We start from the raw sequence: 56,831 nt of genomic DNA on the forward strand, positions 1-56,831 counted from the left end.
GCGACTTCAGGTTCGGCCCGAACCATCACCCGATCCAGGACATTCATGTGCGTGAGGTGATCAAGGAAGGGGATGTCTACACCAACAAGATCATCGGCACCGCACTGACCAGCCATGCGGATGCCTATTGGTCCGAATGCGACATGTAAAACACGCAGACTGCGGCCCGGAAGCGGGTCGCAGTCTGCAGCGGTGAGAAAGCGATGCCCTGTCCGGTCATTCGCGCCCGGATGCATAAGAGGCGTCTGGTGACGTTGGTCATCAGACGGTCGGGGGCCGCCTCTCCTCCGCAAGGGGAGCGAGGGGAGCGGCGCGAGGGAACTGGACGGCAGGAGACTTTGCAGGACAGAGCACCTTGAGCTGCCTGTGATGTCTGTGCGAATTTAAACGGGGCGGTCGTGAAAGCGAAAAGCCGATCGATTTCAAGTTACTCCAGGGGCGGGGGTTCATGTCACTGATATTGCTCATAGAGCAGGTTCTCAACGGTCTGCAGTTCGGCATCATGCTGTTCCTGATGGCCGCCGGTCTGACGCTGATCTTCGGTGTCATGGGGCTGATCAATCTCGCCCATGGCTCGCTCTACATGATCGGCGCCTTCTGTGCGGCGGCGGTTGCCGGCGCCACGGGCTCGTTTCTGCTCGGCCTGATCGCCGCGCTGGCGGGTGCCGCCATTGCCGGCGCGCTCGTGGAGATCGTCGTCATACGGCGGCTTTACCGGAAGGACCACCTGGACCAGGTGCTGGCGACCTTCGCTCTGATCCTGATCTTCTCGGAAGGCACCCGCTGGATCTTCGGGTCGTTTCCGCTGTTCCTGAATGTGCCGGACTATCTGTCCGGCCCCGTCACCCTGCCGGGAGGAATCCAGTATCCGCTTTACCGGCTGGCGCTCATCGTCGTCGGGCTCGTGGTCGGCCTCGGGCTGTATCTGCTGATTTCGAAAACCCGGCTGGGCGTGCAGATCCGCGCCGGAGAAAACGACCGGGAGATGATCGCGGCGCTGGGGATCGACATTGCGCGTCTCTACACCATCGTCTTTGCGCTCGGCGCCGCGCTGGCGGGCTTTGCCGGGGCGCTGGTGGGGGCGATTCAGTCGGTGCAGGTGGGCATGGGCGAACCGGTGCTGATCCTGGCCTTCGTCGTCATCGTGATCGGCGGGATCGGTTCCATCAAGGGAGCGCTGATCGGCGCGCTGCTTGTCGGGCTGACCGATACGCTCGGCGGCATCTACCTGCCGGAGGCGATGAAACTGTTCCTCGATCCGGCGACGGCGACGGCGATCGGCTCGTCGCTCGCCTCCATGGCGATCTATGTCCTGATGGCCGCGGTGCTGATCCTGCGGCCCGCCGGGCTGTTCGGAGCGCGGGCATGATCAGGGAAACCCATGTCAACGCGCTGACCCTCGCCCTGCTCGTGGCGATCCCGCTGTGGGCGGTCATCGCGGACGAGCCCTTCACCATCACCCTGATGACGCGGGCGGCGGTCTTTGCCATCGCGGCCGTCGGGCTGAACATCGCGCTCGGTCTTGGCGGTCTGGTCAGTCTCGGGCACGCGGTGTTCTTCGGTCTGGGCGGATATGCGATGGGCATTCTGGCCCATCACGCCCAGACCTACACGGCCCTGAGCGAATGGCCTGTCCTGATCGAGGGGACGAAGTCCATGCCGGTCATCTGGCTGACCGCCATTGCGGTCTCGTCGCTGGCGGCGCTGGTGATCGGCATCCTGTCGCTGCGCACGGCCGGGGTCTATTTCATCATGATCACGCTGGCTTTCGGGCAGATGTTCTTCTTCTTCGCCATCTCCTGGTCGGAATATGGCGGCGAGGATGGACTGTCGATCTATGTGCGCAACGGGTTTCCGGGACTGAACACCCTGGATCCGATCCAGTTCTACGGACTGTGTCTGGCGCTTCTGTGTCTGGTGCTGGTCTTCGCCTGGCGGCTGGCGAAATCTCCCTTCGGGCTGGCCCTGAACGCGGCGCGGCAGGCTCCGGTACGGGTGGAGACCGTCGGCCTCGACCCGACCCGCCTGCGTCTGGTCGCCTTTGTGCTGTCCGGCGCCATTGCGGGTCTGGCCGGCGCCCTGTTCGCCGATCTCAACCGGTTTGTCAGTCCGGTGATGTTCAGCTGGCAGACAAGCGGCGAGATCATGGTTTTCGTGATCCTGGGCGGTGTCGGGCGGCTGTTCGGGCCGGTGGTGGGGGCGCTGGTCTTCGTCGCCCTGGAACACTGGCTCGGCGGTCTCAGCGACTTCTGGCACATCTATCTCGGGCTGTTGCTGCTGCTGATCGTTCTGTTCGGACGGGGCGGGCTGATCGGAATGGTCTGCGGACGGGAGGCGGTCCATGACTGAGAAATCCGAGACGGCGGCCCGCACGGCTGAAACGCCCGTTCTGGAAACCCGGGGCCTGTGCAAGAGTTTCGAGGCCCTGCGCGCCAGCCGGGACATCTCCCTGGACCTGAGGCCGGGAGAGATCCATGCGATCATCGGTCCGAACGGGGCGGGCAAGTCGACGCTGATCGGACAGATCTGCGGCACGCTGAAACCGGATGCCGGGTCGGTTCATCTCCTGGGGCAGGACGTCACCCACCAGGCCGCGCGCCTGCGCGCCCGGGCGGGACTGGGCCGCACGTTCCAGATCTCGTCACTGGCGATGGAGGACACCGTGTTGCAGAACGCGGTGCTCGGCGCTCTGGGGGCCAGTGGCAGGTCCTGGCGTTTCTGGGGAGATGCGCTGCGCGACCGGCGGCTTGTGGAAACGGCCGAGGAGGCGCTGGTGCGGGTCGGCCTGCAGGACAGCGCCCGCCACCGGACGGCGGAACTCAGCCACGGCCAGCGCCGCCAGCTCGAAGTCGCCGTGGCGCTGACCTTGCGCCCCAAGGCACTGGTGATGGACGAGCCGATGGCCGGCATGGGTGCGGAAGGATCCAGGCTGCTGACCGGTTTTCTGGATCAATTGCGCCAGGAGGCGCCGATCCTGCTCGTGGAGCATGACATGGACGCGGTCTTCTCGCTGGCCGACAGGATCAGCGTGCTGGTCTATGGCGAGGTCATCGCCACCGGATCCGTCGACGAGATCCGTGCCAATGCGGCGGTGCGCGAAGCCTATCTGGGGGACGAGGCATGAGCCTGCTGACACTTGAAAATGTCACTGCGTCCTATGGCGCCAGCCAGGCTCTCTTCGGGGTGGATCTGGAGATTGGCGAGGGCGAGGTGCTGGCCCTGCTTGGCCGCAACGGCATGGGCAAGAGCACGACGGTGAAATGCATCTGCCGGATGCTGCCTGCCGCGGGCCGTCTGACATTCGACGGCCGGGACCTGTCGCTTCTGGCCAGCCACCGGGCGGCGCGGCTGGGGCTGGGACTGGTGCCCGAGGGGCGCCGCTGTTTCGGCGACCTGACGGTTCAGGAAAATCTCACAGCCGCCGCCCGGTGGGGCGCCTGGACCTTCGAGCGCGTCATCGGGCTGTTTCCGCGTCTGGGTGAACGGCGCGGCCAGCGCGCGGCGTCCCTGTCGGGCGGCGAACAGCAGATGCTGGCCATCGGCCGGGCGCTGATGACCAACCCGAAGCTGCTGATCCTCGACGAAGCCACGGAGGGGCTTGCTCCGATCATCCGCCAGGAGATCTGGTCGGTCATTCGTCACCTCAAGAAGGAAACCGGGCTTTCCATCCTGGTGATCGACAAGTCGATCCGGGAGTTGCGGGAAATCGCGGACCGGGCGGTGATTCTGGCCCGGGGCACATCCGTCTGGACGGGCGCCGTCGCCGACCTCACCGACGACATTACCCATCGCCATATCGGCGTCTGACGCAGCCGGCCGGGTCAAGGCCGGATAATCAAGGGAGAAAACAGAAACATGACAAACACCCTTCCGACTTTCGCGCAGGCTGCGTCCTTTGCCGGCGTTGCCGGGCGACGCGAAACGCATGTCCGCCGTGGCCGGCCGGCTGGTCCGTATCCCGCGCAGGGAGACGACTGATGCCGTCCGAAATCGTTCATCCGCAGGGCTGGATACCTGCCAGGGGCTATGCGAACGGGGTCTTGACCGAAGGGCGGACGCTGCATATCGGCGGCCAGATCGGCTGGACCGGAAACCAGGTCTTCGAGACCCGGGACTTCGTCGGCCAGATGGAACAGACGCTCGCCAATATCGCCGCCATTGTCGAAGAGGCGGGGGGCGCCGTGACCGACATCGTGCGCCTGACCTGGTTCATCATCGACAAGCGCGAATATCTGGCGCGTCAGAAGGAGGTCGGCGAAGCCTACCGCCGAGTCTTCGGCCGGCATTTCCCGGCCATGTCGGTTGTCGTGGTCGCCGGACTGATCGAGGACGAGGCCCTGATCGAAATCGAGGCCACCGCCCAGATTGGCTGATGGGCCGGATTTCAAGTCAGGTGCTTGGCGACGGTCTTTATACCTATTCCAATTCGTTCCTGTTTTTGAAATAGGTGTTCAAAAATTTATCAAGATAAAATAATTAATGACAAAGAAAATGTGGCGGAGAAATTCTCCGCCACTCAATACTTCCTAAAAAACATCTATTTGAAAAACATGATACGCTTCCTTATATCTCAAGCGTAGGTCAATATTACTTAAAAAAATCCAGGTTGTCAAGTGTTGTTGTTTTTATAGTTTCGTAAGTCTCTGATTTCGCAGCGTTGTTTCGCGCGAGAGTGGACAGCGCTGAAACAGCGCCGTTCTCTTCACACGCGATTCACACCCTAGTCGTGGTCCTGTTTTTCAAGATCCGAGAGACTGACCCGATCAGCCATTTTCACCAGCCACGACAGTGTTTTCTTCTGCGCCTCATTTAACTGACCAGTTTCACAAATTTGAATCACGGTTTGCCGATGGTAATTCCATGCAAGGAAGAAATCGACGATATCCGCGACATCATCAATGTTGGTGCTCTCGGCTGACAATTCACCTGCTCACTCTTACAGTTCATGATGGGGAGAGTTTAGGGGCATGTTGCCCATTGTGAGCGTGAAAAAAGTGTGAACCTATTGGTTCCGCCGCGGAACTGCTGTTTTATGAAGCTCCGCATTTTTGTCGAGGCAATGCGCATGTGTGCCAAGATATTGGAAATAAACCTGTTCGGGTCCTGTTTCGTTCGCTCCATGGAACCGGGTGCGTTTGAAATAACCGGAAAGAAGCATCGCGCGATCTTCGCCTTGCTGGCGACGGCGCCGCACGGGTGCAGAAGCCGGACTTTCCTGCAGGAAACGCTTTGGGGGATTGCGTGTTACGACACGGGCCGCCAGAGCCTGCGTCGGGCTCTCTCCGATATCAAGGCGGCCATGGGCCCTTACTACGGCCAACTCATCACCACCAACAATTCCGAGGTTACGCTCGATCTGGGGAAAGTCGCTTTTGCAGGCAGACCCGGGCAGGGAACATTCCTGGAGGGGCTGGACGTTCCGTCGCCGGATTTCGTCGACTGGTGCAACGGCATCAGGGCCAAGCCGGACCAGATCTATTCCCTGTTCCGTCCGGCATCGTCTTCCCTACCGCATCCGCCTGTGCCCACCGTCACGGTGCTTCCGCTGCTCAGCATAGAGAACAATCCGGAACTGACCGTTCTCGGAGACTGGTTCGCCGAAGAGATCTGCCGGTCCCTTTCCCGCACCAATCTTCTGTCGGTGATTTCCCACCTTTCAAGCCGGTCCTTCGCGGGAAAGCGCATCGATATTGAAGTCATTCGCGATAAGCTCGGTGTCGACTATTGCGTGAGCGGAAACATTCACAGGCTGGACGACCAGGTGATCACGGACGTCGATTTCCTGGATGCCAGATCGGGCCGTATCCTGTGGACCCGCCGCTTCAGCGGAAAGTTCCGGGATTTCATCAGTGACGCGGGGCAGGGGCTCGCGAACATTGTTCAGGCCGTCGGCAGCGCCATTGCGTCCGATACCCTGAACTACGTTCGCGGACGTCCCATCAACGAGATTTCCGACCACAGACTGCTTTTGGCCGGTGTCAGTCTGATGCACAGGACAACCCTGCGGGATTTCGCGAAGTCCCGCGAGCTGCTTGACGAGGCAGTCAGACGATCTCCCAGATCGGCGGAAGTGCTTGCCTGGCGTGGCAAATGGCACGTCCTGAGTGTCGTCAACGGCTGGAGTTCCGATCCGGCCCAGGACACCAAAAACGCAGTCGGCAGCACGGCGAAAGCACTCGACATCGATCCTGAGAATGCCTTCTGCCTGACAATTGACGGATTTGCACACAACAACCTGCTCAGAAGACTGGATGTTGCATCCGACCGTTACGGAATGGCGCTTGAGGAGAATCCGAATGAAGCGCTGTCCTGGCTGTTGCGCGGCACCTTGTTCGCGTTTCAGGATTCGGGACAGCAGGCAGTTCATGCCGCGGAAAAAGCACGTCAACTATCTCCCATCGACCCGTTCAAATATTTTTTCGATTCCCTTTGCGCCACAGCCTATCTGTCAGCAGGAGACTACGGGCAGGCCCTGAAGTTCGCGGATATGTCGCTTGAGCGAAATCAGCGTCATTTGTCCACGCTGCGGGCCAAGATTACCGCGCTTCATTTTCTGGACAGGACGGAAGAAGCAAAAGAGGTTGCTGCTGAGCTTCGTCGTCGGCAGCCGGGTTTCTCAGTGAAGGATTATATGCGCGCGCATCCGGCTGCGGATTATAATCTCGGGCAAAATGTTGCGCGCGCTTTGAGTGCTGTTGGATTTTAACATTAGTTTGTTTTTAGTGGAGGGCGGTATGGCCTATTTCGGTGGAGTTGGTGGTGTCGGCGGGGTTGGCGGCGTCGGAGGAGTTGGCGGTGTCGGAGGTGTCGGCGGCGTTGGTGGAGTAGGCGGCGTCGGAAATTTGAATCTGACTGGTATCGGGAGCTTTCTTGGTGCAGGAGCAGGTCCGGCTCTCGATCCGCTCACGGTTCAGGGGCTGCAGACAAGTGCACAGGCGATTGCTCATGCCGCCGGAAATGCGGCGGCGCATACGCCGAGCGAGCTCCAGTTCTCGTCTGCCGATAATCTCAACCATTGGGCGGACTGGGTCAGAGCATCGCTTTATCTCAGCGATTTTCTGAGTGAGCTGCATTGGGATATCAAGGCGGATCCGGGAGGGGCAGTTGTCTTGTCTCACCGTGCGCGTGGCGGACATGCTCAGCCCTTCTTCGAACTGGTCAGGCCGGAGATTTCCGTGTTTGAAGAACAGGCGAAGATCGTCCGCTCCTACATGGACCAGCGCCCCGAACGAACTCCCGAAATCCTCAGTCAGCTTGGTTTTCCGACGCCCTATTTCGCCATGATCCTGGGGCTTTATCCGGCACGGAACCACAACACGATGGAGCTGATCTCGATCACGCAGGTTCTGGCCTCCCATGTTGCAATGATCGTGAAGCATCATCTGGCGATCCGCCGGCCGGACCGGATAGACGCGATGGTTCTGCCAATGCTCACCACCCCGGGGCACGGCAGTTTCCCCAGCGCCCACGCAACGGAAGCCTTTTCTGTTGCCCGTGTGCTGGAAGGTCTGATCGATGCGACAGCAGCGCACTATCCGGATGCGGACAAGCGCAAGAAACTTGTTCGCAAGCAGGCGGAACGCGTTGCTGTCAGCAGGACGGTCGCCGGTGTTCACTATCCGGTCGACAGCTGGGCGGGGGCGTTGCTCGGGAAAATGGTTGGTGAGATCGTCCTGAACAAATGCGGCGTTTCGCAGCTCATGACCGGTCTGAAGTATGAAGCCAGGGCAGACTCCGATTTCATGCTCTCCCAGTACAGGGACCCTGCCTGGAAAGACCATGGGGTGAGTGAACTGCAGAACTGCAAGGTCGACAAGAGTTCCCTGTTTGAATGGCTCTGGGAAAGAGCCGTTGGCGAGTTCGACCTTTAAGCGGGAGCCGGGACATGAGCGATAGAGGCATTGCAGGCAGTGACGGAAACGCCGTTGCTGCACTTGCGGGCTATCTGGGCCCTTATGAGGCCTGGAATTTCGGGATCGGCAGGCCTTATGCCTTTCCCGTCTTCCGCAAGAACGACAGCCAGTTCCTGACGGCACTTGCCGAGCATCCGTCACCGAGGAGGCCCGAGCTTCCCGCAGAGGCCGCGCCGGGGACCGGCCGACGCGTATGGTTGCCGACGGTCTGGGGCAGAAGCGAAAACATTCCCTTGCGGTTCTGGCCTCTCGTTGTTGAAAACAAGGGGGAGGGCGAGATTGGCCTGAAGAATTTGAAGGGGGATCTTCAGCAGGCGGTGCAGTCCCCGGGGATTGCAGAGCCCCGCTACAGGATGGCGTTCCCGGTCGCTCCCGTCAGCATGCATGAGGACGCGGGCGGCGATCTTGCGGATCCGGACTGGTCACCGGATCCCGAGGTCCGGAAAAACAGTCAGGGCAAGATCATCAATGTGCTGGCGGTCATCGACGACGGGATTCCCTTTGCCCATCGCAATTTCAGGGCGGCCGACGGTCTGAGGACCCGGCTGGAGTTCTGCTGGGTTCAGTCTGCCGGCAAGGACCCTGATGCGGGGACACCGGCCGTTCTCTTCGGCAGGGAATACACTCGTGATGTGATCGAAGGTTTCATTCGTGACCATGACGACGAGGATGCACTTTACGCGGCTGCGGGCGCGTCTTCCGAACAGTTCGGATCTCCGGCGGCAATCAACCGGCTTGCCACGCACGGGGCGCACGTCATGGACGTGGCGGCTGGCCACGACCCGAGCAGGTTCGCGGATCCTCCAGAGGAAACCCGCCTCATCGCGGTGCAGCTTCCCAATACCCTTGCGTGGGATACGTCGAGCTTCGGCAAGGACATGTACATGTTGTCGGCGGTTCACTACATCCTGGAGCGCGCCGAAAGGATTGCCGCCGGATATGGTGTTGAGGATATTCGCGTTGCCATCAATTTCAGCTACGGGTTTTCCGCGGGCCGGCATGACGGGGCGAGCGAGCTGGAAGCGGCAATCAACGAAGTCGTGGCAAAGCGCCGTGCGCTCGGCAGACCAACGGCAGTCGTCATCCCTTCGGGCAACACCCATCTGCAGCGTCTGCATGGTGAAATCACCGCGGAAGATCTCAAGTCGGGTGCATTTGAATTCACCTGGGCTGTCCAGCCGACGGACCGGACGTCCAACTATCTGGAGATCTGGTTCCCGGCCGGTTTCAACCCGGAAGCATTCACGGTCGAGCTTGAGGGGCCATTCCGCAAAGCGCGTGCCGTGCTGAAACTCAGGCCGAACGCTGATTTCGAAGATGGGGATCCGCGGAATTTCGAGGTCATACGCCTGGGAAGCCGGCATCCGGCTCCGCATGTCGGTCAGATGAGTCTCGACAACCATCGTTCATCGGGGCGCTGGCGTGTCATGATCGCTCTGGCTCCGAGTGAACCGGACGATCCGGATCTTCCGGCAGCTCCGGCCGGTGACTGGCAGGTCACATTGAGGCGTGGAAGGGGCGCGCCTGTTGACCACCCGCCGATCAATCTCTGGGTCCAGCGTGATCTCGACCTGGAAGCTTTTCAGAAAGGCAGCCGGCAGAGCTATCTGAAGGACCCCGGCTACCGTTCCTATAATGATCGCGGCGAGCAATCCCAAACCGACGAGACCGGAAGCCATGTTCGGCGATTTGGCAGCCTCAATGGCATGGCGACCGGTGAGACGACGCTGATCGTGTCTGGATGTATGCCTTCCGCCGAAAATGCTTGGGATCCGACGCAGCCCATCCCGTCGCATTACAGCTCCGCTGGCAATCTCTCCGCGGACAATCAGGTGGGAACCGTCGACTGTACCGCGCAAGCGGACCGGTCGAGCGTTCTGCCGGGGAGGATCGGAGCGGGAACCCGCAGCGGCTCCTATGCCGTTGTGCAGGGGACGAGTGTCGCGGCGCCTCTGGTGGCGAGGCGGCTTTCAGAAGCTTTCGCGACCTGTTCAAAGGAAGAGGCCGATAAGGCGCAGAAGGAAAACTATCTTCCGTTACTGACGAAAATTCGCTTACCGCAAGATGACAAGGAATCTCGGGCCAGGCTCGGCGATTTTCTTATAATATAAAATAATTTATGAATTGGTTTTTGTCCGGTATTCGCCGGGTCATTTGTTTTTCGAACGTTTCGTTCACGTTTTTCTCACGAGCATTCATATCTGAAATGCTTATTATTACTGATGTCGGAAGGCGCAGGTATGTGGCTCCGGTATTAGAGAGTTGTCTCGAGATCAGATGATTTCGCTTTGAACGACCTCTCCTTAGCATGACGACAAATCGTTTCCAGGTGCCGCTTGGGTTCAGGCGGCTCAAGGGACCGTCATGCCTTAGGGAGCAGGCCACTTTGTTGGCAGGAATGGAAAGATGTCAGTTCAATCGCAGGGCTCCCGAAATGTTTCGGTTTCGCGCCGCATCCGCTCGTCCGCGGAAGAGCCGCCTGAAACCATGTTCAAGGGTGACGTGCCCCATCGGCTGCAGGACCGCGCAATACTGATCGCGGATCCCGCAGTCCCTGCGCGGGCTGGCTACTGCAATCTGCCCGGCTTAGGAGGTAGACATGTACGCTGAAGTTCTGGAAGCAACGGTACTGAACAACACGAGATTTGAAAAAGATCCGAACAAATGCCTCGTTTATCACATTCTGGATGACAACAGGACTCCGCTGACGCCGGAACAAGTGGCGGTGGAATGGTCCGCAATCGGCAAGGGCGACGACGCGCTTCCGTACGGGTCATGCCGGTCGCCGGTCAGTATTTGCGCCGGCGGTGACGCGTGGGTCAATGTCCTGATCGAAGTGTCCCGGTTCCTCGGATACAACAAGACCTTCTTCGATGTACTGGAGGGCTACTACGAAACCGCAAGCACGGCCTGGCCTAGCATCACGTTCGACGAGGTGGTCAAGCGGAAGCCCTTCAGGCTGCATGTCGATAGCGGACGTTTCGACTATTTCGTCTTTTCCGGCGGTGGCAACGAAATTCTCGGCTGTGGCGTCCTGCAGAAACTTCTGAAGGACCGGGGCGCCGGCAACGGTTCCCGCAAGCCTGAAGACTATCTGATGCCCGACCGACTCGATGCCATCCTGAGCAAGCTCAAGGACGGATATCTGGACATTGCGCAATATGTGCAAAACACATCGCCGGGAACGCAGATGCTCGTCCACGGCTATGACTATCCCGTGGCCCGTGCCGACGGCCCCTGGCTTGGCAGGCCCTTCGTGCGGCGGAGTTTCGACATGGGGGCGGACAGGGAGCTGATCGCGGACATCCTGGCCCATATCATCGACCGGTTCTATGAGGTGCTGGAAGAGATTTCCGAAAAGCATGCCAATGTGACGGTTGTCGACATCCGCAACACCGTTCGCGGCCGCTGGACCGACGAGATGCATCCCGAGCTGGAGGCTTCGAAAGACATTGCGGCCTTCTACCGGAATGTCATCGACGGTTACCCGGCGGTGTGAGCTCTCCGAATGCCGCCCGGTCTGACCGAGGCCAATTCCTCCCGACTGAAGGCATCCACCCTGAAATAAGCGGTGTTTTCAGAGACCTTTCACGCCGGGCGGCACCCCTCCCGCATCTCCAGTCCTGCCAGGGGAATGCTTCTCCGGGATCATCCGGTCCAGGGGGTTTCAACCTTCCCGGGCGATCTGCCAGCCGCCCCAGGACTGGCTGACGGGCATGATTTCCAGGGAGTTGATGTTGAGGTGCGGCGGCTGGGTGGCGATCCAGTAGACGGTGCTGGCGATGTCCTCCGGCTGGATGGCGTTGGCGCCGCCGTAGAGGGCGTCATAGCTTTCCCTGTCGCCGCCGGTGCGCACCAGCGTGAACTCGCTTTCGCACAGACCCGGTTCGATCGAGGTCACCCGGACGCCCTTGCCGTGAAGGTCCGAGCGCAGCCCGAGGGAGAACTGGCGCAGGAAGGCCTTCGTGCCCCCATAGACATTGCCGCCCGGATAGGGCCAGCTGGCGGCGATGGAGGAAATGTTGACGATCATGCCCTTGCGTTCGATGAGTTTCGGCAGGAGCAGGTCGGTAATGGTGACCAGACCGGTGATGTTGGTATCGATCATGGTCTTCCAGTCGGACAGTTTCGTGTCCGGCGCCGACGCGGTGCCGAGGGCAAGGCCGGCGTTGTTCACCAGGATGTCGATGTCCTGAAAGTCTTCGGGCAGGCAGGCAAGGGCGTCCCTGGTGGCGGCCTCGTCCATGATGTCGAAGGCCACCGGGCAGAAGGCGGCCCCCAGCTCTTCGTGCAACTGCGCCAGCCGGTCCGCCCGCCGGCCCGTGCCCACGACCTTCCAGCCGTTTTCCGTGAACAGCCGGGCCATGGCCCGGCCGAATCCCGATGTGGTTCCGGTGATGAGGAGTGTGCCGGTCATGGGGCTGCCCTTCCTGTGATCCTGTTCTGCATCCGATTTGACGGGACCATACGAACAGGACCCGTCAACACAATGGCAAAACCGGCGGCAAGCGCCTCTGGCCCGTACGAATGAAAGCGCTGGCTCTACGGTCGGGGAACGTCTGGTCCTAGGAGTGATCGGACCGTTTCGATCTCGAGGAGCCCGTGCCATGACCCAGATGCCGCTCAACATGGACCATCACTGGATGCCGTTCACCAACAACCGGCTGTTTCATGAACAACCGCAGATGTTCGCGCGGGCGGAGGGCGTGCGCTACTGGACGCCGGAGGGCCGGGAAGTGCTGGACGGGTCTTCGGGCCTGTTCACCTGTGCGGCCGGTCACGGACGCAGGGAAATCGCCGAGGCTGTCTACAAACAGCTGCAGGAGCTGGACTATACGCCCCACTTCCAGAGGGCGGCGCCGATCTCCTTCAAGCTCGCCGAAGCCCTGAGCGACATTCTGCCGGCAGGTCTGGACCGGGTCTTTTTCGCCTCCTCCGGCTCGGAGGCCGTCGACAGCGCCATCAAGATCTGCCTTGCCTATCACAAGGCCAAGGGGGAGCCCCAGCGCACCCGGTTCGTCTCGCGCTCCTGGGCGTATCACGGGGTCAATCTCGGCGGCACGTCCCTGGCGGGCATGGTCGGCAACCGGCGCGACTTTTCCGGGGTGACCTGCGACGTGGTTCACATGCGCCATACCTGGAACGAGGAACAGCGGTTCACCCGGGGCCAGCCGGAAGACGGAGCCCATCTGGCCGATGATCTGGAAGAGATCTGCAAGACCTACGGCAGCGAGACCATCGCGGCCGTCTTCGTCGAACCGATCGCCGGCTCCATCGGCACCATCGTTCCGCCCATCGGCTACCTTCAGCGCCTGCGGGAAATCGCAGACAAATACGGCATTCTCCTGGTGTTCGACGAGGTGATCACCGGATTCGGCCGCACGGGCTCCGCCTTTGCTGCGCAGGAGTTCGACGTGACACCGGATGTCATGACCATGGCAAAGGCTCTGACCAACGGTGCCATTCCCATGAGTGCCGTCGCCGTGAAATCCGAAATCCAGCAAGCGGTGATCGAGTCCATTTCGGCCGACAGGCCGGAACTGATGCACGGCTATACCTACTCGGCCCACCCTGTTGCCTGTGCCGCAGCGCTGGCGACCCTCGGGATCTACAAGTCCGAAGGCCTGTTCGAGCGCGCGGCCACCTTGTCGGCAACCTTCCTCGACAGCGTCTTCAGCCTGCGCAACCTTCCGCATGTGAGCGACCTGCGCGGCTACGGGATGATGGCCGGCATCCAGCTGACCCCGGGCGCGGCGCCCGGTGCGAAAGGGTCGGTCGTGCAGCGGCGGTTGTTCGATGAGGGCCTGCACGTCAAGGCCACGGGTGACGCGCTGATCTTCGCTCCGGCCCTGACGACGCCGGAAGAAGACCTGTCGAAGATGGTCGATATTCTCCAGAACGTCCTGGGACGGGCGGAGCTTTAGACGCAACCACCGCCGCTGCCTCCAATGCCGTCCCGGCCCGGAGCCGGGACCTTCTTGCCCACGACGTAGGCTTGACCGTCGGGCGAGGTCCCGGATCTCCGCTGTGCTGCGTCCGGGACGGCACTGGGGTGTTAACCCGCGCTTTTCGCGAGAAGTTCGCCGAGCAGGCGGATGCCGGGGTCCATCTTTTCCTCTGCGATGGCGCCGAAGCCGAGGCGGATGCGGTCGCGGGGCTTTTGCGGGGACAGATAGTGGATGTCGCCGGCTTCGATCAGGATGCCGTGCCGGGCGGCCAGGGCCTGCAGCTCCATGGCGCGGCTGCCTTCGGGAAGCCTGATCCAGACGCCGGAGCCGCCGGTGGTAACGGTTGCCTCGCAGTCGGGCAGGCGGGTTTCGATCAGCCTGAAGGTCGTCTTCCACTTCTGCGACAGGATTTTCCTCTGGCGGCGGATGTGGGAATCGTAATGGCCCTCGGAGAGAAAGATCGCCATCGCGCGCTGGTCGAGGGCGGAGGGGTGGCGGTACATGAGCCGCCGCAAGGCCCGCAGCTCCCGGACAATGCGCCGGTCCGCCGCGATGAAGCCGAGACGCAGGCCGGGAAACAGCGCCTTCGACAGGCTGGCGACATGGATGACCCGGCCGGTCCGGTCGAAACTGCGCAGGGAGGGTTTCTGCGCGCCGACGAAATTCAGCTCATGCTCATAGTCGTCTTCCAGGATGATGAAGTCCTGGGTTTCCGACTGGGCCAGCAGCCTCAGACGCCGTTCCATGGACATGGTGACATTGGTCGGTGACTGGTGGCCCGGCGTGACATAGACCAGCCGGGCGCCTTTCAGGTCGTTGCCGACGCGCATGCCGTTGGAATCCACCCGGTGGGGCCTGAGCTGCGCGCCGAGCGCCAGGAATATATTGCGGGCGTCCACGTAGCCGGGTTCCTCTATGTCGACCCGCATGCCGGGCCGGCAGAACAGCTGGGACGCCAGGAACAGGGCGTTCTGCGCACCCACGGTGATCAGGATCTCGTCAGGATCTGCCCGGAAGCCGCGCTGCGGCAGCATGCGGCGGATGATCTGGTCGACCAGCATCGGATCGTCCCGGTCCACGAGATCGCCGATCCAGGTCGGAGCGTGCTGGGCGGTTCCGGCCAGACGGACGCAATCGCGCCACCGGGCGACGGAGATCTTGTCGGGAGAGAGCTGGCCGAAGATGAAGGGGTATTCGAACGCCTGCCAGTCGGCGGGTTTGAGAATGTTCTCCTGATCGGAATAGCGGCGGGTCAGGAGAGCGTCCGGGTCGAAGGGGTGTTCGGACCGGGGAAGGATCTCCTTGGCGTGATCGTCGATTCGGATATTGAGCTGTTCGCGGATATGGCGCTCATTGATGAAATATCCGCGCCGGCTGACCGATTTCAGATAGCCGTCTTCCACCAGCCGTTCGTAGACGATGGCGACGGTGTTGCGGGACACGCCGATCTGTTTGGAAAAGACCCGTGTTGCCGGCAGGGGCTCGTGCAGGGGCCAGACTCCGTCGAGAATGACCTCGATCAGCCGCTCCTGGATCTGGTGCTGCAGACGCCTGTCCGGGTCGAAAGGTGTGTCGAAATAGGTCGCAAGCATCTGGTTTTCCGCAATGGCGAACAGGGGGCAGGCCGCTCCCGGCTGAATTCTCGATGACAGTCTTGGCATTAATGGCGCGCGGGGCAAGCCCTCCTGCATGGGCTGGCACCATAGTTTTCATCCTCTGGCTCTAAGGCTGGATGTTGCACCGCAATAGTCTTCGGGTCAACGCGGCGCAGGATCGTCCAGGGCATAGCGACCCGACCAGAAAAGCAAACGGCCTGTACCGCGCCAGAGTGATGAACAGTTCGGCAAGATCAGCAGACAGGGGATGTCTCTATGAATTTCAAAAAGGGTGCAAGCACCACGCGGCGCGATTTTCTGAAGAACGCGGCCGCGGCCGGTGCAGGGCTGTCCATGCCCGCGATTGTCAGTTCCAGCGTGTTGGCCTCCTCGGGCGAAATCAACATCATGATGTGGTCGGATTATCTGCCGGAGAGCTTCGTCAACGGCTTCACCGACAAGACCGGGATCAAGATCAATTTTACCGGCATCGGCTCCAACGAAGAGATCATCAACAAGCTGAAGGCGACCAACGGTGAAGGTTTCGACATCGTGTCGCCGACCGTGAACCGCAACCTGCTGTGGGCCGAACTGGGTCTGCTGCAGCCGTTCGACATGTCGAAGGTCGACATCGACAAGGTCAATCCTTCCATGGCGCTTGGCGAAACCCACTGGAACTTCGACGGCAAGGGCGTTTTCTGGCTGCCGCATATCTGGGGGACGGAAGGCATCGCGTGGCGCACGGACGCTTTCGTGCCGGGGGGCGAATTCCCGAGCTACTACGATGTCTGGGACGAAGCGAACGCGGGCAAGACCATGGGGCGCGGTCATTCCATGCTGCTCGGTCTCGGCCTCGGTCTGGAAGGACGCGGCGAAATGGATCCCGGTTCCATGTGGGCCGCCTATGAAAACCCGGAAAAGATGGACGAGGTCTGGACCAAGCTTGTTGAGGTCGCCATCGCCAAGAAGCCGAACATCAAGCTGATCTGGAATGATGCCGACACGCAGAAGAACGGCCTGCTGAACGAGGGCGTCATCGTCGGCCAGACCTGGGACGGTCCGCCGCTTGCGCTCAAGACGGCGGGTGAACCGGTCATGTACCGGGCGCCGAAGGAAGGGGCGATGGCCTGGGTCGACGGTCTGGCCATGCCGACCGGTGCCAAGAACATCGATCAGATCTACGCCTTCATCGAGGCGGCCTATGACGCCAAGCTTGCCGGAGAGGCCATTAAGACCCACGGCTACAATTCGCCGGTGGTCGGTGCGGCGGACTTCGGCGGCGAAATCTATGCGAAGAACTTCGCCGATGCCTATCCGGGGGATGCGCTGGGCAATCTCAACGCCTGGCCTGCAGAAGCACCCTGGTACTCGGAAAAGCGGACCGAATTCACCAACAAGTTCCTGTCCGCCTAAACCCTCGGATAAACGGGCGGGTGAATGCCGGACGCCGTCCTGTCCGGCATGCGCCTGCCTGTTTATCCGGGTCCGTTCAGCCGTCTTTCCGAGAGCGCCATGGCCACTAGAGATATTGTTCTGGATCACGTTTCCATCCGCTTCGGTGCCTATACGGCGGTCGACAACGCGCATCTGGTCATCAAGGGCGGGGAGTTCTTTTCCTTTCTCGGACCGTCCGGATGCGGCAAGACAACGTTGCTGCGCTGCATTTCGGGCTTCAGCGATCCGACCGAGGGCCGCGTCCTGATCGGCGGACAGGACATGAAGGGCATCGGCCCCAACAAACGCCCCACGGCGCTGATCTTCCAGAATCTGGCCCTGTTTCCGCTGATGAGCGTTGCCGACAACATCGCCTTTCCGCTCGAAGTGCGCGGCGTGGGCCGCAAGGACCGCCGCAAGCGGGCGGAAGAACTGCTGGAGATGATCGCGCTGCCGGGCGTCGGCGACAAGAAGGTCCACGAATTGTCCGGCGGGCAGCGCCAGCGTGTCGCGATTGCCCGCGCGCTGGCGGTGGAGCCAGATATCCTGCTGCTCGACGAACCCCTGTCCGCCCTCGATCTGAAGCTGCGACACCACATGCGTACGGAGCTGCGCACCATCCAGCAGCAGGTCGGGCTCACCTTCATCTATATCACCCACGACCAGGGCGAAGCGCTGACCATGTCCGACCGGGTCGCGGTGATGAATGCCGGCGTCATCGAACAGGTCGATCCGCCCGAGTCGATCTACAACCGCCCGAAGACCTCCTTCGTGGCGTCCTTCGTGGGCGAATCCAATGCGATCGAGGGCAAGGTGGCCTCCCAGTCGGAGGTGCTGGTGTCCGTGGATACGCCGCTCGGCCGCCTGCAGGGGCGGGCGGCAGGCGGACGCCAGTACAGGGCCGGTGACGACTGCATCCTGTTCATCCGCCCGGAGCAGCTGAGTGTCGGCGGCGGCCATTCGAATTCGCTGACCGCCAACCAGGTCAAGGAGGAATTCGAGGGCAACGCGCGGCAACTGTTCCTGGAAGCGAACGGTATTCCGCTGCGCCTGTCCCGGGTCAATCTCGGCGGTCCTGCGGACAGCATATCTGGCGGGGCCGTCCAGGTCGGTTTCGAACCGGAGCAGGCCATCGTGTTGCCGCACGGCGTTCTGGCGGGGGCATAGGGATGCAGGCTCTCAAGTCCGCCCTGAAGGAAATCGCCGGCAAGCACGGTCTCGGCGCTGCCACCTTCGTCGGCATCACCGTCATGATCTGGGTGATCATCCTGATCGCCCTGCCGCAGATCGCGATGCTCGACTATTCGTTCCGCTTCAATCTGCCCGCCTCCGATGTCGGCGGCCCCCAGGACGTCTATACGCTGGAAAACTATGCCTATTTCTTCCAGGGCAATGACGGCACCGTGAACACGCTCGATATCGGTATTCTGGTCAGGACCCTGGTCGCGGCGGTGTTCGTTACCTGCATCGATATCCTGCTGTGCTATCCGATCGCCTTCATCCTGGCGCATTCGGCCACCGGCGTTGCCGCGCGGATGATGGTTATCGGCCTGATCGTGCCGTTCTGGGTCAACGAAATCCTGCGCGCATTCGCCTTCCGGGTGCTCTTCGGGGCCACCGGCCTGATCAACGGCGTCGGCATGTCGATGGGACTGTGGGACCAGCCTGTCGACTTCATCCGGGCGGATGTGGCGCTCTATTCCGGGCTGACCTATGCCTATATCCTGCTGATGGTGTTTCCGATCTTCAACGCCGTGGAGGCGCTGGACCGCAACCAGATCGAAGCGGCGCGGGACATGGGGGCGAGCTGGTGGCGGGTTCACTGGCGGGTGGTGCTGCCGGTGGCCAAACCGGGCATCGCATCCGGCGCGACCATGGTCTTCATGCTGACAGCGGGTGCCCTGGCCGCCCCACAGATCCTCGGCGGACCGTCCAGTCTCTGGTTCACCCAGCTCATCTACCAGTGGTTCAACGAAAGCGCCAACTGGCAGCGCGGTTCGGCCTATGCGGTCATTCTGCTCATCGTCTGCATCTCCTTCGTGATGATGCTGATGCGGGTCTTCAAGGTGTCCATCGGGGAGATCGGCCGATGAACCGGGGCACGGGCGGCGGCGCCGTCGCGGCAGGATTTTCGCTGCTTTTCTTCTCTTTCCTGTTCGGCCCGCTGATCATCATGGTGATCACGGCCTTCAACTCCTCGTCCTTCCCGCGGATCACGCCCTGGGAATGTTTCACCACGGAATGGTTCGGCGTCCTGTTCGCCAACGACCGGCTGATGAGCGGGCTGCTGAACAGCCTGGTGATCGCCGTCAGCGTCGTGGCCATTGCGGTGCCGGTCGGTCTTGCCGGCGCGCTGGCCCTGTCGGAGCTCAGTTCCCGGCTGCGCGCGGTGCTCTATACGGTGCTGATCACGCCGATCCTGATCCCCGGGGTGGTTCTGGGGATTTCGACCATCGTCTTCTGGGGCGCATTGGGACGCAGCGTCGGGGCGGAATACGGTTCGTTCTTCTTCAGCGGCATGTTCCTGACCCTGGCCGGTCAGGTCACATTCGTATCCGCCTATGCCATGCTGGTGTTTCTGGCACGGCTGCAGAGATTCGATCCGATCCTCACCGAGGCGGCGCTGGATCTGGGAGCGACGCCCGGACAGGCCTTTCGCAAGATCCTTCTGCCGTTCCTCGCGCCAGCCATTGCCTCGGCGGCCTTCCTGACGTTCCTCGCCTCCTTCGAGAACTACAACACCACCGTGTTCACGATCCTGTCCGGCAACACCTTCACGACGGCGCTGGCCTCGAAGGTGCGGCACGGCACCGATCCCTCCCTGTCGGCGCTGGCGGTGATCATCATCGGCCTCACCCTGATCGGGGCCATCGTTCACGAAGCCTATACGCGCCGCAAGGAAGTGCTGCGCTCGGGCATCGCCAGACGGTCGCGGATCTACAGCAATCCGGTTCTGAAAACCCTGGTTCACCCGCTGACGGTTTTCCTGATCCTTGCCGGTGTCGCGGCGTTCGCGGCCTATGAGGGCACGCGTCATGACGCCTCGGTCTGCAAGCAGCAGATCCTGGACGACAAGCGCGCCCGCCAGCATGAGTTGTTGGAAGAGCAGCGCCGGAAAATGCAGGAGCAGCAGAAGACCGTCGCGCCGGTGGTCTCTCCGTCCGAAGGGCCGGCGAAGGCCAACCCGTCACCGTTCGGTGGCGCCTTCAGCCCCAACGGACTGACGCCGGGCCAGAATGCACCGGCCTCCTCCGGAACCCCGGCTGAAGCCCCGGCCACGGCCAATCCGTCACCCTTTGGCGGTGCGTTCAACCCAGGTGCTCTGAAGCCTTCGCCATAAGCCGGTTGAGGCTGGAAACGGGACGCAACACGCTCGTCCGGACGAAGACCGCCCGGTCCGCACCGGAGAAGGGCGGAAACCCGGTAGTCGTCGGGGGCTCTTGAAACGGCGCCGCGCATTTCCTTGTGACGACGCCTTATTCCCGCGTCAACTGGCATCAACTCGTGTCAGCCGCTTCATCCAGGACGATTGAACCCGGTGTCGAGCCGGTCTCGTCGCTGTGCGGAATTGTCTGCCCGCGCGCCGATAGCGGCAAGATGTGTTGCCGATCACATTCACAGGTTGCGCTGTGCTCTAAATCACTTCTGTCTTCAATACGCCGGCTTTTGTTGAGCCAAATGACCGGAGGGCGACCTTTCCGCCTCATTGGCCGGTTACGGTCGGAGCCGTCTTTTATGCGCAAACACTTTTCACGTGTAGTCCCGAAAACCAGTGAGCCGAGGTGAATTGATGGCCACTTTACCCAAAATCAGTATTGCCAGGCCCGTCGGTTATCGGGCCCAGAACAACATTGCAGACGTCCGCGCCGTTCAGGAACGGCTTAATCTTCTGCTGGATCCGTCCCGCACGCCTCTGGAAGAGGACGGCTTCCACGGCCCGCTGACCAAGGGAATGATCGGTGATTTCCAGAGCAAGGTGCTGGGTTTCATGAACCCGGACCAGCGCGTCGATCCGGTTGGGCCGACGGTTTCGGCGCTGAACGACGCGGCGTCGGCGGCAAAATGGAAGGGCGCGCCTGTCACTCCAAAACCGGTGCAGCCGAAGGACAATCCGAAACCGGACAACCCCGTTGATCCGAGCGGCATGCCAAAGATCCCCGTCTTCGGCCCGACAGACGGAAACCTGGGTTTCGACAGTTTTCCCGCGCCGCCGCAGGTGCTGGGTCCGTTACAGGTGAAATTCCCTCCGGAACGTGACGGCACCTGGATCATGGTGCCGGAAGGGAGCGAACGCTCGCTCCGGATTGGAATCGACCCCGACAGTCCGGTCCGGATCGCAGGCAAAGGGGTCGATGACGAGGGAATTGCCCGTTCGGGCACCGAGCAACGTCTGCTGCGCGCGGTTATCAAGAACCGGTGTCTGGTGATCAAGGGACTCAATTCCTGCAGAGACTGCAAGCTGGACATTTTTCAGAACGGCAGACATCTGCGGGTCTATGTGTCCGTGAAACCGCGCAGGATCGTTCCGATCTTTGCTTTTTATGTGGAACACGGACCAGGCCTGAAATGCCGGGTTTCGAGCGGTGAACTGCGGACCGTACTGAAAATCGCGAACAGCGAAATCCTGATACCCCAGTGCAACGTGGAACTTCGGCTGCTCGGCGACGAGTTGCTGTCGCACAAGGAGATCGGCCGCCATCTCGGCTTTGTCGTCCGGGCTGATGTGTTCAAGGAGAAAAAGGACGAATTCAAATACCTCAAGCCCTTTGCGAAGGATCGTATGTTTCCACAACCTGCAGGAGCGGACCATGTCAAGACCGTGAACGTCTTCATCGTGCGGGAAATTGTCAGTGCCAAGGAACAGGGCGAACGGCCGGAGAAGGTGAACGGCCTGATGAGTTTAGAGACAGGGATGTGCCTGCTTGATGACCGCTCCTATGGCAAGATGACCCGCATCAAGTCGCTTGCACGCACGCTGTCCCACGAAATCGGCCATCTTCTGATACAGCAGCTTTACATCCACAACGCCGACGTGGTGCAGCCTAAAGCGCATAATCCCTACGACGATGCGCTGATGTTTCCGGGAGGCCTGGGAAAGAAGTTGTACCGGGTCGAGGTGGAAGCCATGAACCCGACGCCCGCCTGGCCGCCGTCCAGGAAACCGTAATTTGAAAACGGGCAGGACGGCGGCCGGAAGCTGTTTCAGTGGCTGATCATCCACGGTCGTTTCGACGGGAAGGTCTTGCTGCCGTCGGCCTTGTAGACCGCGCTTGAGCGGAAATTTCCCTTGCTGCCGGAGCAGCAGGAACATCCGGACGGATGGCGCTTGCGGGCTTCCTTCGCCCGGTCCTCCCGTCCGGATTTCGTCGAGAACGCCGGGTTGTGGCGGGCGGTCTCGTTGCGCTCGTGGGCCGTGCGCAGTTCCGTTGACAGGCCCGGCATGTTCGGTGCCCGCAGGAGGGCCCTGGGGGCCTCCTGACTGCACGCCGGACATTTGATCGGATCGGCATGGGCGGACATCGGCCGCTGTGCGGTGATCGGTCCGCAGGATGCGCAAAGATAGTCATAGACCGGCATGGGGGCCTCCTTAAAGGTCCGGTGCCAGCGGCACGTCGATGGATCCGTCGAGATGCTTCAGCGGCCCGTCCGATCCCGGCATCATGTCGAACTCGAAGATGTCGGTCGGCAGCCACAAGGTGGCACAGGCATTGGGGATATCGACCACGCCGGAGATATGTCCCTGCACCGGCGCGGTGCCGAGAATGGCGTAGGCCTGGGCGCCGGTATAGCCGAATTTCTTCATGTACTCGATGGCGTTGAGACAGGCCATGCGATAGGCGATATGCACGTCCAGGTAATGCTGGGTGCCGGCCTCATCAACCGAAATGCCCTCGAAGATCAGGTAATCGTCGTATTTCGGCGTGATCGGCGAGGGCTTGAAGATCGGGTTCCTGACACCGTATTTGGCGATCCCGTCCTTGATCAGGGTCACGCGGATATGCAGCCATCCCGCCATTTCGATCGCGCCGCAGAAGGTGATCTCGCCGTCACCCTGGCTGAAGTGCAGATCGCCCATGGAAAGTCCGGCACCGTCCACATAGACGGGGAAATAGATCTTGGAGCCGCGGGACAGATCCTTGATGTCGCAATTGCCGCCATGTTCGCGCGGGGGAACGGTGCGGGCTCCTTCCGTGGCCGCCTTGTCCCGTTCCTCACCCTTCATCTGGCCCATATGCGCGGACTGGGTGTTGGGCAGGGCGGCAAGCTGCGGAATGCGGTTCGGATCGGTATTGAAGAGGGAGGTTTCCCGCTCGTTCCAGGTGTCGAGCATCTTGCGGTCCGGCAGGCAGCCGATCAGACCGGGGTGGATAAGTCCGGCATAGTTGACGCCCGGCACGTGACGCGAACGGGTGAACATGCCCTCGAAGTCCCAGATCGACTTCTGCGCTTCCGGGAAATGCTCGGTCAGGAAACCGCCCCCGTTCTGCTTGGAAAAGAAACCGTTGAAGCCCCAGAGCATTTCTTCCTTGGCGCCGATGTCGAGAATGTCGACGACCAGAAGATCGCCGGGCTCGGCCCCTTTCACGCCGATCGGACCGGACAGGTAGTGCACCTGTTCCAGTTCGACGTCGCGCACATCGGCGGCATCGTCGTCATTCTTGATCTGGCCGCCCGTCCAGTCATAGGTCTCGATCCTGAAGTCGTCGCCCGGTTCCACCCAGACCGCCATGGGAATGTCCGGATGCCAGCGGTTGTGCACCTTCTCGTTGGTGTGCGGGGATTCTGACAGATCCACCGAAATGAGCGTTTCAGCCATGGGGTTCTCCTCTTGAATATGCGCCGGAATGCCTGGCGCGGTTGAACTGTGAAAAGTGCGGTTACACGGACAGGAAGGCCGAGACCTTGGCTTCGTCCACGTCGGCTCGGGGCTCGTCATGAACGAGCCTGCCGTTCTCCAGGACGAGGACGCGGTCGGCGACATCGAGGGCGAAGGACAGCACCTGTTCGGACACGACGATGGACAGTCCGCGCTCGTCGCGGATGCGTTTGAGCACGCGAGCCATCTCGCGGATGATCGACGGCTGGATGCCTTCGGTCGGCTCGTCCAGGAGCAGAACCTTGGGGTTGGTGGCCAGTGCCCGGGCAATGGCGAGCTGCTGTTGCTGGCCGCCGGAGAGATTACCGCCACGCCGGCCCTTCATGTCGAGCAGCACGGGGAAGAGCTCGTAGATATCTCCGGGCACCTTGCTACGCCCGCTGATGGTGAGGCCGGTCTCGATGTTCTCTTCCACCGTCATGGTCGGGAAGATCATCCGGCCCTGGGGTACATAGGCAATTCCCCTGGCGACGCGCTCGTAGCTCTTGAGCGCGGTGATGTCGATGCCGTCGACGGCGGCGTTGCCGTTCCGGGTCGGGACGATGCCCATCAGCGACTTCATCAGCGTGGTCTTGCCCATGCCGTTGCGGCCCATGATGGCGATGATCTCGCCGGGGGAAACGGTGAAGTCGAGGCCGTGCAGCACTTCGCTCTGGCCGTAGGCGACGTGGTAATGCGCAACATTCAGCATGGCTGTCTCCTAATGTCCCAGATAGACGTCGATGACTTTCGGGTCGGCCTGCACCTTGGCCATGGAGCCTTCGGACAGGATCTTGCCCTGGTGCAGGACGGTGACCCGGTGGGCGATGTCCTCGACGAATTTCATGTCGTGCTCAACCACCATCACCGAACGGCCCTTGGTGATTTCGTTGAGGAGTTTCGCCGTCTGCTTGCGTTCGGACACGCTCATGCCGGCCACCGGTTCGTCCAGCATGAGAAGTTCCGGGTCCTGGATGAGCAGCATGCCGATTTCCAGCCACTGCTTCTGTCCGTGGCTGAGGAAGGCGGCCTGGGTGTCCAGGAGCTCCTTCAGGAACACCATGTCCGCGATTTCATGGACACGGTCGATGACCTCTGCATCACGCTTGAAGGCGAGGGCACCGAAGACGCTGCGGCCGCGCGGGAAGGAGATCTCCAGGTTTTCGAAGACCGAGAGGTCTTCGTAGATCGACGGGTTCTGGAATTTTCGGCCGACCCCTTCGCGGACGATCTCATGCTCGCGCATTTCGGTCAGTTCCCGGTTGTGGAACTTGATGGAGCCGTCCGTTGCCCGGGTACGCCCGCAGATCAGGTCGAGGACCGTGGTCTTGCCGGCGCCGTTGGGGCCGATGATGACGTGGATCTCGTTCTCGTCGACATAGAGGTTGAGATCGTTGACCGCCTTGAAGCCGTCGAAGGAGACCGTCAGGTTCTCGATGGCGAGCAGGAAGTCCGTGTTGCTGGTAACGGTTTTCATCGAGGTGCGCTCCTACTCAGCGGGTCTGGTGACGGCTTCGGGGTCATATGCCGGGGTGCCGAGCGGTTCCGGGCCGGTGGAGGGCTCCTCCGGCGGCTTGCGGAAGATCCAGCGATCCACATGCGGCGCCAGATAGCTGCGGTAGAGACCGGACAGGCCGTTCGGGAAAACCAGCACCACGGCAATGAAGAGAGCTCCGAGACCGAAGAGCCAGAGTTCCGGGAAGGTCTCGGAAAAGGTCGTCTTGGCCCAATTGACCAGGAGCGTTCCGTAGACCGCTCCGAAGATCGACAGGCGGCCGCCGACCGCGCAGAAGATCACCATCTCGATGGAGGGCACGATGCCGACGAAGGAGGGCGACATGAAGCCGACCTGCAGGGTGAACATGGCGCCGCCGATGGCGGACAGGACGGCGGCGAAGCAGAAGACGAAGATCTTGAAGTTTGCCACGTCGTAACCGGAAAAGCGGACCCGGTCCTCCTTGTCGCGCAGGGCCACGAGAAGCCGGCCGAGCTTGCTCTGCAGCACGAACTGGCAAAGGATCAGAACGCCGATCAGCAGCGCGCCATTGACGTAATAGAGGATGTATTTGGCCTCGTCGGAGCGGATGTCCCAGCCTTTTAGGGTCCTGAGATCGGTGATGCCGTTGACGCCGCCGGTGTAGCCCTGCTGGCCGATGATCAGGATGGTGAGAATTGCCGCGATCGCCTGGGTGATGATGGCGAAATAGACACCGCCCACCCGGCGCTTGAACATTGCGGCGCCGATGATGAAGGCAAACAGGGCCGGGACGACGAAGATGGCGATCAGCGTGAAGGTCAGGCTGTTGAAGGGTTCCCAGAACCAGGGCAGTGCCGTGATCTGGTTCCAGTCCATGAAGTCCGGGATGCCGGGGGTCGACTGGATGGCGGTTGCCTCCGGGGTGGAGGATTCCAGCTTCAGGTACATGGCCATGCAGTAGCCGCCGAGGCCGAAGAAGACGCCCTGGCCGAGACTGAGGATGCCGCCCTTGCCCCAGCACAGCACAAGGCCGATGGCGACGAAGGCATAGGTCAGATATTTGCCGAACAGGTTGAGCCGGAAAATATCCATGGACAGGGGCATGGCGACAAAGATCACCGCGGCCAGAATGAGAAGGGCGAGGATGTCCTGCCGCGCCATGAAGGATTTCAGGTTGATCATTGGAACCTCCTCAGCGACGGATCTTGGCGGAGAAAAGACCTTCCGGGCGCAGCATCAGGATGCCGACCACGGTCAGGAGCGTGAGGACCTTGGCCATGGAGCCGGACAGGAAGAACTCCATGGTCGACTGTGCCTGGCTGATGGCGAAGGAAGAGGCGATGGTGCCGAGCAGGCTGGCCGCACCGCCGAAGACGACGATCAGGAAGGTGTCGACGATGTAGAGCTGGCCCGCAGTCGGCCCGGTGGAGCCGATCATGGTGAAGGCGCTGCCCGCCACGCCGGCGATGCCGCAGCCGAGAGCGAAGGTCATCCGATCCACCTTTTCCGTGTTTATGCCGACCGCGCCGGCCATCACCCGGTTCTGCACCACGGCCCGGGACTGCATGCCCGTGCGGGAGCGGAACATCAGGAAATAGACGCTGACCGCGATCACCAGCGTCAGCACCATCACGAAGATGCCGTTGATCGGGATCTCGATGATGTCGGTGAGCGGTACGGAGCCGAGCAGCCAGTTGGGCAGGGTCACGCCGACCTCGCGGGCGCCGAAGATCGAGCGGTAGGCCTGCTGCAGGATGAGGCTCAGGCCCCAGGTGGCCAGCAGCGTATCGAGCGGCCTGCGGTAGAGATGGCGGATCAGGGACCATTCCACCAGCGCTCCGAGCGCGCCGGCGACGACAAAGGCCAGGATCATGGCGAAGAAGAAATAGACGCCGAACAATGCGGGAATGAACGTTTCGACGAAGTTGGAGCACAGATAGGTGACATAGGCGCCGAGGATCATGAACTCGCCATGCGCCATGTTGATAACGCCCATCTGACCGAAGATGATTGCCAGACCGAGAGCCATCAGAACGAAGACGGAAAACAGGATCAGTCCGGCAAAGCCCTGCATGGCGAAAATGGACCCGAGTTCTGTCCATGAATAATCGGCGAACATGTGCACGTCTCCATGCTGCGGGGCGGCGGTCGCAAGCGCGCCCCTTCATCGGGAAGAAATCTGGAAAGTGTCGGTGTGGGGCGCTGCGCAGGCTGCATCCGCGCAGCGCCTCTTCGGGTGCCCGTCCGCGAGGAAAGCGGACGGTTCTTCCCCGTCTCTCGGGGAGAGGTCAGTCAGCCAGGGCTTACTGGTAACCTTCTGGGAAGGGATCCGGCTCCATCAGGTCGGCGGTCTCATAGACCAGCTCATACTGACCGTCGGGCTTGGCGAGGCCGATGCGGGTCTTGGACCACAGATGATGGTTCTCGTGGACGCGGACATAGCCTTCCGGCGCTGTCGTCAGTTCGATGCCCGGAGATGCAAGACGCACCTTGTCGATGTCGAAGCTTCCGGCCTTCTCGACCGCCGCCTTCCAGAGCCAGGGGCCGAGATAGGCGGCCTGGGTCACATCGCCGATGACGATGTCGTCGCCCCACCTTTCCTTGAAGGCGCTGACGAAATCCTTGTTGTTCTCATTGTCGAGGGACTGGAAGTATTTCATCGCGGCATAGGCGCCCTCGATGTTTTCCCCGCCGATGCCGCGGATTTCATCTTCCGTGACGGAGATGGTGAGCAGAACCGGCTTTTCCTTGGTCATGTCGATGCCGGCCGCCTTGAGCTGCTTGTAGAAGGCAACATTCGAGCCGCCCACGACGATCGCGTAGATCACGTCCGGCTTCTTCAGCTTGATCTTGTTGATCACCGAGTTGAACTGGGTATGGCCGAGCGGATAATACTCTTCACCGACGACCTTCATGCCCAGCTTCTCGATGTGCTTGCGGGCAATCTTGTTGGAGGTGCGCGGCCAGATGTAGTCGGAGCCGAGCAGGTAGAAGCTCTTGGCGCCCTTTTCCTTGGCGACCCAGTCGATGCCGGCGAGGATCTGCTGGGTGGCTTCCTGGCCGGTGTAGATCACGTTGGGTGACTGCTCCAGGCCTTCGTAGAAGGTGGGATAGTAGAGCATGCCGTTGTACTGCTCGAAGACCGGCAGGACGGCCTTGCGCGAGGCGGAGGTCCAGCAGCCGAAGACCGCGGCAACCTTGTCGCTCACCAGGAGCTTCTTGGCTTTTTCAGCAAAGGTGGGCCAGTCCGAGCCGCCGTCTTCCTGAATGTATTCGATCTTGCGCCCGAGGACACCGCCCATGGCATTGATCTGCTCGATCGCGAGCTTTTCCGCCTGTACCGATCCGGTTTCGGAAATCGCCATGGTGCCGGTGACGGAATGCAGGATGCCCACCTTCACCGTGTCTTCGGTGACCGCAAGACCGGTCGTGTTCACGTCATCGGCGTGCACAGGCGCAATGGCGCCGGCGGTAACCAGCATCGCCGCGGCGGCTGTCCCCGACAGGACAGACCGGCGCGAGAGCCGGTTTTCAATCAAGTCTTTCAGACGTCGCATTCTTGGACCCCTCCGTGTTTGAGGTTGAAGCAGAGTGCCGGATGGCATCTCCGCATGGCTCAAGGCTCGTCCGAATTTGTGCACTGCCGCAATGCGTCAGTTGCTGTGGGTTAATTGACTTATTTCGCAGGATGCTGATGTATGAAATAATTCAAGGTTTGCGTTTCGTATTGTTGGTATTCTTTTGCGGGTAATACTTGATTTGTTTAAATTTTCTCTGCAGTGTTCCTTCAGGAATTCTGGTTATTTCTGAGGTTGTTCAAGGAATAATGGAATTTTCCTGAGGGTGCGGGGTAAACAGGCATGAATATTGCTATAATTCCCGATGTTGCGTGAAGCCTGAATAATTCTGCCGCTTCTGGCGGGAGAATGAGCTGTTTCCGCATGAGTTATGGTTGCGATGCACAATCGGTAGGCTTCGCAACATCGAATTCGAGATTCCAGTGGGGGTGAATGGCAAGTCATCAGCGGGTCGTCCGCCTGCGTCGTACCTACAATCAATGGGTGGCCAACCAGACCCTGGAAGACTTCGCGCTGCGCTTCACCGCGAAAGCGGCGCGCCGCTGGTCGCCGGTCTGGGTCGCCAATACGGCGCTTGGCGCCATATCCTTTCTTGCCCTCGAGGCCATCGGGGCGTCCATCACCTACAATTACGGCTTCACCAATGCGGTTTCGTCGATTCTGGTGGTGGGCCTGATCATCTTCATTACCGGGCTGCCGATTGCGTTCTATGCGGTGAAATACGGCGTCGATATCGACCTGCTGACCCGCGGCGCGGGCTTCGGCTATATCGGCTCGACGGTGACCTCGCTGATCTATGCCAGTTTCACCTTCATCTTCTTCGCGCTGGAAGCGGCCATCATGGCCACCGCGCTGGAGCTGTTCTTCAATGTGCCGCTCAACATCGGCTATCTGGTCTGCACACTGGTGATCATCCCGCTGGTGATTTACGGGATCACCCTGATCAGCCGCCTTCAGATTTACACCCAGCCGATCTGGATCGTGCTGCAGCTTCTGCCGTTTGCGTTTCTGGCCTGGCAGGGTCTGGCGCCGCTGGAGGAGTGGCGGAGTTTTTCGGGACGCTTCGGGGACGAGGGAGGGCGTTTCGATCTGCTGCTGTTCGGAGCCGCCAGTGCCGTCCTGTTCTCCCTGATCGCCCAGATCGGCGAACAGGTGGATTTCCTCCGGTTCCTGCCGAGAAAGCGAAGCGGGCAGAAACTCAAATGGTGGCTGGCGATGCTGGCGGCGGGGCCTGGCTGGATCGTGGTCGGAACCGTCAAGCTGCTGTTCGGATCCTTCCTGGTGGTGGTGGCGCTGCAGAGCGGTCTCAGTCCCGACAAGGCCGTGGAGCCGACGCATATGTATCTGGTCGCCTTTACCAGGGCGACGACGCCGGAAGTGGCTGTCGCCCTGACGGGGCTCTTCGTGATCGTCTGCCAGATCAAGATCAACGTCACCAATTCCTACGCGGGCTCGATCGCCTGGTCGAATTTCTTCTCGCGTCTGACACACAGTCACCCGGGCCGGGTGGTCTGGCTGGTGTTCAATGTGGTGATCGCCCTCGCGCTGATGGAGCTGGGGGTCTACAAGGCGCTCGAGCGCACGCTGGGTCTCTATTCCGTGGTGGCGGTCGCCTGGATCGGGGCGCTCTTCGCCGATCTGGTGATCAACAAGCCGCTCGGCCTGAGCCCGCCTCATATCGAGTTCAAGCGGGCCCATCTCTACGACATCAATCCGGTCGGACTGGGGTCGATGACCGTTGCCAGCGTGACCGCGCTGGTCGCCTATTCCGGAGTGTTCGGCCAGACGGCTCATGCGCTTGCCAGCTATATCGCCCTGATCGTGGCCATCGTTCTGGCGCCGGTGATCGCCTATGCGACCAAGGGGCGTTACTATATCGCCCGGCAGCCCGAACCTGCGGCACAGGGCGCGGAGGCCCGGAAACTGTCCCTGCGCTGCTGCATCTGCGAGCATTCCTTCGAGCACGAGGACATGGCGCATTGTCCGGTCTATTCCGGTCCGATCTGTTCGCTGTGCTGTTCCCTGGATGCGCGCTGCGAGGACGACTGCAAGGAAAACGCGCGCATCGGAGATCAGGTGAAGGCGCTGTTGCATGCGTTGCTGCCGACGGATGTGGTCGGCTGGATCAGCTCGCGTCTCGGCATCTATCTGTCCGTGATGACGGTCGTCACCGTGTCGCTCGGGGCGATCCTGTCGCTGGTCTATGTCGAGGCGAACACGCTGGGCTCGGATGCCAGCCGCGAGGGCATCGGCGGGGCCTTGACCCAGGTGTTCTTCATCCTGCTGGTGATCTCGGGCGTGATGGCCTGGCTGTTCGTACTGGTTCACGAAAGCCGCAAGTTCGCCAATGAGGAAACGCGCCGCCAGACCAGTCTGCTGATGCGCGAGATCCGGGCGCACAAGCGCACGGATGCGAAGCTCCAGAAGGCCAAGGAAGCGGCGGAATCGGCCAATGAGGCGAAGAGCCGCTACGTGGTGGGCATCAGCCACGAGCTGCGCTCTCCTCTCAACGCCATTGCCGGCTACGCACAGCTGATGGGCAAGGATCCGGCAATCCCGGTGCACCGGCGCGATGCGGTCAAGGTGATCCAGAATTCGGCCGGTCATCTCGCCGGACTGATCGAGGGGCTACTGGATATTTCCAAGATCGAGGCAGGGCATCTGACGATCTACAGGGAACGCTTCAACCTGCATGAATACCTGCAGCAGATCGTCGGCATGTTCCGGCTTCAGGCCGATGCCAAGGCGCTGCAGTTCAGTTTTCTGCCCGCGGACAACCTGCCGGTCCATGTGTTCGGTGACGAAAAGCGGCTGCGGCAGGTCCTGATCAATCTCCTGTCCAATGCGATCAAATGGACGGACAGCGGGAGTGTCAGTCTGAAGGTGACCTATCACAGCCAGGTGGCCGAGTTCTCGGTGACCGACACCGGCATCGGTATCGCCCCGGAAAACCTGGAGCGGATCTTCAATCCCTTCGAGCGGATCGAGGCGGAGGGCCAGGTTCCCGTGCCTGGCACCGGACTCGGGTTGACCATCACCAAGCTGCTCAGCGAAGTGATGGGCGGGGATATCCGGGTGGAGAGCGAGCCGGGCAGGGGCAGCTGCTTCAAGGTGCGCATGCTTCTGAGTGCGGCCGAGGCGCCGGTGCGGAATCTCAAGAGCGAAAAGCCGATCGCCGGATATCACGGTCCGGTTCAGACGATCATGGTGGTGGACGATGATGCCACCCAGCGGGCCCTGATCCGGGACTTTCTGACGCCGCTCGGCTTCAAGGTTCTGACGGCTCCGGGCGGGCAGACCTGTCTGGACATGGTCGCCGAGGAAAGCCCGGATGCCTTTCTGCTGGATATCAGCATGCCGGGAATGAGCGGCTGGAGGCTGGCGCGGAAGTTGCGCGAGAGCGGGCATGGCGATGCGGTGATCATCATGATTTCGGCGAATGCGGACGACAGCGGCCGCGACCCGCTGCACCGGATCTATCACGACGATTACCTGGTCAAGCCCATGCGGCTGAACAAGCTTCTGGAAAAACTGCACGATGGTCTGAAACTGGCATGGCGGACGGATGAACCGCAGAACCGGCCGGGGCTGCAGGAGGCGACGATCGCCGGGGCACCGGTTTTCAGCCGCTCCGCGCTGCCGTCGGAGGAAAGTCTCGGCATGCTGAAACAGCTCAGCAGCATCGGCTATGTGCGCGGCATCCGGGCCAAGCTGGATGACATCGAGGCCCATGAACCGCATGCGGCAGACTTTGTCGCCCACATGCGGGAGCTGATTCGCGAATTCGACCTGACCCGATATGACAAGCTACTGGAGAGGCTCGGACATGATCATGAACGCTCCTAGCGAGACCGTGCTGGTTGTTGACGATACGCCGTCATCACTGGGGATGCTGACAGATGCACTGGAAGAGGCCGGTTACACGGTGCTGGTGGCACAGGACGGAAGGAAGGCGCTCGACATCGTCGGACGGGTGACCCCGAGTGCGATCCTGATGGATGCCGTCATGCCGGACATGGACGGTTTCGAGACCAGCAAGCGGCTGAAGGCCTTCGAAGCCCTTCGGGATGTGCCGGTCCTGTTCATGACCGGACTGAGCGAGACCGAACATATCGTGCGTGGTCTGGAGGCCGGCGGTGTCGACTACATCACCAAGCCCGTGGATCCGGAAGAACTGATCGCCCGCCTGCGCGTCCACATTGCGAATGCCCGCAATTCGCACAGCGCCCATGTGGCGCTGGATGCGTCCGGCAGATTCCTTCTGTCGGTGGATCTGTCCGGGAACATCTGCTGGGCAACGCCCCAGGCTCTCGAGCTGATCGAGGGGCGTGCGGATGGAGAAACCGTCTCCGGCGGCAAGCTTCCCGCGTCCACGGTCGAGTGGCTGCGACAGCTGCTGCTCGATTCGGGCAAGGCGCCGCAGATGGGGCGCGATACCGTCGCCTGCATGGCCGGGCGCGAGTTGCGGTTCAGCTATGCCGGGGTGATCAGCACCACGGAACACCTGTTGAGGGTCGTGGAGGTGGCCGGAGGCGAGCCGTCGGAGGTGCTCAGGGCGGCCTTCAAGCTGACCGAGCGCGAGGCAGAGGTGCTGAGCTGGATCGCGAACGGCAAGTCGAACAAGGAAATCGCCGCGATCTTGGAGATGAGCCCGAGAACGGTCAACAAGCATCTGGACCGGATCTTCGGCAAGCTGGGGGTGGAGAACCGCACCTCGGCGGCCATCCTGTCTCTCAGGAAGCTGCTGGAGCAGTGAGGCTGCAGCCTATTGCGGCGGGTGCCGGAGAGGCATAGGTGCGCCATGCACCCCATGCACCCCATGCACGCCATGGTGCGCGGCGTGGTCGTTCTCCCGGGGCTTGCGCTTGGCCGGCAGATAAGCGGCAGCGAAGCTGTGCGGGCCATCGCGATCAAGGGCTTTGCGCGACAATGAACGGGGAGGGCGGAGCGCGGCAAGAACCGCAGTCCGCCCGCCAGGCACCGTGTCGCTTGAGCGGTTGTTTCCGCTCAGCGCATGAGCAGGATCGGAACCTTGCAGGTGCGTATCATTTCGGATGTGGTCGAGCCGATGATCAGGTTGCGGATCCGGGAGTGTCCGTAGGCCCCCATGACGACCAGATCGAACCCCTTTTCCTCGACCAGCTTGCCGAGCGTGCTTTCCGCCTTGCCGCTCTCGACGAGGATTTCGGCGTCGAAGCCGCCGGCTGCGAGGATCGAGCGGGCATTTTCGAGGGCCTTGCGAATGTCGGGTGTTTCCGCCCCGGAGAAGGCCAGCGTGACCGGCAGGTCCGCAAGCAGCCTGTTGCGCGCCAGATAGTCAACCGCCTTCAGCGCGGACTGGCCGCCGTCGAAGGCGATCAGGACGTTGGTGACCGGACTGAATTCCCGGTTGGCGACAAAGACCGGCTTGCTGCTCGAACGCACCACCCGTTCCAGGTTCGACCCGAGGTGGAGCTTGGCGAAATCCGCCGCTTCGCCGCGTTTGCCGATGACGATCATGTCACCGGTGTCTTCCTTGGCGAGGAGGGTTTCGACAAGATCTCCCTGCCGCAGCCGTGTTTCCACGGTTACCCCTTCGGCCTCGATGATCGCCTGGGCATCTTCGAGGATCGCCCGGCCCTGGGCGTGGGCGAGCTTGGCGCGCCTCGTGTCGAGCTCGCTCAGCTCTTCCAGGATGTGGGAGCGGGCGCCGAGCTCGATCGCTCCGCTGAGATCCTGGTGGTCGACACCGTCGCGCCGGCCGAGGACGTGATAGATCTTGACCGTGGCGTCGATGCGCTTCGCGATCCACGCTGCATAGTGGCAGACGCTTTGCGAGTATTTCGAACCGTCGACCAGGGCAATCAATGTGCCTGTTTTCATGTGAGCCTCCCTAATGCCCCAGCAGTTTTTCCATGGCGCCCGGCTTGTCGTGGATCGCGAGGCTGTCGACGATGGTTTCCGATGCCTCGTTCATTCCGACAATATCCACTTCCGCGCCTTCGCGGCGGAATTTCAGGACCGCCATGTCGAGCGCGGCGACGGACGAGATGTCCCAGATATGAGCACGGCTGACGTCGATCGTCACCTTCTCGGGGGCTTCCTTGAAGTCGAGTCCCTTCATGAAATCTTCCGAGGAGGCGAAGAACAGCTGTCCCTTGATCTGGTAGGTCCTGTGCCGGCCGTCCGGACTGATCGTCGACGTCACGCGGAAGATCTGCGAGATCTTCCAGGCGAAGAACAGGCCGGAGAGAAGCACGCCGACGAGAACGCCGATGGCGAGGTTGTGGGTGTAGACCACGAAGAACACCGTCGCCAGCATGACGATGGAAGACGAGCGGGGATGTTCCTTCAGGTTCTTGATCGAACTCCAGGAGAACGTGCCGATCGACACCATGATCATGATCGACACCAGGGCCGCCATGGGGATCTGGCCGACCAGATCGCCCAGAACCACCACCATGAACAGGAGAAAGACCCCGGCGGCGAAGCAGGACAGGCGTCCGCGTCCGCCGGATTTCACGTTGATCATCGACTGGCCGATCATCGCGCAGCCGGCCATGCCTCCGATGAAGCCGGTGGCCGTGTTGGCAATGCCCTGGCCGATGCATTCCTGGTTGCGGTCGGACGGCGTGTCGGTGAGGTCGTCGACGATCTGCTGGGTCATCAGGCTTTCCAGCAGGCCGACGACAGCGACGGCAAGCGAATAGGGGAAGATGATCTGCAGGGTCTCGAAGGTGAGCGGGATGTCCGGGATCAGGAAGATGGGCAGCGTGTCCGGAAGCTCGCCCATGTCACCGACCGTACGCACGTCCCAGCCGAAGATGATCGACAGCACCGTCAGCACGATGATGGTCACCAGCGGTGAGGGGATGACCCTTGTCACGCGCGGAAACAGATAGATGATCGCCAGACCGGCTGCCACGAGGGCGAAGGTCAGCAGCGGGACCCGGGAGGGATCCAGTTCCGGCAGCTGCGCGGCAAAGATCAGGATCGCAAGCGCATTGACGAATCCGGTCATGACAGAGCGGGACACGAACCGCATCACGTAGCCGAGCTTCAGCAATCCGGCAACGATCTGCAGCAGGCCGGCAAGCACCGTTGCGGCGAGCAGATATTGCAGGCCGTAGTCCTTGACCAGCGTCACCATGAGCACTGCTGTCGCGGCGGTCGCGGCCGAGATCATGCCCGGACGGCCCCCGGTTATTGCGACGAGCACCGCGATCGAGAAGGAAGCGTACAGGCCGACCTTCGGATCGACGCCCGCGATGATGGAGAAGGCAATGGCCTCCGGGATCAGGGCGAGCGCGACGACAAGACCCGACAGCAGGTCTGCCCGGACGTTGCCCGTCCATTGGTTTTTGTATTGAGAGAAGGAAATCATAAACAGCCCAAAGTCCTGTCGTCCGGAGCGGCGTTTCCGGCCACGGTGGTTCAAGATGAAGTTTCGGGTTGTCCGGCGGATCGGCGGCCGGAAGAGCCACCCGGGAATCTCACCCGGGTCCGTGTGATCCAGGTCTCATAGCGTGTTGCACTGCAAAAGCCAAGTCTTGAAAGGGTTCGCGAAGCAACCAGGCCGCCCCGGCCGAGCCGGTATCTCCCGCGAGATACCCGTCGGATGCGCGCACATGTGGTTGGGAGAAACGCGGGTCCCGACAGCAACACGTCCCGCGGCTTTGCGTGGCGTCGCTGTGCTTCCGGGCCTGACCAGACGATGTCTTGCCTTCGAAGTTGGCGCGATGTGAGAGCGAAAAGACGCCGGGGAAAAGGGGCGTGCGTGCTCAGAAGGTCTTCGGGGCGCAACCGGCCCGGATGCCTGGCATGGCGATGCCGCTTGCAACGAAGGTCGCAGAAGCCGGTTTCCCTGGTGGGGGACAGGCTCTATAAGGGCGTGACCCGGTGCCGCCTTCCTTCATCCCATTGCAAAGATCAGGAAAGAATTGACAACGGCGCCCCTGTGATGGCGTTTGAAGGAAAATGACGCGGATGGTGCTTCGGCGCACGCGTTCGAGAAAAATGACGCTCAATTTGGAGGCTAGAAATGGCGAGTGTGCTTGAACAACTCAGAAACATGACAGTCGTTGTCGCGGACACCGGCGATGTTGCGGCCGTAAAGGCCTTTGCGCCGGTGGATTGCACGACGAACCCGTCGCTGGTGCTGGGCGCGCTCAAGGACCCGGCATCGGAAGCCCTGATCGAGCGGGAAATCGAAGCCGGACGCAAGAACGGCCTGTCGCCGGAACAGGTGACCGATGTGCTGACGGTCGCCATCGGTGCCGAACTGACCACGCTGGTCCCGGGCCGGGTCTCGACGGAAGTGGATGCCTGTCTGTCTTTCGATACGGAGGCTTCGGTCAAGCGCGCACGCGCGATCATCGCCGAATACGACCGGCGCGGCGTCGGCAAGGAACGGATCCTCATCAAGCTCGCTTCGACCTGGGAAGGCATTCGCGCCGCCGAGATCCTGCAGGGCGAAGGCATCGACTGCAATCTGACGCTGCTGTTCTCCATGGCCCAGGCAGTTGCCTGCGCCGATGCCGGCGCCTTCCTGATCTCGCCCTTCGTCGGCCGCATCACCGACTGGTACAAGAAGGCGGAAGGGCGTGACAGCTATGAGCCGGACGAGGATCCGGGCGTCAAGTCGGTCCGTGCGATCTACGACTATTACAAGTCCAACGGCATCTCCACCATCGTGATGGGCGCGTCCTTCCGCAACACCGGGCAGATCAAGGCCCTGGCCGGTTGCGACAACCTGACCATCGCGCCGAAGCTGCTGACCGAACTGGACAACGATACTGCCGAGTTGAAACGGGTCCTGTCACCGGAAAACGCCACGGGCGTCGCTCCGGTGGAGATGAGCGAGCCGACTTTCCGCTGGCAGATGAACGCGGATGCCATGGCAACCGAAAAGCTTGCCGAGGGCATCCGGAACTTCGACAAGGACCACAAGACCTTGATCGCCATGGTGGCGGAACGCATGAAGGCTTCCGCCGCCTGACGATGACGACGCGTGAAGCCGCATGTCCGCTCCTGCGGACTGCGGCTTTTATCGGCGCGCTCGCAGGTCCATCGATACTCTGCCGTTGCAAATCGATTGTGCGCGGTCGAAACAGATGCGGTCGAGGATGCTCTGTCCGATACGCGCAGCATCATCGGTCTTCATTCTCGCAAAAACCGTATAAGGAACGGATTCTTGAGCAGAAACAGGACATTTGCCTTCATCAAGGCACGCTGGCATGCCGACATTGTCGACAGGGCCTGCGAAGGCTTTACCCAGAGACTGTCGGAACTGGAGGCGGACAGCGTCGTGGAATGCTTCGACGTTCCGGGAGCTTTCGAGATGCCGCTTGTGGCCCTGAAACTGGCCGAGACCGGAAAATACGATGCCGTCGTGGCCGCGGCGCTTGTTGTCGACGGTGGGATCTATCGCCACGATTTCGTGGCCCAGGCCGTTGTGTCCGGATTGATGGATGCGGGTCTCAAATCCGGGGTTCCCGTGCTTTCTGTCTCGCTGACGCCGCATCACTTTCAGCCGACGGAAGCCCATGAAGGGTTCTTCGGTGATCATTTCGTGAAGAAGGGCCGGGAAGCGGCGGAGGCAGCCGTGAGTGCGGCGGATCTCATCGGGCGCCTCAAGGCGGAGTAATTCCAGCCTTATTGGAAAGATGCGGCGGAGGCCGGCGCCTGTTGCCGGCGAGAGCCGGGCGCCCTGCAAGTCAGGAGGCGCGCGCGGTTCTCACGCCTGTATGGCCGGCACATTGCAGCCAGTTCGACAGGTCGAGGGTGGAGCGCTGTCCCAGATCGGCGCCGTGGTCCTTCAGGAAGTTGTCGGCGGCCTGCCGGCCTTCCTCGCGCAGGTCCGTCAGGAACTGCCAGGCGGAGTTCATCTTCGTATGACCGCTGCGGGCGTTCATTTCCTCGCTGATAATCCGGTGCAGTCTGAGGTCGGCAATGGGGTCGGCGGGGGCCGCCGGATCGCCTTGCCTGCCGGAAGCGCCGAGGACGGACAGGCGGGGCATGACGCCGCTCCGGCGGGGGAGCGTTCGGCTTCGGGCATGGTGCTGCAGTTCGGCAATCAGCCGGAGCTCGTTGATCAAAGGGGTGTTGAACGAGATTTCCTTCTCGCGCATGGCGATTTCTCGGGCGTTCTGCGGAAGGGTCGAGCGTTGCGTCGGGCTGGTCTGCACCAGCAGCAGGTCAGAGGCGCCCGGCGTGTGCACCAGCGGCATCAGGCTTGGGTTGCCGCTGTATCCGCCGTCCCAGTAGAATTCGCCGTCAATCTCGATCGCGTGGAAAAGCGTCGGCAGGCAGGCGGAGGCGAGGAGAACCTCGCTGCTCATCTCGTCATTGGAAAAGATGCGGGCTTCACCGGTGGTCACATGGGTGGCGGTGACAAAAAACGCGATCGGCGAACGCGCCACGGCGGAAATGTCGATGGAGTTCCTGATGACATTGCGCAGGGGATTGAGCCCGACCGGGTTGAACTCATAGGGCGAGAACATCTGCATGCCGGTTTCCAGCAGCGGCCGCATCATGGCGATGTCGATGCCCAGTCCGCCCAGCACCGCCTGCGCCGTGGCCGTGTTGTAACGGCCTAAACGACCCCGGCTGGATACGTCCCGCCAGAAGCTTTCCAGGGCTCGCTGCGCCCCCGTTCTGCCGCCCTCGGCAAGGCCGGAAAGCAGTGCGGCGCCATTCATGGCCCCCGCGGAGGTTCCGGAAATTGCGTTGATTCTGAAAGACTTTTCGTCGAGGAGACGGTCAAGAACGCCCCAGGTGAATGCGCCATGCGCACCTCCGCCCTGAAGCGCGAGATTGAGGGGAACCTCGTGACCGGTCGAAACTTGCTGTCTCACTGCCAACTTCCTTTTTCAACGGACCGGTTCACCCGCCAGAAAGCGATGACAAGCGGCCCTGAATCTGTTCCTCCCTTGCTGTCAGCGCGTTGCCGCGCACCGTTTCACGCCGTAACCGGCGCCTGCCCGTTTTACCCGGCCTTCCACCGGGGGTATCCCTGATTACAGATATGCTGCACTGCAGCAATTGCCATGGCTATTCACAAAAAAGTGAACATGAGGGCCTTCGAACGCCCGCCATCCGCCGGGTGTCCGGCGGATGGCGGGGCGTGAAAACACCGCAAAAGGCTTCCGAAGCGGACCGTTGCGGGTCCGGGAAAGGATCATGCCATGTCGAACAACAGCACCTGCCCGTCGGTCAACCAGGTCAGTCCGGACATCTCCTCGCTGCCGATCTGAAGACCGTCGCCGGAGGAAATTCGCTCGCTCGCGAGGGTGGCGAGACCTTGCACCACGTGGATGAATGTCCGGCGTCCGCTCGAAACCGGCACCATCATTGTGGAACCGGCCTGCGGGGCCGCGATGTAAATCCGCGTGTCGGACAGGAGCCGCAGGGGGGCTTGCTCCGGGGCTCCGCTTGCCAGCAGCGCCCAGCTATCCGCATCTCCACCAAGGGGAAGAGTTGCCTGCTGGTAGGCTGGCGTCCCGCCACGCGCGTCCGGTATCAGCCAGATCTGCAGAAAATGCGCGGGCTGCGTGTCCGAGGCGTTCATTTCCGCGTGCCGGATCCCGCTGCCGGCCGACATCAGCTGGACCTCTCCGGGGGCGAGGATTATCTCGTTGCCGATCGTGTCCGTGTGACGCAGGCTGCCGGACAGAACCAGGGTGAGAATATCCATGTCCTCATGCCCGTGCTCGGCAAAACCTGCGCCCGGAATGATCCGGTCCTCGTTGATGACCCGCAAGGCTGCGTAACCCATCCGGGAGGGATCGCGGAAATTGCCGAAGGAGAACGTGTGGAAACTGTCGAGCCAGCCCGTGGTCGTGTGGCCGCGGCTCATGTTTTCGTGGATCAGGGTCATGAGGAACGGTCCTCCATCTTGCTGGTCAGGAAGGCTTGCAGGGCGGCAACCTCCTGTTGCCGGATCTCGTGTCCGCCGTCGTGCAGGTCGAAACTCACCTTGGCATTCTGGCCTTCCAGCCAGGAAATCAGGGCGGCGGTCTGCTGACGCGGGCAGATGGGATCGCGGCGTCCTGCCGTGATCAGTATGTCCTTTCCGGCAAGACCTGGGTTGCCCTCCGGTGTCCACGGAACGAGCGGGTGGAGCAGGGCGACCCGGTCGAAGAGATCCGGGCGGACGAAGGCCACGGAGGCGAGGATGTTGGCGCCGTTGGAATAGCCGAAAGCGTAGACCGGGTGGTCCGGATTGGCCTTTGTGTGCGCTTCGATGAACGCGGTCATCCTTTCCGTTCTGCGTGCAAGGTCGTCCATGTCGTAGACGCCTTCACCGGTGCGGCGGAAGAATCGCAATGCGCCGTGTTCCGAAACATCGCCACGCGGCGAAACAAGACCGGCCTCGGGCAGGATTTCGCCGACAAACTGCGAGAACTGGTGTTCGTCACCGCCAGTGCCGTGAAAGGCAAAAACCAGAGGCGCACCCGGAGCCGGTCTTTTCGTCAGGGCGTGATAGAGGGACAGGGACATGACGTTTCTCTTTTCATGTGCTTGCGGGCGCGGAGCGCCAGCTCCGCGCGCCGGAAAGCGGTTAATCGGCAATCGGGCCGAGGTTCTGTTCGATCTGCGTCCGGAACGCCTCGTAGCGGCCCGGAAGCTTCAGGGCCTCGCCGAGATGGGCGGCGTCTTCGTCACGGTCGAACCCGGGCTCGTTGGTGGCTACCTCGAACAGGATGCCGCCAGGTGTGCGGAAGTAGATCGCCCAGAAATAGTCCCGGTCGATGACCGGTGTGACCTGATAACCCGTGTCGAGAAGCGCCTTGCGGACCTCCAATTGCGCGGCGCGATCTTCCACCGCGAAGGCGATGTGGTGGACCGATCCGGCGCCCGGGTGAGCACGATTGCCGGAGGGGAGCGTTTCGATGTCGATGAAGTCGGCGCCATTGCCGCCTTCGACCGCAAAGCGGATCCGGTTGTCCTTGCGGTCGATCTCGCTGTAGTTCATGAACTTCAGCAGTTCGGCCGTGGCGCCCGCGTCCTGGAGACGGAGGCTCGCTCCATGGAAGCCCCGGATCGCTTCGGCGGAGCCGATGTGGCCGGCGGTCCAGCCCTCGCGGGCGTCATCGCCTGCCTCGATCAGCGCGAAGCGGTCGCCGTCGGGGCCGTCGAAGCGCAGACGCTTTTCTCCGAAGACGTCGACTTCGCCAAGTCCGCTCACCTTGCGTTGGGAAAGACGTTCCTTCCAGTAGCCGAGGGAACCTGCTGGAACCGTGAAATAGGTTTCCCCGACTTCGCCGGTGCCCTGGTGGCCTTTGGCGATGTGCGGGAAGGGAAAATAGGTCATCACCGATCCCGGGGTTCCCACCTCGTCGCCGTAATAGAGGTGATAGACCTCCGGATCGTCGAAATTGACGGTTTTCTTGACCCGGCGCAGGCCGAGCGTCTTGGTGAAGAAATCGCTGTTCTGCTGTGCGTCGGCCGCCATTGATGTGACGTGATGCAGGCCCCTGATTTGCTTGAGCATGACCGCTGGTCCTCTTTTGAAAACGATGTTCGTATGCGTCGTTGACGTGAAAATGGGGCGGCAGGAGCCTGTTCGGAATAGCAATAAAATTAATGATATTATTTCATTTTATGAAATAGTGGCGCCATGATCGATCTCGGACAGGTTCGCATATTCCTAACAGTTGCCGAATTGCGGAGCTTTGCGGGGGCTGCGCGTCAGCTCGCCATGACGGCACCCACCGTCACGCGTGCCGTCAGCGGTCTTGAGGAGGAGCTCGGGATTCAGCTTCTGCTCAGGACAACGCGGCATGTTTCGCTGACGTCTGCGGGGGCCGTCTTCGCGGCCCGTATCCGTCCGCTGCTGGACGACTTCCGTCAGGCGACCGAAGAGTTGCAGGAACAGCATGGCGATGTTGCCGGACTGATCCGCATCAACGCGCCCATGTCCCTCGGCCTGCAGATCCTGCCCGATGTCGCGTCGGCGTTCCGGGTCGAGTATCCGGGGGCGGTCCTGTCGCTCACTCTCACCGACAGTTTCATCGACATCGTCGCCGACGATTTCGATCTGGCAATCCGCATTTCCGAACCGCCGAAGGACAAATCGACGATCTGGCGCAAGCTCTGCCCGGTCCGGCGTATCCTGGTTGCCTCGCCGGGATATCTGGCGTCCTTCGGGGCGCCGGAATCGCCGGAGGATCTGGGCAACCACAGCTGTCTTGCCTATGACGCGCGCTCGCAGGAGGAGACCTGGGAATTGCGCTGCCAGGGCAGGACGCGCCGGGTCAGGGCCGGCCGGAGGCTTGCGGGCAACAATGGTGACCTGATCTCCCGGTTGGCGGAAAACGGCGAGGGGATCGCGCTGCTGCCGCATTTCATTGTCGAGGAGGCGATCTCGAATGGCCGTCTGGTTCAGGTTCTCGCCGATTGGGACCCGCCGGAACTGTGGCTGACACTTTACTATCCGCCTTATGAGCGCCTGCCGATGCGCGTGGCGAAATTCTCGGATTTCTTCGAAACCTATGTCACGCGCACCCGGCCGCTTTGAGCACGGGGAAGAAGGCTGTTGCTTTGTCCATATCCTGTTCGGGGCTGGCATCCATGAAAGCCGGTCCATAGGCTCGGCAGGGGGCGTATCTTCTTGACGTAAATACCGACCGGTTGGTATTTAAAGGTAAAGGAGACAGCCATGACGCAAGCGGGAAGCCGGGTATCGGCGCGGGACAAGCTGCTGGACGCGGCGCTCAAGATCGTGCGGGCCAAGGGGTATTCGGCGACGAATGTGGACGAGATCTGTGCGGAAGCAGGGGTGACCAAGGGCGGCTTCTTTCACCATTTCAAGAGCAAGGAAGACTGGGCGGTGGCGGCTGCCAACCATTGGTCGGAGACGACCGCGGGGCTCTTCGCGGAGGCTCCCTATCACCAGCCGGCCGATCCGCTGCAGCGGGTGCTGGCCTATGTGGCTTTCAGGAAGGATCTCGTTGCGGGCGAGCTTGCCGAGTTCAGCTGCCTTCTCGGCACGATGACGCAGGAGGTTTTCGGCACGAGCCCGGCGATCCAGTCCGCCTGCTGGCAGGGCATCGCTGGGCATGCCGATACGCTCGTGGCCGATATCCAGGCGGCCATGGACACTTACGGCAGCGACGGGTCCTGGACCGCGCAATCCCTGGCGCTGCACACGCAGGCCGTCCTCCAGGGGGCGTTCATCCTGGCCAAGGCCAGCGGCGATCCGCAGCAGGCAAAGGACAGCATCGATCATCTCTACCGCTACATCGAGCTTCTGTTCCGCGGCGCCGGGACCGTCGACACCGCCGCGACGTAGGGCATTCGACAGGTCGTTTCAGGCGAGCCCGCAGCTGCGGTCATCGTGACCGTGTGGAAGAGAAAGCCACGGGTCCCGGCGGCCTTCTCCTTCCGGATCAAGCCATCGTCAAAGGCTGCCGCGAAGCTTCCTGGCTGTTGCGTACCACCAGCTGCGCGACGAGCTTGCAGGCTTTTTCCGGCGGCTTTGCGCCAAAAAAATGACCGGAAAATATCTAGCCTGATGAGCGGCTTGGCGCTTGCAACGAACCAGGAGATTCAATTTTGGCCTCACTGCACGCCTGGATTCCTTGAGGCCGGATTCGGCTCCGTGCTTTCCTGACCGGGCGATCATGCAGGAGGTTCAGGAATGCGGAGTCCAGTAGATGTATGTCCGGGTCTGAATATTGTTTCGGAACGGGATTTCTTATATCCGGATGCGGGGAAGGTGTTTCATCCATCGATATTCGCCTATATCCACAAGAAGGATATTGCAGCTTTTTTCGAGCTGGTCGTAGAAGGCCTGAAAACGCCACCGGAAGCGCTTGAGGACGAGCGTTTCGACTATCTTTCGGCGCAGGAAAAACTGTTTTGTGCCAAGGCTTTTGTCTATCACCTCGACAATGTTCTGCCGCGTCCGGAGGTGCCCGATCATGTCGAGGACTGGATGGCGACATATGTTCGCTAACTGCCCGTCCGCTCGCGCTTTCCGGGCTCATGATGAGGCCGTCAACACGGCGAGTTCATCACCCTAGTTCAATCCGGCGACAGATCCCCTGGAAAACCAGCGCAGGAGCGAGATCAGAAGGAGAGGGATGAGCGTGGTGATCAGGACCGCGCAGAATGCCATGGCCATGCCAAGCCCTGCCGAGCCCTGATCGAACTGCTGCCAGATGAAAACCGCGATGGTCGTGAAGCCGACCGGGGCGACGAGCAGCGAGGCAACCAGCTCCCGGGAGGCAACGGCAAACACCAGGATCATCGCGGTCACCATGCTGGGCAGGATCAGCGGCAGGACGATCCGCACGAAGGCCTTCAACGGGCCGGCTCCGCTGACCCGTCCCGCCGCTTCCAGATTGTCGCCCAGCTGATGCAGGGAGGCGGTCGCATAGCGCACCGGCTGCGGCAGCAGGATGCAGATATAGGCCAGCAGCAGGATGAAGGGCGTGTTGTAGGGTGTTACCGGCAGCCAGGGCTGGTTCCAGGCGAGGATGATGCCGACCGCAACCACCACGCCGGGCAGCGAATTCGGCGTTATCGACAGGGCGTCGAGCACGATGCGGAACCGTCCGCGGCCCTTGACGACGGAATAGGCGGTGATCGCTCCGAGCAGACTGGCCAGCAGCGCCGTCGTCGTGCCGAGCATCAGGGAATTGCCGAGTGCCGCCAGGCCGTCGCTTCCCGTTCCCAAGAGCTGTCGAAAGTTGTCCAGGCCAAGGTTTGACAGGGCCAGTCCGCCGGAGATGGTCCGCGACAGGGCGGTCGCAAGAATGGCGAGGATCGGCAGCCCGGTCGCGAGGAAGGCGACGAGGGCGAACAGAAGGGTGGCAGGCACGGTCCATACACCCAGGTTCCGCTTGTCATGAGCCTGGGGCTTGCCGCCGACAATCCGGTAATCCCGGCGGGTGAGCAGCCATCTCTGCAGCATGAAGGCAATGAGCGCCATGGAAACCAGCACCAGCGAAAGGGTCGCGGATCCGGGCAGGTCGATGGGCCATTCGGAAATCCGGTTCTCGATCCCGGTGACCAGAACCTCGAACCCGATCCGGCGCCCCAGGGCTGCCGGCGTGCCGTATTCCTCGATGGACATGGCAAAGACCAGCAGCAGGCTGGCCGCCAGGCCCGGCATGGCAAGAGGGAGGGTGATACGCCAGAAGGAGCGCCACTGCCCGGCGCCGAAGACGCGGCCGACATCGGAATATCGGGCGCCGATGGTTTCGAAGGTCCGCGACAGAACGAAATAGACCACGGAGAAGGTGTTGAGCCCCATGATCAGCATGATCCCGGTCACGGAGAACAGCAGGGACGCCATGTTGAACCCGGTGATCTGTTCCAGATATCCGCGTGGCTGCAGCGTCATGATCCAGCCGAGTGCGGCGATATAGGGGGGGATCATGAACGGAATGAGCAGCAGGGCATCCCAGATCAGGGCGAAGGGGATCCGAAAGAGCGCCCTGAGTGCGGCGATCGGGACAGCCAGCACCGCGGCGCAGAGGACCGTGCCGACGCCCAGGAGCAAGGTGTTGCCCGCCAAGCCGAACAGGTCCGGGTCCGCCAGTGTCTTGAAGAACATGGAAAAGGGAGCGGCAAGGGAGCCGCTCCCGAAGTCCGGAAATATTGCCTGAATGACAATGAAGAGGCAGGGAACCGCGACGATGACGAGCAGGCCGATGGTGGCCGTCCACTTGAGACCGGCACTCCCTTCGGCACCTGGCGCCACGGCTCCCCTGGCCATCAGTTGAAGATCTTCTTGAAGCCGGCCAGAACGTCGTCCCGTGCAGGTGCGCCTTCGGTGGACAGAAGCTTCAGATCACCGATCAGCGGGCGATCGACCTTGATGTCGGTACGCGACGGCATCAGGTTGACCTTGGCCACGGCCTGCTGGCCTTCCTCGGAAAGAACGTAGTCGAAGAACTGTTTCGCCTCGTCCTGGTTCTGTGAGGACTTCAGGATCATCATCGGGCGCGGCGCGACGACGGTGCCGCTGGCCGGAAAGATTGCCTCGATGGTTTCGCCGCCGTCCGCGGCCGTCATGGTGATATAGTCCACGCCGGCGAAAACGGCAGCCTTGGCACCCTGCAGGACCGGGTTCAGAGCGGCCTTGTTGGCGCCTGCCACGATGGCGCCGTTGTCCTTGAGACCCTGCAGGACGTCTTCCATGTCATTGGCCATGAAGGCTTCGACCAGGGTGTAGGTGCCGCCGGAAGCGGCCGGATCCGGCAGGGTGACCAGGTCCTTGTATTCGGGCTTGGCAAGGTCGGACCAGTCGGCGGGCTTCGGGGTGCCGGACTGGGTGTTCCATGCAATGATCAGGCCGGCCACGCCCTGGGCAACGGCGCCTTCCATCTTCAGGAAGTCGGGAACCGTTTTCGCATTCGGGCTGTCATAGGACAGCAGCAGACCCTTGTCCGCGAAGTCGGTTGCCGTGCCCCAGGAGGCGGAGATGACCACGTCGGCAACCGGATTGGAGGCTTCTGCTTCCAGGCGGGCCATGACCTTGCCGGTCGTGGCCTGGAAGACATTGGTCTTGATGCCGGTTTTTTCGGTGAAGCCGGCAGCCAGGTTCTTGATCAGTCCGCCGGGACCGGCGGAATAAACGGTCACATCGGCATGGGCAGCCGTGGAGGCCAGAAGGCCGAGCACGAGGGCAAGTGAGAAGCGTTTCATGAAAGTCTCCATTTAATGGACTGGTTCCCCAACCGGGAACCAGCGCAGGTCTTCGGGGGCAAAGGAAAGGTCGACACCATCGCCGGTGCGCGCGCGTCTGGGTGAAAGAAGCCGGATCACGTGATCCGTTCCGGCCAGGCGAAGGATCAGGGCATGGCCGGTGCTGCGCGCCTGGGACCGCACGACTTGCGTCCTGAGCGTCATCGGGCCGGAAGCATCCAGGCGCAGCGCCTTTTCCGGCAGCAGTACCTGTGCCTGCGAGCCGGCAATCGTTTCCGCCGGGAAGCTCAGATCCGTGCCGTTTATGGTCCAGCCGTCGGCACCACGCGTGGCCTGTAAAAGGCAGCCGAGACGCAGGAAATCGGCGACCGCGGCGGTCTTCGGGTGGTTGACCAGTTCATCGGGACTGGCCAGCTGTTCGATCCCGCCCTCGCGCATCACCGCGACATGGTTGGCGAGCGTCAGGGCTTCACCGTGATCATGGGTCACATAGACCGCGCTGAGCCTGAGCTCGGCGACCAGGTCGGCGATCTCGTCCACCATGGTTTCGCGCAATTCGCGATCGAGATTGGACAGGGGCTCGTCGAAGAGCACCAGCGGCGGCTCGGCAACGATCGCCCGGGCTATCGCCACCCGTTGCTGCTGTCCGCCGGAAAGATCCGAGGGACGGCGTTCGGCCATGGCCCCCAGCCCGACCCGGTCGAGGGCCCGGACCACGCGGTCCTTGCAGGTGCCGGCGCGCACGCCCTGCATTTCCAGCGGGAAGGCGACATTCTTTGCGACGGACATATGCGGCCACAGGGCATAGTCCTGAAAGACCATGCCCAGTCCACGCCGTTCCGGCGGCAGGGCGATCCCCGTCTGCGGTGCGGCCACCGTGGAGCCGGCAATCCGGATTTCCCCTTCATCGGGCAGGAGCAGACCGGAGATCAGGCGCAGAAGGGTGGTCTTTCCGCAGCCGGAAGGGCCGAGCAGTCCGAGGACTTCCCCCTCGGCCAGATCCACATTGATCCGGTCGAGCACGCGGTTGCCGCCAAGACTCATGGAAATGGAGTGCAGGGACAAGGCAGGGTTGCCTGAGGCGGCAGGCGGCTTGGTGATCATTAAACATCTTTGCCGGTCATGGGGTTATGCAAAATCGACCACCTTTTAGTTCGAGTTTGCGACAGTTGTGTATCGGTTGCATGTCAGTTTGATGAAGGTACGGTCCGCACCGCATTTGCCGGTGGCCGATCTGCTTCAGGCAAGCGGCCACGGCCGGTTGCTCGCGGGTGGCGTCGTATGGCGCCGCCCCTTCGGCCGGCCGCTCGGACCAGCTTGTGGCCGCGACGGCAGTTTGCCTGTCTCAGGGGGAGGGAAGAGGGCGCTCACATCCGGGGCTGTTCGGGGTGTGTGAGGGGAGGGAGGTATTAATCTGAAATTGACATGAATTCATTCGATCTATGTGGATTGTTATATGAGAGCCCGGGGGGCATGGATGAAGGCAGGGAGGACCGATGCGTCGGACCCTCAGTGCTTTCCATCCGTCCAAGGGGCTTTCACAATGACAGATACGAAGGATGTCCATCTCTATGTCGGTGGACGCTGGCGGAAAACCGAGCGCACGCAACCGATCATCAATCCGGCCAATGAGGAAGTGCTGGGGCAGGTGGCGGTTGCAAGTGTCTCCGATTTGCAGGAGGCTGTCGAAGCAGCCCGTGAAGGCTTCAGAATCTGGAGCAGAACCTCTCCCGAACATCGTGCCAATGTCATCATGAGGGCCGCTGCCCTGATGCGTGAACGGCAGGAGGAGATTGCCCGCTCGATCACGCTGGAAAACGGCAAGTCCCTGCAGGAAGCGCGACTGGAAGTGATCCGGGGCGCGGAGTTTTTCGAGTGGGATGCCGGCGAGGCCCTTCGTCTGTACGGCCGGGTCATCCCGAGCGCCCAGGGCATTCGCTATATGGTCGTTCACGAGCCGATCGGGGTCGTTGCTGCCTTCACCCCCTGGAACTTTCCCATGAGCCAGCCGGCGCGCAAGATTGCCGGGGCCCTTGCCAGTGGCTGTTCCATCATCATCAAGGCCTCGGAAGAAACGCCGACCGGCGTGGTTCATATTGCCAGGGCGTTTGAGGATGCGGGATTGCCGGCCGGCGTGCTGAACCTGGTTTTCGGCATTCCGTCGGAGATTTCGGAAACCCTGATTCCGAACCCGGAGGTCAGGATGGTTGCCTTTACCGGCTCAACGGCCGTGGGCAAGCATCTCACGGAGATCGCCGCCCGCCACATGAAGCCGGCTCTCATGGAACTTGGCGGTCATGCCCCGGTGATTGTCTGCGAAGATGCGGATCCTGTTGCTGCCGGGGTTGCCTGCGCCACGCGGAAATACCGGAATTCCGGACAGGTGTGCACCTCGCCAACCCGCTTCTTCGTACACGAGAGCATCTACGAGCCATTCGTCGAGGCGTTTCTTGGCAAAGTCAGGTCCTTGACCGTTGGCCATGGAATGGAGCCGGACACGGATATGGGACCGGTGGCAAACGACCGACGTATTGCCGCTCTGCAGGAACTGGTGGATGACGCGGTCGCAAAGGGAGCGCAGCTGCTTTGCGGGGGCCATCGGTATGAACGTCCGGGGTATTTCTTCGCACCGACGGCCCTGGGACGTGTTCCGGACGGTGCCCGCGTGCTTGCAGAAGAGCCTTTCGGCCCGCTGGCCATCATAAATCCGATCGTCTCCGTCGAGGACGGTATCGAAAGGGCCAACACCCTTCCCTTCGGCCTGGCTGCCTATGGTTTCAGCAAATCCTCTGCCAATGTGGACAAGCTGTGCCGTGGCCTGGAAGCAGGCAATGTCTCCATCAACACGCTTGAAGCCTCCCGCGCGGAAACGCCTTTCGGTGGCGTCAAGGAAAGCGGACTGGGACGGGAAGGCGGCGCGGAAGGTTTGCACCACTATGTTCAGGTGAAAAACATCTCCCATCAGATCGACTGAGACGTCAAACGCAGAGCACACGGACAGGGCGGGTGAAAACACCGCCCTTTTTCGTGTCTGGCCGCAATGACTGCCGCTGGCCGCGCTAGGCGGTCTGCATCATGTGCACAAGGGCATTCGTCAGCCGGCTGTCGTCCCTGCTCAACTCCAGCAGGATATTGAAATGGTTGCAGTTTTCTATTTCCAGAGCTCGGCCGGGGAGGCCTGCCGTTTTCCATGCTTCGTGGAAACCCAGGGACTGTCTTTTGAACCCGGGGGCGTCTCCCTCGGCCCAGGCGACCAGCACGGGCCCTGACCGGGCCGGCAGGTGACGCAAGGGGCTGAGATCGGCCACATCGGCAGCGGAAAGCGCAAGCCAGTCCTGTGCAAAGCTGGCGGCAATCGGAGCGAGTTCATAGAGCCCGCTCAGGAGAAGGACGGACTTGACCAGATCCGATGGCACCTGGAACCGGCTCTGCCAGTCCGTCGTCAGGGTCATGGCGGCCAGATGGGCCCCGGCAGAGCTGCCGCCGACATGGATCTTGCCTGCATCGAGATTGAAAGCCTTCCCCTCGTTCCAGAGAAAAGCCAGAGACTGGCGAACCTGGCGCAGGATCTCGGTCAGCCGGGTGTCGGGTGCAAGCGCGTAATCGATCGCGACCGTCGCGTAACCGGCCTTTGCCAGCGTGCCCGCCATCATGGCAGACTCGCGTTTGGACAGGGCGCGCCAGTATCCGCCATGGATGAAGACGAAGACCGGGAAAGGCCCACCCGGTTCGTCCGGCTTGAAAATGTCGAGTTTCTGACCGCTCACGGGGTCATAGACGACATCTTCATGGGCCTGGAACCCGGCGCGTGCCGCATCCGAATGGCTCAGATAGGCCTTCATTTCATCGGAAAAACCCTCTCCCACGGTCGCCCGTGCGTCGTAATCCCTGTCGAGCAGGTCGCGGGTCCATCCGCCCTCCTGGATGAGCTTGCGGGCATCTTGGCACATGGAATTTCCCTCGAAATGAGACGTCAGAGAACCAGGGGTGCGCGGCGGCTCTCGATCAGCCGCACGAGATTGAGCGCGGTCATCTCGGAAGACTTCGGATTGGAAGCCAGCGGCCGGTTCTGAATGGTGATGTCCAGCAGGCCGAATTCTCCTTCCGCATGGATTTCATGACGGTTCATGCTGGCCTGGGGATCTGCGACGAGCGCAATCCGTGTCTTGTCCATTCCAATGCCCGCAAGCGAGGAAATGACGGCAACATTGGCATTCTTGGGAAAGCCGTCAGCTGCTTCCCGAGGGCTGCCGACAAAGAAGGGGCAGGCTTGCGTCAGATTGTGCAGATCGCAGAGGTCTTCGGCCTTTGTGCCGGCCCAGGCCCGTGCCGGCTTCACGATGCGATGCTCGACCTTTGTCAGTCCCAACCGGGATGCGGCCGCCAGTGCGTCGATCCCGCCCAGGGCTCCGGGAGGCACCAGAATCTGACAGCTGTTTCGCTCCGCCAGGCGGACAAGCTCGGACAAGGCCGCTTCTTCCACGAATGCGGAGGTGGAACTGACCGCAAAGTCCATTCCGGCGGAGAGCGCGGCCCGCCCGTAGGGCAGCACACTGCCGCGCCCGGCGACTTCGACGGCCAGGGTCGCTCCGCATGTGGCAAGGGAGTCCGGTGCTGCGATCACCTTCGCCCCTTCGGGCAGGTCCGGTCGTGGGCAGGCAAGATCGCGCACGGCGACTGCAACGATCTCTGTCGGCGACTTCCGCTCCCGGAGCAGATCCGCTACCCGTTTGCCGATGGCGCCCCAGCCGATGATGCAGATTTTCTCAGATGCCGACATAGCCCTGCACCTGTTCGTAATCACGCTCGAGATCCGTGTTCGAGCCGGACCAGACCGTCCGTCCTTTCTCGATGACGAAATGATGGTCCGCCAGACGGCGCAGCACCGCGATATTCTTGTCGACCAGAAGAATGGACTGGCCTTCCCGGCGCAGGTGCCGGATCACATCCCAGATTTCGGCGCGGATTACCGGAGCAAGGCCTTCGGTGGCTTCGTCCAGGATCAGCAGCCACGGGTTGGTCATCAAGGCGCGGCCAATGGCAAGCATCTGCTGCTCGCCGCCGGACAAGGTGCCTGCGGCCTGCTGCTGGCGCTCCTGCATGCGCGGAAACAGTTTGAAGACACGCTCCAGCGTCCAGGGATCGGAGCGCTTCTGCCGGTTGGCCGCCGTTGCGACCAGGTTTTCCCGAACGGTCAGCGAGGGAAAGACCATGCGGCCCTCCGGCACGAGGCCGAGTCCGGTCCGGGCGATCTTCTCCGGAGCGAGGGCGGTGGTGTTCTTCGTGCCGATGGTAACGGTGCCGCTTTTGGGCGACAGCAGTCCCATGATCGTGCGAATGGTCGTGGTCTTGCCCATCCCGTTGCGCCCCATGAGGGTAACAAGCTCCCCCCTGGCGACCTTCAGGTTGATGTCGAACAGCACCTGGCTGTGACCGTAACCGGCCTGCAGTCCCTCGACGTTCAGCATGGGGAATCCTCGCTTCCAAGATAGGCCTCTCGGACCTCTTTGCTGCTGGAGACCTCGTCTGCTGTACCGGTCATCAACAGGCTGCCATAGACCAGCACCGATATTTCATCGGCCAGGGCGAAGACAGCTTCCATGTCGTGTTCGACGAGCAGGATGGTGACCTGGCCGCGCAGCTTTTCCAGCGCCTGGATCATGTCCTGGCTTTCCGCATGCCCGAGTCCGGCCATGGGTTCGTCCAGAAGCAGCACCTTGGGCTTGCCCACCAGCGCGACAAGCAGTTCCAGTTGCTTGCGTTCTCCGTGCGAAAGGTCATCGACCACCGTGCCGGCGCGCGCTTCCAGAGCTGTCCCGGCGAGGGTCGCGTCCGTTTCGTCCCAGATGGTCCTGACCCCGGAGATCCGGTCGAGGATCCGCAGTGTGCGGCCGCATCTTGCCTGAACGGCAATGCCCAGATTCTCGCGGACCGTGAACTCTCCAAGCAGATTGGTTACCTGAAAGGTGCGCCCCAGCCCCAGCAGGACCCGTTCTGCCGGGTGGCGCAGGGTGATGTCCTGCCCTTCCAGAAAGATCTGGCCGCTGTCGGGCGGCAAGGTGCCCGCGAGCTGGTTGATCAGGGTGGACTTGCCTGCGCCATTGGGGCCGATCAGGGCATGGATCTGACCGGTCTTGAGCGTCAGGGAGACATTGTCCGTGGCCGTCAGGCCGGCGAAGTGCTTGAAGAGATTCCTGATTTCAAGGGCGGCGGTCATTTGAACCTCGCACGAAAGGACTCGATGGCACCCGCAATGCCACCCTTGGTGCGAAGCACGACGAAGAGAAGCAGAAGACCCATGAAGAGCTGCCAATGCTCGGTCCAGCTGGCGAGGTAGTCATGCAGGACAAGGAAGGTGGCCGCCCCCCAGATGGGACCGACGAAGCTGCCGACCCCGCCGAGGATCACCATGATCATGAATTCACCGGACTTGGTCCAGGCGAGGGTGTCGGGGCTGGCGAAACGCAGGAAGACAGCCATCAGCGCTCCGGCCGCGCCGGCGCCCATTCCGGCCAGGACAAAGGCGAAGAGCTTGTAGCGGAAGGGATTGATGCCGAGCGCCACCATCCGCTTCTCGTTCTGGCGGATGCCTGCAAGGATGTTTCCGAAGGATGATCCCTTGACCCGGTGGAGCCAGAAGAAGTAGCCGACGGCGACGGCCAGGATCACGTAGTAGATCGTCGTCTTGTTTCGGAGGCTCATTCCGAAAAGCGTGTTGGCTTTCCGGATGATCAGGCCGTCGTCCCCGCCATAGCCGTTGAGGGATACGAAAAAGGCGAAGATCATCTGCGCGAACGCCAGGGTGATCATGATGAACTGGACGCCCTCGGTGCGCAGTGCCAGCAGCCCGATCAGCAGGGCGAAAAGGCCGGCGACCAGGATGGCGGCCGGAAAGGTGATCAGGAAATTATCGGTTCCGGGAATGAAGCCGAAGAGTGATGTCGAGTCGGCAAAATGGAAATAGAGGATGCCGACGGCATAGTTTCCCAGGCCGAAAAAGGCTGCGTGGCCGAAGGACACCATGCCGCCAAACCCGAGGATAAGGTTCAGGCTCGCCGCGGCGATCGCATAGATCATGATACGCGCAACGAGGCTTTGCAGGGCACGCTGGTCGAGCCAGTCGGCAACGAAAGGCAGGCAGGCCAGGGCAACGATCAGGAGAAGGGGGAGTAGCTTTCGCGGCATGACTTACCCTTTCATCGGAAACAGGCCCTTGGGCCGGATGAGAAGAACGAGCGCCATCAGCAGATAGATCCCCATGGAGGCAATGCCGAGACCCAGCGCGTCGGCATCCGGTCCATCCATGATCTGACGCAGAAATCCGGGGAGAAAGGCGCGCAGGGACGTGTCGATCACGCCAAGGGCGATCCCGGCAACGAAAGCGCCCTTTACAGAGCCCACGCCGCCGATCACCACGACGACGAATGTGGTCAGCAGGATTTGTTCGCCCATGCCGATCTGAACGGCTCCGATGGGAGCCATCATGAAACCGGCAAGTCCGGCAAGCAGGGCGCCGAGGCCGAAGACGGCCGTGTAAAGCCCCTTGATGTTGACGCCGAGCGCACGAACCATGTCGCGATGGGTGGAGCCCGCGCGGACCAGCATGCCGATGCGGGTCCGGTTGATCAGTACGTACAGTCCGAGAGCGACGAGCAGTCCGGCCAGGATGATGAGGAGCCGGAAAGGCGGATAGGGCAGGCCGGGCAGCAATTCGATCGGATCTGTGAGGGCTTCCGGCAACTGCAGGAAGATCGGCTGGCGACCGATGAGCAACACGGCAAGTTCGTTCAGGATCAGAATAAGCGAGAAAGTGGCCAGCACCTGGTCGAGGTGAGGCCGGTCATACAGCCGCTGGATCACGGTCATCTCGATGATCAGGCCGACCAGGAGGGAGGCCGCCATGGCCGCCGGCAGTCCCAGCCAGAAATTCCCGGTGGCATTGGCGACCCAGGCGCCGGCAAGCGCGCCCACCATGTAGAGAGACCCATGCGCCAGATTGATGACGCCCATGATGCCGAAGATCAGGGTCAGACCGGCCGCCATGAGGAAGAGCATGACGCCGTACAGCAGGCCGTTGAGCAGTTGTTCGAAAATGAGGGTCATTGCGCGTACCTGAGATGTTCCGATCGGCTGAAGGTGGAACAGGAGAAGAAAAGGGGCGGTCTCAACCGCCCCTTTTCAGGAACCCGCAGATCAGAGCTTGCAGTCCTTGGCGTAGACGTCGCCGTAGTTCTCGACCAGCTTGCGCACGGTCTTGGTCGTCGGCTTGCCGTCTTCACCGGCAACAACATCAAGCAGGTACCAGTCCTGAACCGGGTGCTGGTTCTGACCGAAGCTGAAGTTGCCGCGCACCGACTGGAAGTCGGCCTTGCGAAGGGCGTCCTTGAAGGCGTCCAGATCGTCGATGCCGCCGGTCTGCTTGAGGGCGGAGGCAATCGCGAGGCCGGTGTCATAGCCCTGGGTGGCGTAATAGGTCAGCGGGCGATCCGGATAGGCTTTCTTCCAGGCAGCCATCATTTCCTTGCTGGCTGCATTGTCGAAATCCGGGCTCCAGTGGGCGGTGGTCTTGAGGCCGATGGCCGCATCGCCCAGGGCGTTCAGAATGACCGCATCGCTTGAAGGCTCGGACAGAACCATCGGGATTTCCGCAAGCAGGCCCGCCTGCTGGTACTGGCGCAGGAAGGCAATGCCGAGGCCGCCCGGGTGGAACTGGAACACCACATCCGGCTTGGCCGCGCGGATCTGTGCCATCTCGGCGGAATAGTCGGTCTGATCCAGCTGGGTATAGATCTCGCCGACGATTTCACCGCCGAACATCCGTTTGAAGCCGGTGACCGCGTCCTTGCCCGCCTGGTAGTTCGGCGCAAGAACGAAGGCGTTCTTGTATCCGAGTTCCTTGGCCGCGATGCCCGATGCCTCGTGCAGGGAGTCGTTCTGCCAGGAGGTGACGAAGTAGTTGGCGTTGCAATTCTCGCCCGCGAAGGTGGACGGGGCCGCGTTCGGGCTGATGTAGATGGCATCGCTGTCGACAACATCGGGCACCACGGCGCCGGCGATATTGGAGAAGATGATGCCGGTCACCAGCTTGATGTCATCGTCGAATACGAAGCGTTCGGCGATCTGGCGGGCGTTCGCCGGCTTGCGGGCATCGTCTTCGACGACGAGTTCGACATCCACGCCGCCCAGTTTTCCGCCTTCCGCATCGATGGCGAGCTGGAGGCCGTCGCGGATGTCCTGGCCAAGATAGCCGGCAGGTCCGGACAGTGTCGTGATCATGCCGATCTCGACGGGATCCTGGGCGTGGGACGCAAGTGTCGTGCCCAGCGTCAGCGCCAAAGCCAACGCATATTTATGAATGGTCATGATGTTCCCCGATATGTCTGGTCGTTTA

50 protein-coding genes, 1 pseudogene and 1 other annotated feature are annotated in these 56,831 nt (G+C 61.6%); of the genes and pseudogenes, 25 read left to right on the forward strand and 26 right to left on the reverse strand.

Features of this window, described 5'->3' with window-relative positions; translation table 11 throughout:
• From DCO57_RS23980 to DCO57_RS19935, 6 genes and pseudogenes are all read left to right on the forward strand, one after another.
• Window positions 1-149, forward strand: a pseudogene (locus DCO57_RS23980) (ABC transporter substrate-binding protein); the annotation flags it as partial.
• Window positions 150-448: 299 nt separating this feature from the next.
• Window positions 449-1,369, forward strand: a complete 921-nt coding sequence (locus DCO57_RS19915) for a branched-chain amino acid ABC transporter permease (protein WP_116700675.1) — start codon at window positions 449-451, stop codon at window positions 1,367-1,369.
• A complete protein-coding gene (locus DCO57_RS19920) occupies window positions 1,366-2,349 on the forward strand; it encodes a branched-chain amino acid ABC transporter permease (protein WP_116700676.1) in 984 nt (327 codons plus the stop codon). Before DCO57_RS19915 ends, DCO57_RS19920 begins: the two co-directional genes overlap by 4 nt.
• Window positions 2,342-3,124, forward strand: coding sequence for an ABC transporter ATP-binding protein (locus DCO57_RS19925; RefSeq protein WP_116700677.1), 783 nt, complete (start codon window positions 2,342-2,344; stop codon window positions 3,122-3,124). Before DCO57_RS19920 ends, DCO57_RS19925 begins: the two co-directional genes overlap by 8 nt.
• Window positions 3,121-3,807, forward strand: a complete 687-nt coding sequence (locus tag DCO57_RS19930; protein WP_116700678.1) for an ABC transporter ATP-binding protein — start codon at window positions 3,121-3,123, stop codon at window positions 3,805-3,807. The genes DCO57_RS19925 and DCO57_RS19930 overlap by 4 nt, the downstream gene beginning before the upstream one ends.
• Before the next feature lie 170 nt (window positions 3,808-3,977).
• Entirely contained in the window at window positions 3,978-4,373 is a 396-nt protein-coding gene (locus DCO57_RS19935) for a RidA family protein (protein ID WP_116700679.1), read from the forward strand.
• Window positions 4,374-4,720: 347 nt separating this feature from the next.
• On the opposite strand, the gene DCO57_RS19940 is transcribed toward DCO57_RS19935, so the two are convergent.
• Window positions 4,721-4,921 carry a hypothetical protein gene (locus tag DCO57_RS19940; protein WP_116700680.1) on the reverse strand — a complete coding sequence of 67 codons (201 nt, stop codon included), beginning with the start codon at window positions 4,919-4,921 and terminating at the stop codon, window positions 4,721-4,723.
• A gap of 111 nt (window positions 4,922-5,032) precedes the next feature.
• On the opposite strand from DCO57_RS19940, the gene DCO57_RS19945 reads away from it, so the two are divergent.
• The 4 genes from DCO57_RS19945 (at window position 5,033) to DCO57_RS19960 (ending at window position 11,412) form a co-directional block, all read left to right on the forward strand.
• Window positions 5,033-6,706, forward strand: a complete 1,674-nt coding sequence (locus tag DCO57_RS19945) for a hypothetical protein (RefSeq protein WP_205756228.1) — start codon at window positions 5,033-5,035, stop codon at window positions 6,704-6,706.
• 28 nt (window positions 6,707-6,734) lie between these two features.
• Window positions 6,735-7,871, forward strand: a complete 1,137-nt coding sequence (locus DCO57_RS19950) for a phosphatase PAP2 family protein (RefSeq protein ID WP_165814794.1) — start codon at window positions 6,735-6,737, stop codon at window positions 7,869-7,871.
• Window positions 7,872-7,885: 14 nt separating this feature from the next.
• Window positions 7,886-10,024 (forward strand): S8 family serine peptidase, encoded by a 2,139-nt coding sequence (locus DCO57_RS19955; protein ID WP_116700682.1) that lies wholly within the window; start codon window positions 7,886-7,888, stop codon window positions 10,022-10,024.
• Between the two features lie 488 nt (window positions 10,025-10,512).
• A complete protein-coding gene (locus tag DCO57_RS19960; RefSeq protein WP_116700683.1) occupies window positions 10,513-11,412 on the forward strand; it encodes a hypothetical protein in 900 nt (299 codons plus the stop codon).
• 168 nt (window positions 11,413-11,580) lie between these two features.
• Here DCO57_RS19960 and DCO57_RS19965 read toward each other — a convergent pair whose 3' ends face one another.
• The gene (locus DCO57_RS19965; RefSeq protein ID WP_116700684.1) at window positions 11,581-12,330 is read right to left on the reverse strand and encodes an SDR family NAD(P)-dependent oxidoreductase; all 750 of its coding nucleotides are present in this window, start codon (window positions 12,328-12,330) and stop codon (window positions 11,581-11,583) included.
• 190 nt (window positions 12,331-12,520) lie between these two features.
• Between DCO57_RS19965 and DCO57_RS19970 the strand changes: the two genes are divergently transcribed.
• Window positions 12,521-13,837, forward strand: a complete 1,317-nt coding sequence (locus DCO57_RS19970; protein ID WP_205756229.1) for an aminotransferase class III-fold pyridoxal phosphate-dependent enzyme — start codon at window positions 12,521-12,523, stop codon at window positions 13,835-13,837.
• 131 nt (window positions 13,838-13,968) lie between these two features.
• Here the strand turns inward: DCO57_RS19970 and DCO57_RS19975 are convergent, their stop codons facing one another.
• Window positions 13,969-15,453, reverse strand: a complete 1,485-nt coding sequence (locus DCO57_RS19975; protein WP_116700685.1) for a PLP-dependent aminotransferase family protein — start codon at window positions 15,451-15,453, stop codon at window positions 13,969-13,971.
• 279 nt (window positions 15,454-15,732) lie between these two features.
• Between DCO57_RS19975 and DCO57_RS19980 the strand changes: the two genes are divergently transcribed.
• From DCO57_RS19980 to DCO57_RS20000, 5 genes are all read left to right on the forward strand, one after another.
• Window positions 15,733-16,869, forward strand: a complete 1,137-nt coding sequence (locus tag DCO57_RS19980) for an extracellular solute-binding protein (RefSeq protein WP_116700686.1) — start codon at window positions 15,733-15,735, stop codon at window positions 16,867-16,869.
• Between the two features lie 99 nt (window positions 16,870-16,968).
• Window positions 16,969-18,057, forward strand: a complete 1,089-nt coding sequence (locus DCO57_RS19985) for an ABC transporter ATP-binding protein (protein ID WP_116700722.1) — start codon at window positions 16,969-16,971, stop codon at window positions 18,055-18,057.
• A 2-nt stretch (window positions 18,058-18,059) separates the two neighbouring features.
• Complete coding sequence (locus DCO57_RS19990; RefSeq protein ID WP_116700687.1) at window positions 18,060-18,983, forward strand: ABC transporter permease; 924 nt, start codon at window positions 18,060-18,062, stop codon at window positions 18,981-18,983.
• Window positions 18,980-20,230, forward strand: a complete 1,251-nt coding sequence (locus tag DCO57_RS19995) for an ABC transporter permease (RefSeq protein ID WP_116700688.1) — start codon at window positions 18,980-18,982, stop codon at window positions 20,228-20,230. Before DCO57_RS19990 ends, DCO57_RS19995 begins: the two co-directional genes overlap by 4 nt.
• 450 nt (window positions 20,231-20,680) lie before the next feature.
• The gene (locus tag DCO57_RS20000) at window positions 20,681-22,057 is read left to right on the forward strand and encodes a hypothetical protein (protein ID WP_116700689.1); all 1,377 of its coding nucleotides are present in this window, start codon (window positions 20,681-20,683) and stop codon (window positions 22,055-22,057) included.
• Between the two features lie 35 nt (window positions 22,058-22,092).
• On the opposite strand, the gene DCO57_RS20005 is transcribed toward DCO57_RS20000, so the two are convergent.
• From DCO57_RS20005 to urtA, 7 genes are all read right to left on the reverse strand, one after another.
• Entirely contained in the window at window positions 22,093-22,467 is a 375-nt protein-coding gene (locus DCO57_RS20005; RefSeq protein ID WP_116700690.1) for a zinc ribbon domain-containing protein, read from the reverse strand.
• Window positions 22,468-22,477: 10 nt separating this feature from the next.
• The gene (gene fmdA / locus DCO57_RS20010) at window positions 22,478-23,707 is read right to left on the reverse strand and encodes a formamidase (RefSeq protein ID WP_116700691.1); all 1,230 of its coding nucleotides are present in this window, start codon (window positions 23,705-23,707) and stop codon (window positions 22,478-22,480) included.
• 61 nt (window positions 23,708-23,768) lie between these two features.
• Entirely contained in the window at window positions 23,769-24,458 is a 690-nt protein-coding gene (urtE, locus tag DCO57_RS20015) for an urea ABC transporter ATP-binding subunit UrtE (protein ID WP_116700692.1), read from the reverse strand.
• A 9-nt stretch (window positions 24,459-24,467) separates the two neighbouring features.
• Window positions 24,468-25,223, reverse strand: coding sequence for an urea ABC transporter ATP-binding protein UrtD (gene urtD / locus DCO57_RS20020; protein ID WP_116700693.1), 756 nt, complete (start codon window positions 25,221-25,223; stop codon window positions 24,468-24,470).
• Between the two features lie 12 nt (window positions 25,224-25,235).
• Window positions 25,236-26,405, reverse strand: a complete 1,170-nt coding sequence (gene urtC / locus DCO57_RS20025) for an urea ABC transporter permease subunit UrtC (RefSeq protein WP_116700694.1) — start codon at window positions 26,403-26,405, stop codon at window positions 25,236-25,238.
• Window positions 26,406-26,415: 10 nt separating this feature from the next.
• Entirely contained in the window at window positions 26,416-27,342 is a 927-nt protein-coding gene (gene urtB, locus DCO57_RS20030; RefSeq protein ID WP_116700695.1) for an urea ABC transporter permease subunit UrtB, read from the reverse strand.
• A gap of 184 nt (window positions 27,343-27,526) precedes the next feature.
• Complete coding sequence (gene urtA / locus DCO57_RS20035) at window positions 27,527-28,705, reverse strand: urea ABC transporter substrate-binding protein (RefSeq protein WP_244287984.1); 1,179 nt, start codon at window positions 28,703-28,705, stop codon at window positions 27,527-27,529.
• A gap of 528 nt (window positions 28,706-29,233) precedes the next feature.
• On the opposite strand from urtA, the gene DCO57_RS20040 reads away from it, so the two are divergent.
• Genes DCO57_RS20040 through DCO57_RS24095 form a run of 3 tightly spaced genes read left to right on the forward strand, consistent with a single transcriptional unit; the run spans window position 29,234 to window position 33,734 of the window.
• Window positions 29,234-32,647 carry an ATP-binding protein gene (locus tag DCO57_RS20040; protein ID WP_116700697.1) on the forward strand — a complete coding sequence of 1,138 codons (3,414 nt, stop codon included), beginning with the start codon at window positions 29,234-29,236 and terminating at the stop codon, window positions 32,645-32,647.
• Window positions 32,634-33,557: a response regulator transcription factor gene (locus DCO57_RS20045; protein ID WP_116700723.1), complete on the forward strand. Its 924-nt coding sequence runs from the start codon at window positions 32,634-32,636 to the stop codon at window positions 33,555-33,557. Before DCO57_RS20040 ends, DCO57_RS20045 begins: the two co-directional genes overlap by 14 nt.
• A 45-nt stretch (window positions 33,558-33,602) precedes the next feature.
• On the forward strand, window positions 33,603-33,734 hold the full coding sequence (locus DCO57_RS24095; RefSeq protein WP_279629139.1) for a hypothetical protein: 132 nt from the start codon (window positions 33,603-33,605) through the stop codon (window positions 33,732-33,734).
• A 74-nt stretch (window positions 33,735-33,808) separates the two neighbouring features.
• Here the strand turns inward: DCO57_RS24095 and DCO57_RS20050 are convergent, their stop codons facing one another.
• Window positions 33,809-34,663 (reverse strand): universal stress protein, encoded by an 855-nt coding sequence (locus DCO57_RS20050; protein ID WP_116700698.1) that lies wholly within the window; start codon window positions 34,661-34,663, stop codon window positions 33,809-33,811.
• Between the two features lie 10 nt (window positions 34,664-34,673).
• A complete protein-coding gene (locus tag DCO57_RS20055; protein ID WP_116700699.1) occupies window positions 34,674-36,164 on the reverse strand; it encodes a SulP family inorganic anion transporter in 1,491 nt (496 codons plus the stop codon).
• A 66-nt stretch (window positions 36,165-36,230) separates the two neighbouring features.
• Window positions 36,231-36,288, reverse strand: a sequence feature (sul1 is cis-regulatory element that is thought to sense ions involved in sulfur or methionine metabolism; They are found in Alphaproteobacteria).
• Between the two features lie 533 nt (window positions 36,289-36,821).
• Between DCO57_RS20055 and tal the strand changes: the two genes are divergently transcribed.
• Window positions 36,822-37,778 (forward strand): transaldolase, encoded by a 957-nt coding sequence (gene tal, locus DCO57_RS20060; protein ID WP_116700700.1) that lies wholly within the window; start codon window positions 36,822-36,824, stop codon window positions 37,776-37,778.
• A 195-nt stretch (window positions 37,779-37,973) separates the two neighbouring features.
• On the forward strand, window positions 37,974-38,426 hold the full coding sequence (locus tag DCO57_RS20065) for a 6,7-dimethyl-8-ribityllumazine synthase (protein ID WP_116700724.1): 453 nt from the start codon (window positions 37,974-37,976) through the stop codon (window positions 38,424-38,426).
• Between the two features lie 70 nt (window positions 38,427-38,496).
• On the opposite strand, the gene DCO57_RS20070 is transcribed toward DCO57_RS20065, so the two are convergent.
• From DCO57_RS20070 to DCO57_RS20085, 4 genes are all read right to left on the reverse strand, one after another.
• Window positions 38,497-39,636, reverse strand: coding sequence for a patatin-like phospholipase family protein (locus tag DCO57_RS20070; protein ID WP_116700725.1), 1,140 nt, complete (start codon window positions 39,634-39,636; stop codon window positions 38,497-38,499).
• Between the two features lie 323 nt (window positions 39,637-39,959).
• On the reverse strand, window positions 39,960-40,658 hold the full coding sequence (locus DCO57_RS20075; RefSeq protein WP_116700701.1) for a pirin-like bicupin family protein: 699 nt from the start codon (window positions 40,656-40,658) through the stop codon (window positions 39,960-39,962).
• Window positions 40,655-41,281: an alpha/beta hydrolase gene (locus tag DCO57_RS20080; RefSeq protein WP_116700702.1), complete on the reverse strand. Its 627-nt coding sequence runs from the start codon at window positions 41,279-41,281 to the stop codon at window positions 40,655-40,657. Before DCO57_RS20080 ends, DCO57_RS20075 begins: the two co-directional genes overlap by 4 nt.
• A 61-nt stretch (window positions 41,282-41,342) precedes the next feature.
• Window positions 41,343-42,275, reverse strand: a complete 933-nt coding sequence (locus DCO57_RS20085) for a VOC family protein (RefSeq protein WP_116700703.1) — start codon at window positions 42,273-42,275, stop codon at window positions 41,343-41,345.
• Between the two features lie 126 nt (window positions 42,276-42,401).
• Between DCO57_RS20085 and DCO57_RS20090 the strand changes: the two genes are divergently transcribed.
• The 3 genes from DCO57_RS20090 to DCO57_RS20100 all read left to right on the forward strand — a co-directional run bounded on the left by DCO57_RS20090 (window position 42,402) and on the right by DCO57_RS20100 (window position 44,741).
• Window positions 42,402-43,301 (forward strand): LysR family transcriptional regulator, encoded by a 900-nt coding sequence (locus tag DCO57_RS20090; protein ID WP_116700704.1) that lies wholly within the window; start codon window positions 42,402-42,404, stop codon window positions 43,299-43,301.
• Window positions 43,302-43,442: 141 nt separating this feature from the next.
• Window positions 43,443-44,075 (forward strand): TetR/AcrR family transcriptional regulator, encoded by a 633-nt coding sequence (locus DCO57_RS20095; RefSeq protein ID WP_116700705.1) that lies wholly within the window; start codon window positions 43,443-43,445, stop codon window positions 44,073-44,075.
• A 426-nt stretch (window positions 44,076-44,501) separates the two neighbouring features.
• Window positions 44,502-44,741, forward strand: a complete 240-nt coding sequence (locus DCO57_RS20100) for a hypothetical protein (RefSeq protein ID WP_133192715.1) — start codon at window positions 44,502-44,504, stop codon at window positions 44,739-44,741.
• Window positions 44,742-44,804: 63 nt separating this feature from the next.
• Here DCO57_RS20100 and DCO57_RS20105 read toward each other — a convergent pair whose 3' ends face one another.
• The 3 genes from DCO57_RS20105 to DCO57_RS20115 are packed head-to-tail and all read right to left on the reverse strand — an operon-like array spanning window position 44,805 to window position 48,544.
• A complete protein-coding gene (locus DCO57_RS20105) occupies window positions 44,805-46,508 on the reverse strand; it encodes an iron ABC transporter permease (RefSeq protein ID WP_116700707.1) in 1,704 nt (567 codons plus the stop codon).
• Window positions 46,508-47,440: an ABC transporter substrate-binding protein gene (locus DCO57_RS20110; RefSeq protein WP_116700726.1), complete on the reverse strand. Its 933-nt coding sequence runs from the start codon at window positions 47,438-47,440 to the stop codon at window positions 46,508-46,510. The genes DCO57_RS20105 and DCO57_RS20110 overlap by 1 nt, the downstream gene beginning before the upstream one ends.
• 12 nt (window positions 47,441-47,452) lie before the next feature.
• Window positions 47,453-48,544: an ABC transporter ATP-binding protein gene (locus DCO57_RS20115; RefSeq protein WP_116700708.1), complete on the reverse strand. Its 1,092-nt coding sequence runs from the start codon at window positions 48,542-48,544 to the stop codon at window positions 47,453-47,455.
• A gap of 439 nt (window positions 48,545-48,983) precedes the next feature.
• On the opposite strand from DCO57_RS20115, the gene DCO57_RS20120 reads away from it, so the two are divergent.
• Complete coding sequence (locus tag DCO57_RS20120) at window positions 48,984-50,414, forward strand: NAD-dependent succinate-semialdehyde dehydrogenase (protein ID WP_116700709.1); 1,431 nt, start codon at window positions 48,984-48,986, stop codon at window positions 50,412-50,414.
• 85 nt (window positions 50,415-50,499) lie between these two features.
• On the opposite strand, the gene DCO57_RS20125 is transcribed toward DCO57_RS20120, so the two are convergent.
• The 7 genes from DCO57_RS20125 to DCO57_RS20155 all read right to left on the reverse strand — a co-directional run bounded on the left by DCO57_RS20125 (window position 50,500) and on the right by DCO57_RS20155 (window position 56,803).
• Window positions 50,500-51,390, reverse strand: a complete 891-nt coding sequence (locus DCO57_RS20125; RefSeq protein WP_116700710.1) for an alpha/beta hydrolase — start codon at window positions 51,388-51,390, stop codon at window positions 50,500-50,502.
• Between the two features lie 23 nt (window positions 51,391-51,413).
• On the reverse strand, window positions 51,414-52,220 hold the full coding sequence (locus tag DCO57_RS20130; protein ID WP_116700711.1) for an aspartate dehydrogenase: 807 nt from the start codon (window positions 52,218-52,220) through the stop codon (window positions 51,414-51,416).
• The gene (locus DCO57_RS20135) at window positions 52,207-52,908 is read right to left on the reverse strand and encodes an ABC transporter ATP-binding protein (RefSeq protein WP_116700712.1); all 702 of its coding nucleotides are present in this window, start codon (window positions 52,906-52,908) and stop codon (window positions 52,207-52,209) included. Before DCO57_RS20135 ends, DCO57_RS20130 begins: the two co-directional genes overlap by 14 nt.
• The gene (locus tag DCO57_RS20140; RefSeq protein WP_116700713.1) at window positions 52,902-53,657 is read right to left on the reverse strand and encodes an ABC transporter ATP-binding protein; all 756 of its coding nucleotides are present in this window, start codon (window positions 53,655-53,657) and stop codon (window positions 52,902-52,904) included. The genes DCO57_RS20135 and DCO57_RS20140 overlap by 7 nt, the downstream gene beginning before the upstream one ends.
• Window positions 53,654-54,625 (reverse strand): branched-chain amino acid ABC transporter permease, encoded by a 972-nt coding sequence (locus DCO57_RS20145; RefSeq protein ID WP_116700714.1) that lies wholly within the window; start codon window positions 54,623-54,625, stop codon window positions 53,654-53,656. Before DCO57_RS20145 ends, DCO57_RS20140 begins: the two co-directional genes overlap by 4 nt.
• Before the next feature lie 3 nt (window positions 54,626-54,628).
• Window positions 54,629-55,543 (reverse strand): branched-chain amino acid ABC transporter permease, encoded by a 915-nt coding sequence (locus tag DCO57_RS20150; protein ID WP_116700715.1) that lies wholly within the window; start codon window positions 55,541-55,543, stop codon window positions 54,629-54,631.
• Window positions 55,544-55,633: 90 nt separating this feature from the next.
• A complete protein-coding gene (locus DCO57_RS20155; protein WP_116700716.1) occupies window positions 55,634-56,803 on the reverse strand; it encodes an ABC transporter substrate-binding protein in 1,170 nt (389 codons plus the stop codon).
• Between the last annotated feature and the right edge of the window lie 28 nt (window positions 56,804-56,831).

Source organism: Labrenzia sp. 011 (genome assembly GCF_003075075.1).
Classification (GTDB): domain Bacteria; phylum Pseudomonadota; class Alphaproteobacteria; order Rhizobiales; family Stappiaceae; genus Roseibium.

Coding starts and splice junctions, on each gene's coding strand:
- DCO57_RS19945 (WP_205756228.1), top strand. CDS start 5,033: ATGAAGCTCCGCATTTTTGTCGAGGCAATGCGCATGTGTGCCAAGATA.
- DCO57_RS19925 (WP_116700677.1), top strand. CDS start 2,342: ATGACTGAGAAATCCGAGACGGCGGCCCGCACGGCTGAAACGCCCGTT.
- urtB (WP_116700695.1), bottom strand. CDS start 27,342: ATGTTCGCCGATTATTCATGGACAGAACTCGGGTCCATTTTCGCCATG.
- DCO57_RS24095 (WP_279629139.1), top strand. CDS start 33,603: ATGCACCCCATGCACCCCATGCACGCCATGGTGCGCGGCGTGGTCGTT.
- DCO57_RS19980 (WP_116700686.1), top strand. CDS start 15,733: ATGAATTTCAAAAAGGGTGCAAGCACCACGCGGCGCGATTTTCTGAAG.
- DCO57_RS19960 (WP_116700683.1), top strand. CDS start 10,513: ATGTACGCTGAAGTTCTGGAAGCAACGGTACTGAACAACACGAGATTT.
- DCO57_RS19995 (WP_116700688.1), top strand. CDS start 18,980: ATGAACCGGGGCACGGGCGGCGGCGCCGTCGCGGCAGGATTTTCGCTG.
- fmdA (WP_116700691.1), bottom strand. CDS start 23,707: ATGGCTGAAACGCTCATTTCGGTGGATCTGTCAGAATCCCCGCACACC.
- urtE (WP_116700692.1), bottom strand. CDS start 24,458: ATGCTGAATGTTGCGCATTACCACGTCGCCTACGGCCAGAGCGAAGTG.
- DCO57_RS20075 (WP_116700701.1), bottom strand. CDS start 40,658: ATGACCCTGATCCACGAAAACATGAGCCGCGGCCACACGACCACGGGC.
- DCO57_RS19950 (WP_165814794.1), top strand. CDS start 6,735: ATGGCCTATTTCGGTGGAGTTGGTGGTGTCGGCGGGGTTGGCGGCGTC.
- DCO57_RS20125 (WP_116700710.1), bottom strand. CDS start 51,390: ATGTGCCAAGATGCCCGCAAGCTCATCCAGGAGGGCGGATGGACCCGC.
- DCO57_RS19930 (WP_116700678.1), top strand. CDS start 3,121: ATGAGCCTGCTGACACTTGAAAATGTCACTGCGTCCTATGGCGCCAGC.
- DCO57_RS20140 (WP_116700713.1), bottom strand. CDS start 53,657: ATGACCGCCGCCCTTGAAATCAGGAATCTCTTCAAGCACTTCGCCGGC.
- DCO57_RS20155 (WP_116700716.1), bottom strand. CDS start 56,803: ATGACCATTCATAAATATGCGTTGGCTTTGGCGCTGACGCTGGGCACG.
- DCO57_RS19935 (WP_116700679.1), top strand. CDS start 3,978: ATGCCGTCCGAAATCGTTCATCCGCAGGGCTGGATACCTGCCAGGGGC.
- DCO57_RS20050 (WP_116700698.1), bottom strand. CDS start 34,663: ATGAAAACAGGCACATTGATTGCCCTGGTCGACGGTTCGAAATACTCG.
- DCO57_RS20080 (WP_116700702.1), bottom strand. CDS start 41,281: ATGTCCCTGTCCCTCTATCACGCCCTGACGAAAAGACCGGCTCCGGGT.
- DCO57_RS20120 (WP_116700709.1), top strand. CDS start 48,984: ATGACAGATACGAAGGATGTCCATCTCTATGTCGGTGGACGCTGGCGG.
- DCO57_RS19990 (WP_116700687.1), top strand. CDS start 18,060: ATGCAGGCTCTCAAGTCCGCCCTGAAGGAAATCGCCGGCAAGCACGGT.
- urtC (WP_116700694.1), bottom strand. CDS start 26,405: ATGATCAACCTGAAATCCTTCATGGCGCGGCAGGACATCCTCGCCCTT.
- DCO57_RS19955 (WP_116700682.1), top strand. CDS start 7,886: ATGAGCGATAGAGGCATTGCAGGCAGTGACGGAAACGCCGTTGCTGCA.
- DCO57_RS20005 (WP_116700690.1), bottom strand. CDS start 22,467: ATGCCGGTCTATGACTATCTTTGCGCATCCTGCGGACCGATCACCGCA.
- DCO57_RS20040 (WP_116700697.1), top strand. CDS start 29,234: ATGGCAAGTCATCAGCGGGTCGTCCGCCTGCGTCGTACCTACAATCAA.
- DCO57_RS20135 (WP_116700712.1), bottom strand. CDS start 52,908: ATGCTGAACGTCGAGGGACTGCAGGCCGGTTACGGTCACAGCCAGGTG.
- DCO57_RS20045 (WP_116700723.1), top strand. CDS start 32,634: ATGAACGCTCCTAGCGAGACCGTGCTGGTTGTTGACGATACGCCGTCA.
- DCO57_RS19920 (WP_116700676.1), top strand. CDS start 1,366: ATGATCAGGGAAACCCATGTCAACGCGCTGACCCTCGCCCTGCTCGTG.
- DCO57_RS20105 (WP_116700707.1), bottom strand. CDS start 46,508: ATGGCCAGGGGAGCCGTGGCGCCAGGTGCCGAAGGGAGTGCCGGTCTC.
- DCO57_RS20095 (WP_116700705.1), top strand. CDS start 43,443: ATGACGCAAGCGGGAAGCCGGGTATCGGCGCGGGACAAGCTGCTGGAC.
- DCO57_RS20115 (WP_116700708.1), bottom strand. CDS start 48,544: ATGATCACCAAGCCGCCTGCCGCCTCAGGCAACCCTGCCTTGTCCCTG.
- DCO57_RS19975 (WP_116700685.1), bottom strand. CDS start 15,453: ATGCTTGCGACCTATTTCGACACACCTTTCGACCCGGACAGGCGTCTG.
- DCO57_RS19985 (WP_116700722.1), top strand. CDS start 16,969: ATGGCCACTAGAGATATTGTTCTGGATCACGTTTCCATCCGCTTCGGT.
- DCO57_RS20055 (WP_116700699.1), bottom strand. CDS start 36,164: ATGATTTCCTTCTCTCAATACAAAAACCAATGGACGGGCAACGTCCGG.
- urtA (WP_244287984.1), bottom strand. CDS start 28,705: ATGCTGGTTACCGCCGGCGCCATTGCGCCTGTGCACGCCGATGACGTG.
- DCO57_RS20110 (WP_116700726.1), bottom strand. CDS start 47,440: ATGAAACGCTTCTCACTTGCCCTCGTGCTCGGCCTTCTGGCCTCCACG.
- DCO57_RS20145 (WP_116700714.1), bottom strand. CDS start 54,625: ATGCCGCGAAAGCTACTCCCCCTTCTCCTGATCGTTGCCCTGGCCTGC.
- DCO57_RS19965 (WP_116700684.1), bottom strand. CDS start 12,330: ATGACCGGCACACTCCTCATCACCGGAACCACATCGGGATTCGGCCGG.
- DCO57_RS20150 (WP_116700715.1), bottom strand. CDS start 55,543: ATGACCCTCATTTTCGAACAACTGCTCAACGGCCTGCTGTACGGCGTC.
- DCO57_RS20085 (WP_116700703.1), bottom strand. CDS start 42,275: ATGCTCAAGCAAATCAGGGGCCTGCATCACGTCACATCAATGGCGGCC.
- DCO57_RS19915 (WP_116700675.1), top strand. CDS start 449: ATGTCACTGATATTGCTCATAGAGCAGGTTCTCAACGGTCTGCAGTTC.
- urtD (WP_116700693.1), bottom strand. CDS start 25,223: ATGAAAACCGTTACCAGCAACACGGACTTCCTGCTCGCCATCGAGAAC.
- DCO57_RS20130 (WP_116700711.1), bottom strand. CDS start 52,220: ATGTCGGCATCTGAGAAAATCTGCATCATCGGCTGGGGCGCCATCGGC.
- DCO57_RS20000 (WP_116700689.1), top strand. CDS start 20,681: ATGGCCACTTTACCCAAAATCAGTATTGCCAGGCCCGTCGGTTATCGG.
- DCO57_RS19970 (WP_205756229.1), top strand. CDS start 12,521: ATGACCCAGATGCCGCTCAACATGGACCATCACTGGATGCCGTTCACC.
- tal (WP_116700700.1), top strand. CDS start 36,822: ATGGCGAGTGTGCTTGAACAACTCAGAAACATGACAGTCGTTGTCGCG.
- DCO57_RS20090 (WP_116700704.1), top strand. CDS start 42,402: ATGATCGATCTCGGACAGGTTCGCATATTCCTAACAGTTGCCGAATTG.